Origin of the sequence: Bacillus sp. B2-WWTP-C-10-Post-4 (assembly GCF_009183805.1) — a bacterium.
Lineage (GTDB): Bacteria > Bacillota > Bacilli > Bacillales > Bacillaceae_G > Bacillus_A > Bacillus_A cereus.
Map to the genome: position 1 here is coordinate 115,344 of NZ_WEII01000003.1, position 57,671 is coordinate 173,014.

Sequence of the window (57,671 nt, forward strand, 5' to 3'; positions counted from 1 at the left end):
TTCATTAGCACTTACTGTTAATACGTCATTAACTAATTCATACAATCTAACATCGCTGTCTATCTTCTTCCACTTTTTCACTTTAAGAAACTTCCAAATGTCATCATCTGTCACTCTGTCGTAGCCGAACATTTGAAACTCTTCTACTTTACTTTCTAAAACGACTTGTAACTGTCCGCGGTATGATTCTACCAAAGCCTCTCTATCTAACATCTATAACATCTCCTTCTTATTTCGCACGAAAAGTCGCTTTTATTCCCGCTCTAATGGACAGCAATAACTACTTTCAAGAGCACTATCATATTTCACTCTCTTAAATGCTTGTCATTCTTGTCTCGTACGTGCATATAAATTATTGTAAATCATTCCATTGATTTTGAGAAGGTAGGAGAAGAACATGACGAGACAAAGCTTTTTAAAAGGCGCATTTATTTTAATGATAGCCGGCTTTATTACAAAAATACTCGGCTTTATCAACCGCATAGTAATGGCACGTATTTTGGGAGAAGAAGGCGTTGGTCTTTATATGATGGCCGTTCCTACATTCATTTTAGCAATTACATTGACACAAATTGGTCTTCCTGTCGCAATCGCAAAATTTGTAGCAGAAGCGGAAGCTATGAACGATAAACAAAGAGTTAAAAAAATATTAACCGTATCACTAGCTGTTACATCCGTTATTAGTATCATTTTAACAATCGGAATTATGTTCCTCACACCTATTTTAGCAAAAACATTATTAACCGACGAAAGAACGTACTATCCATTAATGGCCATTTTGCCCGTTGTTCCTGTTATTGCTGTTTCTTCTGTTTTGCGTGGTTATTTTCAAGGGAAACAAAACATGAAACCTAGCGCTTATGCGCAAGTTCTAGAACAAGTCGTCCGCATTACCATTATCGCTATATGCATTCAATTATTTTTACCTTACGGCATAGAATACGCTGCAGCCGGCGCTATGTTATCAGCTGTTCTCGGTGAAGTTGCATCGTTATTATTTTTACTCACGTTATTTCAGCGAGAAAAACATTTATCAATACGCTCTGGATTTTTCACTACTGTAAAGGAAAGCAAAGGGACATTTTATTCTCTGATGGATATTGCCCTTCCAACTACAGGAAGTCGTTTAATCGGCTCCGTTTCATATTTTTTTGAACCTATTGTCGTTATGCAAAGCTTAGCAATCGCTGGTGTCGCTGCTTCTGTTGCAACCCAGCAATACGGTATATTAAACGGTTATGCATTCCCGCTTCTATCACTACCCGCCTTTATTACATACGCTCTCTCTACAGCGCTCGTCCCTTCTATTAGTGAAGCAATGGCAAAAAGACAACATAAATTAGTGGAGCACCGTTTACAACAAGCACTTCGAATTTCATTAATTACCGGCGGATGGTCTGTCGTTATATTATACGTATTCGCTTCTCCTGTTTTAACTCTTATGTATGGATCAGACAGCGCAACAGCATTCATTCAACTTCTTGCGCCTTGCTTTTTATTTCATTATTTCCAAAGTCCACTTACCTCTGTTTTGCAAGCTTTAAACTTAGCAAGAGCTGCAATGATGAATACATTTATTGGTGCCATCGTGAAATTAATCGTTATTTTTGTACTAGCATCAAGGCCAGAATTTCAAATGATGGGGGTTGCTCTCGCTATTGCTGCAAATATTGTAACAGTAACATTTCTTCACTACGCTACTGTTTTAAAAAAGATTACATTTACCATTTACGCAAAAGACTATATTTTCGGCGGACTTGCCATCGGTATCGCAGGCGCCTTCGGTTTTTATCTTCATAAATATATTATTTTCTCTCATGCCCTTGGCATACAAACATTATGGGAAATCACTTTAACAACAATTGTTTATATCGTACTTCTCTTCACTTTCAAACTCATTCGAAAAGAAGAGTTAAGTCGTCTCCCTATCATTCGTAAACTTTCATTTTTGAAATAAGGTTAAACTTTAATCAGTGGGGTAATCTCCACTGATTATTAGTTACACTAATCATTCTTACTCTTTCAAAGAATAAGTCTCTAATTTTCTTTTAAATCAACAAAAAATTTTCCGTTTTGAAAACTACAATATAAAATTTGTGTTACATCGTTATAACCTAAGTTTTTTAATTTCTCAATAAGCCATGCATCTGTATGTTCAATCATTTGTAAATGACTAGATTGAATTTCTCCATCAATAATAAGAGGAAGCGTAAACTGCAATGTATCTTGTTTATTTTTTTGTTTTTGAAAGACAGATAACTTCCCAGACGGTTCCAAAATAGCATATTCTACATCCCGAATATCTCCAACTCCTTGTTCCCTTAATTGCATCATTAAATCATCTATATTATAACGTTGCTTTCTCATCTTCTTTTCATCAATCTTTCCCGCGTTTACAAGAATAGCCGGCTCACCTTCTATTAAATGCCGAAAGCGTTGATACTTTAGGGAAATGACTGACAAAATAATTTGGATGCACATAAGAAAAGTCATCGGAACTAATTGATGCCAAAGTGATTTATCGGTATTTTCAATTGCCACTACAGCCATTTCTCCAAGCATAATAAATACGACTAAATCTAATACACTTAGCTCTCCTATCTCACGTTTACCCATAAGACGAAAAATAATTAAGATGATGATATACAAAAGCATTGTCCGTCCAATTATTGATATCCATTCCATTTCTACATCTCCTTTTTTACGTATAGACTCCCCTATAAAAAAGAAACTAGTCTAACTTAGACAAAAGGAAAATATGCTTGTATTAAAAAGGGGGAATGCATAAATGGATGGAACGAAAAAATTATCAACTGCAATTGGCTTCGGTATTATTACACTACTAATTCTCGCATCTATTACTAGCATGATTATGGCTCTTTTATTAAAGTTTACGAATATAAACGAAGGGACATTAACCGTTACTATTTTTATACTCGCTCTTTTATCTATGCTTATGTCTGGATTTACTGCCGGCAAAAAGGCTCAAGGAAAAGGTTGGCTAGTAGGTCTCACAACAGGTCTCACGTTCACTATACTCGTTTTTCTAGTTAACTATTTAGGCTTTTCTCAAACTTTATCGAACTCACAATTACTTTATCAATTAGCATTAATGGGGGCGAGTACACTCGGTGGTATTTTCGGTGTAAATATGTCAAAGCAAAGTAACTAAAAAAGGCCCTGCATATTTCATGCAGGGCCTTCCAAATTAGTTTTTCACAACTTCACGAATCGCATTGCGATCGAACGTTAAGTGTGAACCACCAGATTTAATAACAATTTTCGTCTCATCTACTGATTCGATTGTACCGTGTAAACCACCGATTGTTACGATAGCATCACCTTTTGCTAACTCACTTTGCATTTGAGCAACTGCTTTTTGACGTTTTTGTTGCGGGCGAATTAATAAGAAATAGAAAATCGCAAACATCGCAACGATCATAACGATATTCATCATACCTGCATTCATCTTTTGTTCCTCCTTTTAAATTATGTATTAGAAGTTTTTAGCATTCGGTTTATTAAAGCCATACTGTTCAAAGAACTCTTCGCGGAAATCGCCAAGACGGTCTTCACGAATAGCTTGTCTCACCTGCTCCATTAAGTTTAACAGAAAATGAAGGTTGTGATAAGACGTTAAACGAATTCCGAACGTTTCATCACATTTCATTAAGTGACGAATGTACGCACGAGAGTAGTTTTTACATGTGTAGCAATCACAGTTTGGATCAAGCGGACCGAAGTCTCTTGCGAATTTCGCATTTTTTACAACGAGGCGACCTTCACTTGTCATACATGTACCATTTCGAGCGATACGAGTTGGAAGTACGCAGTCAAACATATCAATACCACGAATTGCGCCATCGATTAACGAGTCAGGAGAACCTACACCCATTAAGTAACGAGGCTTATTATCTGGAAGAAGTGGTGTTGTAAACTCAAGTACACGGTTCATAATATCTTTCGGTTCACCTACAGATAAACCACCTACAGCGTAACCAGGGAAGTCCATTGAAACAAGATCTTTCGCACTTTGACGACGAAGCTCTTCGTACTCTCCCCCCTGTACAATACCGAATAAACCTTGATCTTGCGGACGTTCATGCGCTCTTAAGCAACGTTCTGCCCAGCGGCTCGTACGCTCTACAGATTTCTTCATATATTCAAAAGTAGCTGGGAATGGTGGACACTCATCAAATGCCATCATAATATCTGAACCTAATGCATTTTGGATTTCCATCGCTTTTTCTGGTGATAAGAATAATTTATCTCCATTTAAGTGATTGCGGAAGTGAACGCCTTCCTCTTCAATACGACGGAAGTCACTTAAACTGAATACTTGGAAACCACCAGAGTCTGTTAAGATTGCACGATCCCAGTTCATAAATTTATGCAAACCGCCTGCTTCACGAATAATTTCATGACCTGGACGTAGCCATAAATGATACGTATTACTTAAAATAATGCCAGAATCCATTGCTTTTAATTCTTCTGGTGACATTGTCTTAACTGTTGCAAGTGTACCAACTGGCATAAATGTTGGTGTATCAAATGAACCGTGCGGCGTATGCACACGACCTAAACGGGCACCCGTTTGTTTACATGTCTTAATAAATTCATAACGAATTGCTGTCATAACTTACTCCTTTTATTTGTTTCTCATTTTAGCGTGAGATGCAACGAACATTGCATCACCGAAGCTAAAGAAACGATATTTTTCTTTTACTGCTTCATTATAAGCATGAAGTACATTATCTCTATTTGCAAATGCACTTACAAGCATAATTAATGTTGATTTCGGTAAATGGAAGTTTGTAATTAAACCATCAATTGCTTTAAATTCATATCCCGGATACATGAAAATATCTGTCCATCCAGAAGCGGCGCAAAGCTTACCTTCATGATCTGTTGCAATTGTTTCTAACGTACGAGTTGATGTCGTACCTACAGTAATAATACGTCCACCATTCTCTTTCACACGATTTAATAATGCCGCTGTCTCTTCAGACATATGATAATATTCTGCGTGCATATGGTGTTCTTCAATCGTGTCTGCAGAAACTGGTCTAAATGTTCCAAGTCCTACGTGAAGTGTAATGAATGCTAACTGAACGCCTTTTTGCTTTAACTTCTCAAGTAACTCTTCTGTAAAGTGAAGTCCCGCAGTCGGCGCTGCTGCTGAACCGATTTCTTTCGCATATACTGTTTGATAGCGATCGCGATCTTCTAGCGTCTCTTTAATATATGGAGGAAGTGGCATTTCCCCAAGTTCATCTAAAATTTCATAGAAGATGCCGTCATATGAAAATTCAAGCTGACGTCCACCTTGATCTGCAGTTCCTGTGCAAGTTGCTTTTAATTTCCCTTCGCCAAAAGAGATAACAGTTCCTTCTTTTACACGTTTCGCTGGCTTTACAAGCGTTTCCCACTTATCACCTTCTTCTTGTTTTAAAAGAAGTACTTCAATGTGCGCGCCTGTATCTTCTTTCACACCGTGCAAACGAGCAGGCATAACTTTCGTTTCATTTAAAACTAAGCAATCCCCCTCATGTAAGTAAGAAAGAATATCCGTAAAATGTTTATGCTCAATATCACCTGTTTCACGGTCTAACACCATTAATCTTGATGTTTCACGCTCTTCTAACGGGACTTGTGCAATAAGTTCTTCTGGTAAATGAAAATCAAACAGATTTATATCCATAGCTATATCCACCTATTTCTTATTTAAATCGATTTATTATATACATAATAAAAGATAATACAATACTTAACACAATACATGTAATGATAGGAAAATAAAAGGTAACGTTTCCTTTTTTCACAAAAATATCGCCTGGAAGCCTTCCAATGAACTTCCAAGCTAATCCAACAACGATGAGTAAGATCCCGGCTGTAATAAGCAGCTTTGGCATCTCCGTCATACTTTTGGTATCTCCATTCCGAAATGTTCATACGCAAGCGGCGTTACAATTCGGCCCCTCGGCGTTCGTTGTAAAAAGCCAATTTGTAATAAATACGGCTCATACACATCTTCAATCGTATGAGATTCTTCTCCAATTGTTGCTGAAACCGTTTCTAATCCAACTGGACCGCCACGGAATTTCTCAATAATACCAAGCAGTAATTTATGATCAATATGATCTAGACCTAATTTATCTACTTGCAGTAGCTCTAATGCCATTTGTGTAATTTCCATCGTAACCGTTCCATTACCACGAACTTGTGCAAAATCACGTACACGTCTTAAAAGACGATTCGCAATACGAGGTGTACCACGAGCACGTCTTGCAATTTCTAATGCAGCTAACGAATCGATTTCAACTTCAAATACTTCTGCTGTACGTTCAACAATCGCAGAAAGCTGATCTACTGTGTAGTACTCTAACCTTGAAAGTACACCGAAGCGGTCACGAAGCGGTGCCGATAATGCTCCAGCACGTGTTGTTGCTCCAACTAATGTAAATGGCGGTAAATCTAGGCGTACAGAACGTGCTGAAGGCCCTTTTCCAATTACAATATCAAGGCAAAAGTCTTCCATCGCAGGATACAATACTTCTTCAATTGATCTATGCAAACGATGAATTTCATCAATAAATAATACATCACCTGGCTGAAGCGCTGTTAATACAGCAGCTAAATCTCCTGGTCTTTCAATTGCGGGACCTGAAGTTGTTCTAACATTAACGCCCATCTCATTGGCAATAATATTCGCAAGCGTCGTTTTACCAAGACCTGGTGGTCCATATAAAAGCACGTGATCTAACGTTTCTTCACGCATTTTCGCCGCTTCAATAAATACTTCTAAATTATGTTTCGCTTTATCTTGGCCAATATACTGACGGAGCGTCTGTGGCCGTAATGAATATTCTAAATCCGCATCTTCATATGCAGATTCCCCTGAAAGGAGACGTTCGTCCATTATACTCACCTCTTACCATTTAGTAAAAGACTAAGTGCCTTTTTAATATACTGATCCGTCGTTAATGCTTCTTTTAATAACTCTGGTACAACACGAGAAACTTCGCGTTCTGCGTATCCAAGTGCGCGCAGAGCTTCCAGTGCCTCATCAAGCTCAGCTGATGAACCTTTATTCTCATCAAAACGTTCTGTGTCTGAGAATAAATCAACAAATGCATCTGGTACGACATCTGCTAGTTTTCCTTTTAAATCTAAAATCATTTGGCGTGCTGTTTTCTTTCCGACGCCTGGGAATTTCACTAAAAACTTCTCATCTTCATGCTCAATCGCTTGAACGACCTGTCCTGTTTGACCAGAAGCTAAAATTGCAAGAGCGCCTTTTGGCCCAATGCCAGACACGCCTAACAACTTTGTAAATAATAAACGCTCTTCACGTGTTTTAAAACCGTAAAGTGCCATAATATCTTCTCTCACATAATGATATGTATAGACACGGATTTCTTGCTTACTTCTTTGAAATACATACGGATTTGGTGTGAAAATTTGATAACCAATTCCATTATGATCAATTACGACATATTCCGGCCCTACATACTCCACGTAACCTGTAACATATTCAAACAAAATACGATCTCTCCCTCTTAAATCATGTATTCCATTTTAACATATTTAATGATAGAAAAGCGAGACTGCCCCAACAAATGTTCTCCACTTGAAACTTCTGTTATTTTCCATTGACAGAAAGGTTAAAGCACCTTAATATACAGAAGTCGATAATGATTATCAATACTAATTAAAGGGGTTACATCAGGATGAAACGTAAGCTATTTATTTTATTTACTATTATGCTTGTTGTTCTTTCTATCGTTGGCTGTTCTTCTCAAAAAGAAGAATCGAAAGCAAAAGAACAACCGAAAACAAAAGTTGTAAAACATGCTAAAGGTGAAGCTACAATTCCAGTAAATCCAAAGAGAATTGTTGACTTATCTGGATCAACAGAAGAACTATTACTTCTTGGACATAAACCTGTTGGTACAGCAAATACATATAAAGATAAAATCCAAAATCACTTAACAGACAAGTTAGATGGAGTAAAAGCAGTAGGTTGGTACTGGGCACCTAAAGTTGATTTAGAAGCTGTTACTGCTTTAAAACCAGACTTAATTATTTTAAACAACCGTCAATTAAAAATTTATGATCAACTAGAAAAGGTTGCACCTACAGTTGTTCTAGAAACAAACTTAGAAGACTGGCGCGGTAAGTTTAAAGAAGTAGGTAAACTATTTGACGAAGAAAAGAAAGCAGACAAATGGATTGCAGACTACGATAAAAAAGCAGACTCTTTATCTAAAAAAATTAAAGAGAAAACAAAAGATGAGAACTTTATGTTCGTCGCAGTTACACCACAAAACTTCCGCGTATACGGTAGCTTCGGATACGGTGACATCATCTTTAACGACTTAAAACTTCCAGCAACAAAAGGCACAGATTTAAAACAAACGATGGCGCAAGTATCGCTAGAAGGTCTTGTTGCATTCCAGCCTGATCAAATGTTTATTGTAAACTTCGGCGGCGAAGCTGATAAAGTTTACGAAGACTACAAAAACAGTGCTGTTTGGAAAGACAATAAAGCAGTTAAGAACAATCACGTATATGAAGTATCAAATGAAGTCTTCAATACGAAAGCATTCAATCCAATCGGAAAAGATATGCTAATTGATGAAATCGCAAAAGAAATTTTAGCTAAAAATAAATAAGAAAAAAAGCAGCTCACCATGAGCTGCTTTTTTTCTTACTTTGAACTGCGTATTGCTTCATTTTTTCAATCGTCTTCACAAAACCTTCTTTTGATTTAATACGAATGCCACGTTTCAATTTCGCACGTTCATAGCTCTCAAGCTTTTTCATATCAATTTGAAAGAAAGAATGGATCGCATTATCATTTTTTGGAACACCTTTGAAAATTTGTAATATCCCTTCCTCTGAAACACCAAAATACCCGCTCGTTTTCAATAACGGAGAAATATCATCAACTTTCTTTTGCAATACAATTTGTACATCATCACGATCAACGAGCTGCCATTCTTTATACTGCTGTAAAAACTTTTCTAAATCCGTCACTTTTTCTGTAAGTATTTCTTCGCTTACTTCGCCATCAACATACATACGCTCTAATAAAATTGTAACCTCAGGTTCTTTTTTCGTTACTTCTGGTACTGGCCCTTCCGCCTTCACATTCGTTTCATAAACGAAACAAAACATCATAACGAAAGCTTGCATCGCAATCAGTATCCATTTCATTTCCGTTCACCTCTTTTAGGCAAGATCATACTTTCATTAGTAGTTTTTCCGGAAATGGGGGTTTTATCCATATTACATTTCTTTCGAAAATATAAAAAATGCAGATAAGGATTCACCTCATCTGCATGTATTATTTACTTTTATATAAAATGAAAGACGCCTGCAAAGCAGGCGTCTTGATGCGTTTACGGCGAGAGACCAGGCGACCACATTCGCGTGTTTAGCACTTAAGCATATCTCTCGTCTTACGTAAATTAGCTCATCGCTTTGCTAATATAACATTAATAAAGTATAAGTGCAACATGTTTATAAAAATATTTTATTTCCTCTTTCATCTAAACAAATTATATGTAAATTATAAATTGATAAATGTAATATATATGTTACAATTAATGTAACAGCGAAATTATAATAAACAGGAGATGGGTAGTGTGAAAAAAATAAAGGATGAACGTCTCATTCTGCAAACGTTAAAAAACGTACGTATTGCTTTTCTTTTTCAATCACTTGGTATAATCGGTATTTTAGGCTATATCGGATTCACTGAAGGAATAGATTAAATTACGAAATCTCCATTATGGCTAGTATTTATTCTTACGAGTATGATCCTTAGTTATTTACAGTTAAGTGTTTCAATTGATGTAGAAGAAAGTGAAAAGGAGATAAAATTAACTCCTTATTACAAAATTGTTTTACGCTCTCTTATTGTAGGAATCGTTATGGCTATTATTTATATCATTTTCAGTCCAGAAAACCCCCTATTTGAAGCTATTTTAACAGGTGGTATTCTCTTCATATGCTTTTTAGGTTCTTATTCCGTTAGTTATTTCATTAAAAAACGTCGTTTACAAGACGAAGATGAATAAAGAGGAAGGGCTCCCCCTTCCTCTTTTGTTTTGCTATCGCACTGTACCAGTTAAACCGTAACGAATGTCTCTGAACATATTTCCTATATCACGATTAAAATCGTTTGTAACTGTACCGTTACGTAGACGCGTACTCATTGCATCGACACGATTAAACATATCATTTCTTACAGAAACATATACGTTTCTGTTTCCAACTTCATTTGCAACAGCTTGACGAATTTCGTTCGCCATCGCCGTTTCATTTGTCACTGTGTTACGTGGTTTTACCGCAATCGCTACATCGTTTCCATATACAACTGTAGACACACGGTCTACGTTATTCATACGTTTCACACGATTTGTTATTCTTTCAGCTGTTTTACCATCATTGTTAATGTATGAATTGTTCATTGTAATATTACGAGTTGGATGCGGATTAGCAATTTGTCCATTGTAATTTACATCACGGTAATAATTGTATCCTGTATCGTTACGACCATTTCTATATGTTACATAATCTGTATAACGATCATTACGCGTCACATTATCACGATACTGGTGTGTATCATTATAAGATGTACGCTCGTAATTGTAGTTACGTCCATCCATTGCATTGTTTTTTGGTGTACCACATGCAGCTAATGCACTAGTAACTAACAAAGAAGCAGCAATCACTTTTACTTTCGTATTCAATACAAAAACCCCCTCTGTTAGAATGAGCTTCTCTACTGAAAAGCTCCCTCTTATGATGAGTAACAGAGAAGGTTTTTACACTGTTAATATTTCACTGGGAATTTTCTAGCACTTCATAAAAAAACTGCCTTTTCTTAATTAACAGGAATGCAAAAAAGGCGGGAATACTCCCGCCTTTTTAAACTTCTTCTTCGTCCTCTTCTTCTGAAACGGGCTCTCCAAATACATTTGGTGGATCTGGTTGATAATACATCGTTCCTGGCTGTGGTGCATATGCAGACTGAGTTGGTTGATAATATAAAGGATTCGCATATTGCGGGCCGCCTGGTTGTGGACTATATAGTCTACTTTCTCCTCCGCATCCACAATCTTCCTCACCCTGCACAAGCGGCGGCATGTTATTATCCATTGGCATCATATTCGGGTTTGGCATAGACGTATGTTGCGGTCCAAACGGCGCTCCTTGCTGATATGGCATTTGATATGGATTTGGTTGTTGATAATACGGATTCGGCGGCATCATGGGCATTTGATAGGGCATCATATTTGGTGGTTGATTGTTATCCATAATCGGCATCATATTCGGCATTTGATTGTTATCCATAATTGGCATCATATTCGGCATTTGATTGTTATCCATGATTGGCATCATATTCGGCATTTGGTTATTATCCATAATTGGCATTATATTCGGCATTTGATTGTTATCCATAATTGGCATCATATTCGGCATTTGATTGTTATCCATGATTGGCATCATATTCGGTGGTTGATTGTTATCCATAATTGGCATCATATTCGGCATTTGATTGTTATCCATGATTGGCATCATATTCGGCATTTGGTTATTATCCATAATTGGCATCATATTCGGCATTTGATTGTTATCCATGATTGGCATCATATTCGGTGGTTGATTGTTATCCATAATTGGCATCATATTCGGCATTTGATTGTTATCCATAATTGGCATTATATTCGGTGGTTGGTTGTTATCCATGATCGGCATTATATTTGGCATTTGAATATTTGGCGGTATGACTTGTGGAATAACTACATTTTCTTTCGATACATTTGGCGATACTATATTTCCTACATTCTCTTTCTTCACTTGTGGTGACACTATATTTCCTACATTCTCTTTCTTCACTTGTGGTGACACTATATTCCCTACATTTTCTTTTTTCACTTGCGGCGACACTATATTTCCTACATTTTCTTTTTTCACTTGCGGCGACACTATATTTCCTACATTTTCTTTTTTCACTTGTGGTGACACTATATTCCCTACATTCTCTTTCTTCACTTGCGGCGACACTATATTTCCTACATTTTCTTTTTTCACTTGCGGCGACACTATATTCCCTACATTTTCTTTTTTCACTTGCGGCGATATTATATTATTTTTTTTCGTTTGCGAAGAAATGATATTGTTAGGTTTCATTTTACTAATTTGAGGAGCAATTAACTCGCTTCCTTTTTTTATTACATCTGAAATTTTATATTCTTTTTTCGGTTTTATTGGTGGTTGTGGCGGCTGCGGTAATACATTTACCGAAAACTTCGTGTTTTCTTTTTCCGCCGGTTTTTGTTTTTCTATCACAGGTGGTTTTTGAATAACAGACGGTTTTTCTTTTTGAATTGGCTGTTCTTTTTGCACCTCTTTTTGCGGTTTCACCTGTACTTCTTTTTGCGGCTTTACCTGCATCTCCTTCTGTGGTTTCACCTGTACTTCTTTTTGTGGCTTTACTTGCATCTCTTTCTGCGGTTTTACTTGCACTTCTTTTTGTGTTTGTTGCATAGCTGGCTGCTGTGTAATTGGTGCTGATTGATACGTAACTTCTTCCTCATCTTCTATTCCAAGCGGAGTTGGTGTTGCTGCAAATTCTTTTTGCTGCACTTCTTTTACGTATTGCTTTGGAGGCGCTGAACCTGCTCCAGCCTGTTGTTTCATGTGAACACTCTTTGATGGCACTTTAATTTTCATACCTGGCATGATTAAATCTGGATTACTAAGTTGTGTATTTGTTTTTTTCAACGTGTCAAAATCCACTCCGTACTTTTTCGCAATTTTCCAAAGGGTATCCCCTTTTTGCACGATATGAATTTTCAAATTTTCCCCCTCCTGTATAACTTATCTATAAGTAACAAATCTCTTGAAGTAACTCTTTCTAAATAACATTAACTTCTTTTCACTTTTATCACTTCTTCGATTTTCAATATCATTCGAAGTGGAATAAGCATAAAGAACCACAATGATTTCTTCAAAACAATGTATGCCCATTTCGTTCTCGTTATGATTATATGTATGAAAAAAAGCAACGGGAATACCGTTGCTTTACACACGCTCTAACATACGATTTAATGCAAGAACTGCTTCTGCCGTTACTTGTTTGTCTACGCTAATAACGTTAATTTCTTCTCCTCTTTCTATCGTTTCAAGTGTCCATAATAAGTGAGGCAGATCAATTCGATTCATCGTTAAGCACGGACACATAAATGGATTAAGCGAAACAATTTCTTTATCTGGATGTTGCTTAATAATTCGATTTACTAAATTCATTTCTGTACCAATCGCCCATTTGCTACCAGATGGCGCTGATTCAATCATATCAATAATATATTTCGTTGAGCCTGCATAATCTGAAGCAGCTACAACTTCATAGCAACATTCTGGATGTACAATAATATTCATATCCGGATGATTTTTTCGTACACTCTCAATATTCTTCATTGTAAAATTTTGATGAACAGAACAATGTCCTTTCCATAAAATCACTTGAATTTCTTCTATATCCCCATCGTACTCTAATGAATCTGTGTGTGGGTCCCATACTGCCATTTTATCTAACGGGATACCTAAATCGTGCGCTGTATTTCTCCCTAAATGTTGGTCTGGTAAAAAGACGAGACGTTCTTTTTGAGTAAACGCCCAAGATACCATTTGCTTTGCATTAGAAGAAGTTACTGTTGCTCCTCCGTTACGACCACAAAACGCTTTAATTGCAGCTGTAGAGTTCACATATGTTAACGGAATCATCGTATCTCCAAATAATTTCGTGAGCTCTTTCCATGCTCTTTCTGTTTGTTCAATATCTGCCATATCCGCCATCGAACAACCTGCACGCATATCTGGTAAGATGACAACTTGATCATCTGTAGTTAACATATCTGCTGTTTCCGCCATAAAGTGCACCCCGCAAAACACAATATATTTTGCGTCTTTATTGCTCGCTGCAACTTGCGCAAGTTGAAGTGAATCCCCTGCTGCATCTGAAAATTGTACCACTTCATCTTTTTGATAATGATGCCCTGGAATGAATAACATTTTCCCCATTTTCTCTTTAATTTCACGAACACGCTTTTCCATATCTTCCGTTGACATTGTGTAATAACGCTCTGGTAACATCGTTTCAATCGGCTGTACTTTTTCTAAAATACTCATATACGTTTCTCCCCCTCTAAGCCACTTTCCTTACTCTTCAATATTGAAACTAATATCAAGTGCTTTCACTGAATGTGTTAACGCTCCAAGTGAAATATAATCTACCCCTGTTTTTCCGTATTTCGATAAATCTTCAATTGTGATGCCCCCTGAAGCTTCCGTAACGATAGCACTTGGTACAATCTTTGAAAACTCCCGGATTTCATCTGGCGTACGATTATCGAACATAATAATATCCGCACCAGCAGCGACAGCCTCTCTCACCTGTTCCTCAGTTTCTGTTTCCACTTCTACCTTCACCATATGTCCTAACTTTTCTTTTACTGATGTAACAGCTTTTGTAATAGAACCAGCAAAAGCAATATGATTGTCTTTAATCATGACACCATCATATAAACCGAAGCGATGATTAAATCCACCGCCGCACACGACTGCATACTTATCAAACATACGTAGTCCTGGCATCGTTTTTCGCGTATCACAAATGCGAGTATGACTACTATCTAAAGCAAGAACCGCTTTACGCGTCATCGTCGCTATTCCACTCATACGCTGAATAACGTTTAATATAACGCGCTCTGCTGTTAATAACGATGCGATTGGACCTTGCACTGTTGCAATAATTTCTCCTTTTTCTACAAGATCCCCATCTTTTTTATGAAGCTCTATTTCAATTCTCTCATCAATTAATTTAAATCCTGATTCAATTACTAAACATCCTGCAAAGACCCCTGTATCCTTCGCAAGAAACGTTCCTTTCGAAAGCAAGTTATCTGGAAAAATAAGCTGAGATGTTACATCTCTTTCTCCTATATCTTCTAAAAAAAATCGGTTTAATGCTTCTTTAACTTTTATCGTGTTCATAAAGCCCCTCTTCCCCTCATCACACAAGTTGTAGTTTTCTCTTTACTCGAACAATCTCTTTCTTTCCTATATTTCTATCTGGATAATCACTCCGGTAATGCCCGCCAATACTTTCTTCTCTTTGCAAGGCTGACACAACTATAAGCTCACAAACCGTTAACATATTAATAAGCGTTATCTCTTCATTCGTAAGAACATCATGTTGTAATATCATATTTCGAACACCATACTTACTAAACCATCTCTTCGCATAAGATAAACTTTGCTCTGTTCGCACAATCCCAACATATTTCATCATGCATTTTTGTATTTCTTCTTTCGTCGGTAAATGATTCAGAACGATAAACTTTTCTTCCTTTTCAGCTAGCATGTTCACCTTTTCTTTTGTCTCTCTAGATAAAATGTGTCGTCCGATTCTTTTTCCAAACACAAGACCTTCTAATAATGAATTACTCGCTAATCTATTTGCACCATGAACTCCGTTACAAGCTACTTCACCGACTGCGTATAAGTTCGGAATAGACGTCTCTCCATCACAGTTCGTTTTCACGCCGCCCATGTGAAAATGAGTACCAGGCACGACTGGAATAAGTTTTTTATTTATATCGACTCCATTTGTTTTACATATCGATGACACGGTCGGAAAGCGTTGTTCAAAGTTTTGAATCATTTCGATGTTTAAGTACACTTTTTCACCCGCAAGTAGCTGTTCATGAATAGCCCGTGCGACTACATCACGAGGTGCTAGATCCTGTTCGGAATGTATATCCATCATAAAACGCTGCCCTTTTCCATTTATAAGGACAGCTCCTTCTCCGCGAACAGCTTCGGACACGAGGCCGGAACAACGCCCACCCGCGTATAACATCGTCGGATGAAATTGTATAAACTCTAAATCTACAAGCTCTCCGCCTGCACGGTACACCATTGCAAGTCCATCGCCTGTAATCGTCTCATCATTAGAAGTAAAGGCGTATAAACCGCCAATACCGCCTGAAGCTAACACCGTACAATCTGCATTGTAACGTTTCAATTCTCCTTTATTGTTGCGAGTTAAAGCCCCAACACATTTATCTTTTTCTATAATAAAATCGAGCACCATTTCCTGTTCCACTACCGTAACGTATGGAGCTACTTCTTGAATAAGATGCTCTAATAAATTCTTTCCTGTTGCATCGCCACCTGCATGTAAAATACGACGTTTTCGATGCGCTCCTTCTTTTCCAAGATGAGGACCTGTTTCATCTCCATCAAATTTCATTCCTCTTTCAATAAGGTTATTAATTTCTTTCGGTCCCTCCTCGACTAAATAACGGACCACTTCTTCATTGTTATAATGACACCCTGCTACTAATGTATCTTCAAAATGATCATTAGGATTGTCATATGTAGCTACCGCTGCGGCAATTCCACCTTGAGCTAAATGTGTATTATTATTACGTTTCGTCTCCTTTGTGATAATAATCACATTCTTTTCGTGACAAATCTCTTTTGCAACACGAAGTGCCGCAACACCACTTCCAATAATTAAGACATCTGCACTTGGCATAATTGTTGCCTCCTACTTTACACTTTTCAACTGTCTTGACACCTATATTTACATAGTTTTAAAATAATGACAAGAGTTTTTTTATAATTCTTATTTTCACTACCATTTAAAAAGTAAAAGAACTGTAACTCTTACTAGAGAGAGGAACTTACATGATGATATATCTTGACTATGCAGCTACTACACCTATGAGCGAGGAAGCGTTACAAACATATATGAAAGCAGCGTCGCAATACTTCGGAAATGAACAAAGTTTACATGATATTGGAGGAACAGCTGCTTCTTTATTACAAGTTTGCCGAAAAACATTTGCGGAAATGATTGGAGGAAAAGAACAAGGAGTATTTTTCACAAGTGGCGGATCGGAATCAAACTATCTTGCGATTCAATCACTTCTAAATGCCCGAACTAAGAAGCATATTATTACGACACCTATGGAACATGCATCCATTCGAAGTTATTTTCAATCTCTAAAATCAAAAGGCTATACGATCACTGAAATTCCTGTTGATAAAAGCGGACTCCTTTGTTTAGTAGATTTAGAGGCAGCTATTACAGAAGATACTGTGCTAGCAAGTATACAGCATGGAAACTCTGAAATCGGAACCGTTCAAAACATTACAGAAATCGGGGCACTTTTAAAAAAATATAATGTTTTATTTCATACAGATTGTGTGCAAACGTTTGGTAAACTGCCTATCCATGTTTTTGAGATGGGCATTGATAGTCTTTCTGTTTCAGCACATAAAATATACGGACCAAAAGGTGTCGGCGCTTGCTACATAAATCCGCAATCTCGCTGGGAGCAAGTATTTCCGGGAACTTCTCACGAAAAAGGATTTCGCCCAGGTACAGTGAACGTTCCCGGCATCGCATCTTTTTTAACAGCTGCTGAAAATATATTAAAAACTCAATGGGAAGAAAGTTTACGTTTTAAAGAGTTACGCTCCTACTTTTTAGGGCAAATACAAACACTTCCGCTAGAAATTGAAGTAGAAGGTCATTCTACTTCTTGTTTACCACATATTGTTGGGGTTACAATAAAAGGAATAGAAGGTCAATATACTATGCTAGAATGTAATCGCCATGGTATCGCTATTTCCACCGGAAGTGCTTGCCAAGTCGGTAAACAAGAACCTTCGAAAACTATGCTTGCAATTGGAAAAACGTATGAAGAGGCCAAACAATATGTCCGCTTCTCTTTCGGACAACAAACAACGAAAGATCAAATTGATACTACTATTCATGCACTACACACAATTGGAAATCAATTTTATAGAGGTGTTAAATCATAATGAAACAAAATGACCAAAAAAAGATTTTAGGCGAAGAAAGACGACAGCTTATCCTTCAGTGGCTTCTCGCTGCAAATGAGCCGTTATCTGGGAATGAACTATCGAAGAAGACAAACGTAAGTAGACAAGTTATCGTGCAAGATATTTCCTTGCTTAAAGCACGAAACGAACCAATTATTGCGACTGCCCAAGGCTATTTATATTTAAAACCACAAGAGAAACAACAAGCTTTTGAACGCGTAATCGTATGCCAGCACAAACCAGCAGAAGTACGTCAAGAACTTACAATGCTTGTTGACCATGGCGTTACGATTAAAGATGTAAAAGTTGAGCATCCTGTATACGGTGACTTAACAGCATCCATCATGGTAAGCAATCGCTTTGATGTAGAGCAATATTTACAAAAAATCGAAAACACAAATGCTTCCTATCTTTCACAACTAACAGATGGTATTCACTTACATACAATTGAGGCAGATTCTAAAGAAAAGTTAGATGCTGCTTGTGAGGCGTTAGATAAAGCAGGATTTCTCGTTTATTAATGTAAGGCACAGAGTTTTTATCATTCTCTGTGCTTTTTTAATGCTATAATATTGTAATCAATCGTAAAGGAGATCAAATATGGGAATTGAACTCGTTCACTTTAGCATTGGCAAACCGAAACAAATGAAATATGGCGAAGATAAAGAAATGATAACAGGTATATGTAAAGACCCTACAGAAGAGGCCTTTCTCTCAAAAGACGGATTTCGTGGTGATGACGTAGCGGATTTAAAACATCACGGCGGTCCTGATCGTGCTGTTTGTGTGTACCCACACGAGCATTACGCACTATGGGAAGAGGAATTTCAAACTACGCTTCCAGCTTCCACATTTGGCGAAAACATTACCGTAACAAATATGTTAGAGCGTGATGTTTGCATCGGAGATACATATCAACTAGGTGAAACAATCATTCAAGTGACACAAGCAAGAGTACCTTGTAGCACAATTTCAAAACGTCTTGGCATCCCTGGCATACTGCCACGCATTGTAGCAACTGGATTTACAGGCTACCTATGCCGCGTTCTTCAAGAAGGTACTGTACGTAAAGATTCTAAAATTACATTACTAGAACGTCAACCGAGCAATGTTTCTGTCTTGTTCTCTAACGAAATTTATTTTCATAATAGAAAAGATAAAGATGGTATTGAAAAAATTCTTGCCGTTCCAGAACTAGCTGATATTTGGCGTGGTCAGTTAGAAGATCGTCTTGCGAAGTTAAAATAAAGAATCACACCAGGTAAAACAGTATTGAGTCCATCATACCAGATGGACTCTTTTTATTTTCTCTTCCTTCACGTCCAAACATATAAAAATATATTTCATATTATATATGGACAACCTTTAATTCTTATATGTGAAGGGAGTGATTAATTATGGCGGATTACTTCTTAAAAAATGGAAAAAAATATTATAAGAAAAATGATCGTCCATGTAATTCTTCAAATTCAGATTCTAATAACTGTTTTATACAGAACTATACTATTTTCGGTACGGGAAATACCCCTCAAGATCTTGATATAACAACTGGAATTCCTCGAACTGTATTTGAAAACTTCACTAAAAATCATAATAAAACACTTATTAAATTTAGTTTCAGTCCTGCATTTGCAACAACGATTAGATTAACAATCGCAAGATTAAACCATCGCTCTCCACTTACATTTACCTTAACACCAGGAGATATTAAAACATTTTTAGTAGAAGATGTTGAGAGTATTACTTTCTCAGATACTGTAGCTCCATCTACACTCAATCTATTAATACAACAAACGAATTGTATTTGCTGCAGTAATTCGAACAATGATGAATCCTATTATTATAATAGTTGTAATGATGCGTACTAAAAACCCGACAAAAGAGTTATCTATTCCTAACAGAAGCCGTCCTAAATATCTTTTAGGACGGCTTCTTTATTTTGCTAGCTTAATTAATCACTTACTTCAATAGAATCGATAGCTTACTCTACCTCAAACCGAGAAACAGCTTTTCATTTCAAACAACTTTAACAACAGCTCCCCTCTACAACCAATAAGAAGAATAACTCCCCAGCACAGTAACAGAAAAACCGAGTGCTTTAAGTTCCATCGTTACGCCTGGCAATAATACGTCATCGTATGCTTTATCAACATCGATTAAGAAAAAGTAATTTCCAAGACCTGTTTTCATCGGACGCGATTCGATTTTTGATAAGTTTAATTTTCTCCATGCGAAAGCTGATAACACTTGATATAGGGCACCTGCATAATCTGCAGGTAACGTTATCATAAGCGTCGTTTTCTCTCCGCGATTCTCTCCGTTATTCGGGAGTACTGCTTTCTTTTTCTTATGGAGTACCAAGAAACGCGTGTGATTATTTTTATGCGTATGAATACTACGTCTCACAATTGTTAATCCGTATTTTTCTGCAGCCGCTTCATTTGCAATAGCGGCAATTTTCTCTTCAGGATGTTCTTTCACATATTGCGCAGCAGCACTTGTAGATGTCATATCTCGAACAGTTACTCCTTTTAATTCTTCATTTAAAAATTTATGGCACTGTGCAATGGCATGCGGATGAGAATGCACTGCATATACTTCATCCCACACTTCTGCATACTCCGGATGTACAAGTAAATGCTGCTGAATTGGTACTGTAATTTCTCCTACAATGGAAAGCGGCTGCTCATGTACAAGGTAATCAACCGTTATATTCACTGAACCTTCTATTGCATTTTCTAACGGTACAACTGCGAAGTCTACATTTTCATTTGCAGCTGCATCTATACAATCTGGAATCGTTCGATATGGTACATGCTCTGCTTCCGGAAAAAAACGACTCACCGCCATATTTGTAAATGTTGCTTCTGGTCCTAAATATCCTACTCGAATCATCGTCTTTTCCCCTCTTTTTCATTTTCTTACTGTTATACCATACTTTTTTATATTCTTCTATGTAAATTTCGAATATTTAAAAAAGACTAGCATTCGCTAGTCTAAATGTTTCTTATATTCTCTTTGAGCGAAGAAGAAATAAATGATACATGCTGCGATATAAAACAGAATGAACAAACCTACTTTTCTTAATGATCCATCCATAAAAAGCGTATTATGAAACGTATATAACGCAACTGCACTATGCATACTCCCTACTATAATTGGCGCAAAAAATAGCATACATAATTGCCAACGAGAAATTTTCCATACTTCTTCCTTCGTCATTCCAAGTTTAGAGAGTGCACCATACTGCTTTCGGTCCGATGCAATATTATGGAACCATTTAAAATACACGATACTACATGAAGTAAGAAAGAATAATATACTAATAAATGAGCCTACAAATAGAGTAATATCACCGCCTTCTTTCATATTTACATACAACTCCATATTGCTTCGAAATGCATTATTATTATCTTGTTTCATATGTTTCCGTAAATCTTCATTTAATTTCTTCGTCTTTTCGATATTTGGTAATGTGTAACCTCTATATATCATTGTTTCAGAATCAGGAACCTGATTTGCTATACTATCAAAATCTTCATCATTCATAACAAAGAACAGACCATTAATGTACGAAGGGTGATGGTTAAATTGAACCCCTTCTTTCTGACCGTTAAATACGAATTGATATGGTTGATTCATTACTTGCAATTGAATCTCTTTTTGATTATATACATTCGAATTATTGTATTTATTATAATAAACGAGTGTCACTGTACCTTTTTTAGGACGATACGTTTTCTGTTTTTGTTTCCTTGCTTCTTGGTTATATTCACTTTCTTTTATAAGCGGTACTATTGTTGTTTCTCCTTTACTAGACTGAAAGGATGCATACACTCCAACAAAACTCATATATTGAAAATCGTCATACCCATATTGATGCAGTAATTTTTCAACCGCACCTTCCTCAAAGACTTCATGAGTAGAAATACCTTTTTCTATGTACGAAAACGAGTGTACCCCTCCAGTTCGCCACATATCTTGCATGCTAGAAAAATATAAGAACACCGTACCTGTTGCTGTAACTACAAACGTCGTTGCCATAGACATCAGAAAGAAAAAGCGACCATTTTCCTTCATTCGATGTGACAATTGATTCACTATAAATAAATACGGATATGTATACATAATCTTTTTATTTCGCTTTATTATTTCTAACATTTGGGTAGCTCCATGTGTAAAAGAAAAGTACGTTCCAAAAAAGACAAGTATAGACACAGGGAAAAAGTATATCGCTATCGTAGCCATCGTCACTTGTATCGCCAATGCATACCCGCCCACTAAACAAGCAAAACCGAATAAACAGAGCCACTTTGATGTTTTCTTCTCTTTTTTATCTGTTCGAAATTCTTTCAATAACCGAATGATTTTTATATTCCATATACGTAAAGCACTTATAAAAGATAACAAAATAAAAACGACCATATATGTAATAAATGTTACACCAATCGCCCTTACGTCAAATATGACAGGGAGTTCTTTCGGAAGCCCCAGTAACATACTAAATACCATAAAAAAGAGTTTTAAAAATATCATACCAAGCCCAATACCGAAAATATTCGCGAAGACCCCGATTAAAATTTGCTCGGTCATAATCACTCCTATTACGTTAGACTTCGTTGCTCCCATTAACATATATAACCCTAATTCTTTCTTACGTGCTTCTATGAAAATAGAAGTAGAGTACAAAATAAATATGACGAAAAAAGAAATGATTATAACATTACATATAATAAGTCCCCAGCGTACGTTTTGATACCACATCGTCTCTTGCATATATGGATGCACAATGACAGACATATATGCGTAAGAAGCAAATATTGCAAAACAACTACTTAAGAAAAACACTTTATAATTACGCCAATTTCCTTTTATATTTTGCAGCGCTAGTTGCCGAATGTTCATCTATCGTCCTCCTGTAACTTACTACATAGGCAAAAAGCTAGAGGTTCCCCTAGCTTTTTACGTGTTTTAAATATCCTCTTTGCGCGATCATAAAGTAAATGGCAGAAGCTAAAATGTATGCTCCAATTACAAGCGCACCTGATTTCCACAAATTAATATAAAGCATTTTTCCTAACGTATGAAGAGCAAATCCACTATGAATGGAACCGATTAAAATTGGGATAAAGAAGATAACTCCCATTTGTCGAATCGCAATTTTGCGAATTTCTTTATCTGTCATACCAATTCTCTTTAACGATTTAAATTGAATACGATCTTGTTCTTTATCGTTAAACCATTTAAAGTATGTCATACTACAAGCGAAGAAGAAGAACAGTACCGCTACGAAGAAACCGATGAACATTGTAATTGCTCCACCTTCTCTTATATCCTTATACGCAAACACTGAATTTCTCAATTCCCCTTGCTTTTCTGGTACAATTTCATTTTTCAAATCTAATACAAGGTTTTCTGTACTTTTCCAATCCTCAATATAATAACCGTAATATTTTGTCTTTTCTTCATCTGGTACGAGTGTTGCATATTTCTCAAAATCTTGATCATTTACAATGAGATATTCACTATCATTAAAAACAGAATACTGCGTTGGATTATTTAATTGAACAGACTGCTTTTGTCCATTAATTGTAAATTCATACGGTTTCGTACGATCTATCTTCATCAGTTCATTTGACATATCAACCATAACCATCGTTGCACTACCTGGTGCATTATGAACTTCTGTAGGTTGCTCTCTCTTTTGTTTGCGCACTTCTGCATTATATTCTTTTTCTGAAATAATCGTCATCGGTACTTCATGTTCACTATTAAACAACGTTATTTTCTGTGTTGCTGGTAGTTTAACGTATGTTACTTTTCGCGCATCTTCAAACCCGTGTCTCTTCACAAGCTCCTGTACCTTTTCTTCATTAATAAGGTTATGCGTATTTAACCCCTTTTCCTCATATGAAATAGCATGTGGTGTAAGTTCTACCGTTTTCGCACTCATATTTTCAAAATATACGTACAGTGTACCCACCGCTGAAGATACTACCGCCGTAATGATAGAAATTACAAATAGAAAACGAGCATTATCTTTCATTTTATAAATAAGGTTGCTAAGGACGAACATATTTGGGTACGTATAAAAAGATTGCTTTCTTTTTTGTAATGCTTTTAATACAACTGTACTACCTTGTGTAAATAGTAAATACGTTCCGCCAATTGTCAGTCCTACCACCGGTAAAAAGAGGAGGAGGAAATTCAGAAACGTTACTTGGAAGCTAAGTACATATGCAACAATAATACATCCTATACCAACTACACATAACCATGTAAATGCAAACGGCTCTACTTTTTGCTTTCTTGCCTCTCTTAATAAATCAATAATTTGCAAGCGTCCTACTGTCCAAACACTAAACAATGATAGGATTAAAAATAGAATAAAGTATACACCAGCTGTAATAAGAACTGCTTTACTATTCCAAACAAGTGGAAGCGTCTTATCTATTTTTAATAATACGCTTAACGCTTGAAAAAATAATTTTGAACAAAGCATTCCAACCCCAATGCCAACTACAATTGCAATACTACCTAACATCAGTTGCTCTAATATAATCATTCGGCCGAGCTGCGATTTCGTTCCGCCTATTAATGTTAGTAGACCAAACTCTTTTTTTCTTGCTCGTAAAAACGTTGAATTTGCATATAAAATAAAGAGTGCCGAGAAGATGACCACAATATAATTCATCGATTCTAATCCTTTTGTGATCATCTTTCTCATACTAATATTACCGCTTACGACATCTGGATGATAAATAAAAGAAGCATACATGAAAAATACGACAATCGATAAACAACTACTTATAAGAAACGCTTTATAGTTACGCCAATTTCCTTTTACGTTATTAAGCGCGAGCTGGCGAAAGTTCATGATATTCTCCTCCTAGCATCGCAAGTACGTCCAGAATTTCTTGGAAAAAGGCTTGTTTCGTTCTTCCTTTATGTATTTCCGAGAAAATTTCTCCATCACGTATGAAAAGGATACGTTCACAATAACTAGCCGCTACTGGATCGTGCGTAACCATTGCAATCGTTACTTTCTTTTGCTCGTGTAAATCTTGCAGAGCGCCCATTAGCGATTTCGCTGACTTTGAGTCTAAGTTTCCAGTTGGTTCATCTGCTAAAATTAACGTCGGTTCATGAATGATTGCTCTCGCTGCTGCTGCACGTTGTTGTTGTCCCCCAGATACTTCGTATACTTTTTTATTTAAAATTTCTTCGATGTTTAAAAACTTCGCAATTTCCAGTACTTTCGCATCAATTTCATTTACAGATTTCTTCGCCATTACAAGTGGTAAAATAATGTTTTCTTTAATGGATAACGTATCAAGTAAATTAAAATCTTGGAAGATGAACCCTAAATGTGTACGGCGAAACTCCGCTAATTTTGCAGCACGCATTTGATTAATTTCTTCACCATTTACAAGCACATGACCTGAAGTTTGCTTATCAATTGTTGCTAATAAATTTAAAAGCGTCGTTTTCCCACTTCCTGAAGGACCCATAATCCCTACAAATTCGCCTTCTTCTATTTTAAAATTTATATCGTTTAAAGCAGTCGTCGCTACTGAACCTTTTGATTGGTACACCTTCGTTAATCCTTTTACTTCAAGAACACTCATTTCTAATCCCCCTACGTGTTTTCTTCTTACATTTACTATAAGAAAAATAAGAAAAAGAAACGAGTGATTTCCCTTACAAAACGTTTTGTTATCTTACAGTTTTGTCATTTTTCTCATCAATGTATGATATTCTTCATCTTTTGCAAATTGGAACGTGAATGTTGTCCCTTCTCCTTCAGCCGATTGGACATACATTCCATGATGTAAATTATCGCAAATTTCCTTCGTAATATATAAGCCCATCCCAGTCGCTTCTCTCGTTTTACGTCCATTTATTCCCGTAAAAAATGGATCAAATATGCGCTTTACGTCTTGCTCTGGAATACCAATTCCATTGTCTTTAATATGTAATAACACCTTTTGATTTTTCTCTTCAATTTGAAATTGAATTTCTTTTTTCTCTGCCGCTGAAATTTTTGTATACTTGATTGCGTTTACAACAATTTGACCTATAGCAATACTCAGCCATTTTCTATCAGATGCAACCATACAAGTATCTTCTTCAAACATCACTTTCGGAAATACAGACGATTGAATAAAGGATTTCCGATTTTCATTAATAATCCCTCGCACGACATCTATAACATTTACTACTTCTACCTTATAATCTTTCGCAAACTGCTCTAGTCTTGCCATATGTAACGCTAAATCTAAACCATTTAGTATACGGTTATTTTCTTCACGAATACTTTCAACTGTTGCTCTTGCCTCACGATGCTCTTTGCCAAACTTTTGCAGCAATAATTCAATAACAGATACTGGTGTTTTCATTTGGTGAATCCATTGGTTCATAAATATCATTTGCTGTTGCTCTTTCGCATGCTGTTTATGAACTTCATTCATATATTGCTGTCTTAATAACGTAAAAGATTCAACGACCATTTCTTGCTCTGATGTATAAGATTCATCAATAAGTAAAGAGTCATGTAATGTATTTCCACCAGTAACATACTTTTCGATCCTCTTTAAAAACACACTCCGTTTTCGGTAATCGTAAATGAGGTATACAGTAAACACAACTGTTCCTAATAAAAGTCCATATAACCACGTACTCCAATCAATGGATTTCTTTTCTAAAAGACTTTGCAGCTGTAAAACGAGCCCAAATAAACAAAGGCTAACAATATAAGAAAGAATTAAAGAAAAGCGGTCCATAAGGTAATTTTTAACCTTCATGCCCTTCGCCCCACTCCGTAAAAAGCGCATAACCATATCCACGTTTCGTTACAATTGCATTTTTAATGCCTAACTCCTCTAGTTTCTTCCTTACACGCTTTACATTTACGGTTAATGTATTATCATCCACAAATGCTACTTCATCCCATAGAGCTTCTAACAGTTCTTCGCGCGTTACATATTGATTCACCTGTTTCATTAAACACTCTAATAAGTAAAACTCATTTTTTGTCAGTTCAGTTTGTTGTCCTTGCCACTCAACAATATGCTGAGACGGGAATAACAACAGTCCATTTACACCTAAACAATCACTCTCAGCGGCAGAAGCATACTCTCCGTAACCACGGCGAAGTGCACTCTTCACCTTTGCCATTACGATATCTAAATGGAATGGCTTCGTAATATAATCATCGCCGCCATTTTCAATCGCCATTACTTGATCCATTTCTCCTGTTCTTGCAGAAACAAAAATAATTGGTGCATTCGATACAGTACGAATTTGACGACACCAATAAAAACCGTCAAAGTACGGTAAATTAATATCAAGTAACACGAGATGAGGATTCACTTTTACAAACTCATCTTTTATTTGACGTAAATCACTTGCTCTAAATGATTGATAGCCATATCTTTCTAAATGCTCTTCTAATATTCCCGCGATTTTCTCATCATCTTCTACAATTAATATTTTATACATGTTCATTTTCTCCCCATAAAAAAATTCTTCTAAAACCACTCCCCTTTTTATTATAAATTGAAAATTTAATTAGTGGGGATTTTTTCCTATATAAATCCGATTTTTACGATATAAAAAAAGACTGCCGTATTTCGGCAGTCTTAATCGATAAATTCAAATTCATATTCAAGAATTTTTACAATATCTCCGTCTTTCGCACCACGTGCACGAAGCGCTTCATCAATACCCATTCCGCGCATTTGACGAGCGAAACGACGTACAGATTCATCACGTGAGAAGTCTGTCATTTTGAATGTCTTCTCGATATCGTAACCAGAGATAACAAACGTGCCATCACTTTCACGTGTAATTTCAAATTTAACACCTTCAGTATCAAATTTGTACATTACACTTGTATCAGACTCATCCGCAACTTCATGTATTGGGAATTCTGGTGTTGTTTCTATTAAGTTCGCTACTTCAAACAGTAAGTCACGAACCCCTTGTCTTGTTACAGCTGAGATTGGGAAGATTTTTACTTCGTCTCCCACTTTCTCTTTAAATGCTTGTAAGTTTTCTTCTGCATCTGGCATATCCATTTTGTTTGCAACAACAACTTGTGGACGCTCAGTTAAGCGAAGATTGTATTCTTTTAATTCATTATTAATCGTTACGTAATCTTCATATGGATCACGGCCTTCTAAACCAGACATATCAATAACATGCACGATTACACGTGTACGCTCAATATGACGTAAGAATTGGTGTCCAAGTCCGACGCCAGCATGTGCGCCTTCAATTAGTCCTGGAAGGTCAGCCATAACGAAGCTGCGGTTATCACCAGTTTCAACAACACCAAGATTTGGAACGATTGTTGTGAAGTGATACTCTGCAATTTTCGGACGCGCTGATGATACAACAGATAATAATGTAGATTTACCTACACTTGGGAATCCAACAAGTCCAACGTCTGCTAGTACTTTAAGTTCTAGAATAACATCACGCTCTTGACCTGGTTCCCCGTTCTCAGCGATTTCTGGCGCTGGGTTCGTAGCTGTTGCAAAACGTGAGTTACCACGGCCACCGCGGCCACCTTTTGCAATTACAGCAGTTTGTCCATGCGTTACTAAATCGGCAAGAATTTGACCAGTTTTTTCATCTTTTACTACTGTTCCTGGTGGAACCTTTACAAGTAAATCTTCAGATTTACGTCCGTGCTGACCTTTACTCATTCCGTGCTGACCGCGATCAGCTTTGAAATGACGTTGGTAGCGGAAGTCCATTAATGTACGTAAGCCTTCCTCAACTACGAAAACAACATCTGCACCTTTACCGCCGTCGCCACCTGCTGGGCCACCTTTTGGTACATACTTCTCACGACGATACGCAACCATACCGTTACCACCGTCGCCGCCTTTTACATATATCTTGACCTGATCTACAAACATTATTTCACCACACTTTTTTCAATTGGTTGTAATATAACTGAGACTTCTTCGTCTCGCACTGTATAAGAAATGGAATACCATTTATTGTTTTGGGTCGCAAGCCAATTCTGTAGTTCTTCTACACTCGTTAGCTTACCACGAAAATCAAAAAAGAAACGAGCATTATCCGCGTCACATTCAATTGTGATACAAACATAATTTTCAACATATACGTCTAAACTATGCTGAAGCATCGAGAAAAATTGATTCGTCCATGTACATACAGTCTCATCTAAGTGAGATAAGTTATGTAATTTCCCTAATACTTCGTACTCCAATAAGCACGGCTGCTGTTTCCAATTATATGTTAAAATCCACTCTGAAAATAAAGGCATTGATAGCCCCATCAGATTGGATTCTTGTCTCGCTTCTTGGACAAAACGATCGATGAGACTATGAATTTCTTCCACTTTTCCAAGGGAAAGGTTTCCTTTCACCATCTGCATACGATTGAGCCAATCATGTCTTGAATGGCGCAATGCATCTATAATTGTCCATTTTTCATTCATTTAGATACCCCTTAATATAGAAAAACTCTAACCTGCACTCAGGTTAGAGTTTTCCGTGAGTTCTTATGCTTCTTGAGCAACAGGATATACGCTCACTTGTTTGCGGTCACGACCAAGACGCTCAAAGCGTACTACGCCGTCAACTTTCGCGTATAAAGTGTCATCGCCACCACGACCAACGTTAACACCTGGATAAATTTTTGTACCGCGTTGACGGTAAAGAATTGAACCACCTGTAACCGTTTGACCATCTGCGCGTTTAGCACCAAGACGTTTTGACTGAGAGTCACGACCGTTCTTTGTACTACCTACACCTTTCTTAGATGCGAAAAACTGAAGATCTAATCTTAACATACGTTACACCTCCTGCACTTTTTCTATTAAACGGATATACTTTCCGTAATCAAGTTCGATCGTCTTAAGCGAAACAACTAATCCTTCTAAAAGCGTTTGTGCTTTTTCTGCTGTATGAACGTCTAAATCATTAGGCAATTCATACGTTAAGAATCCGCCATCACTTCCGAGTTCAATAGTTGCTTGCACATTACAAAGTTCTTCCACTGCATTTATAGAACCAAACACAACCGCTGTAGTTCCAGCACAGACAAGGTCTTGTCCATGTGGCGCATAATCGGCATGTCCAGTCATTTTAAATGATTGGATACTTCCTAATTTCGTGCGACTTATCGTAATTTTAATCATGTTAACCAGAATTAAGCGTTGATAGCTTCAACAACTAGCTTAGTGTAAGGTTGACGATGACCTTGTTTCTTACGATTGTTCTTTTTCGCTTTGTATTTGAAAACGATAATTTTCTTAGCGCGACCTTGTTTTTCAACTTTCGCAGTAACTGTTGCACCTTCTACAACTGGGCTACCAACTTTAACGTTTTCGCCACCAACGAAAAGAACTTTGTCAAAAGTAACAGTTTCACCAGCTTCAACATCTAATTTTTCAATGTAGATTGCTTGACCAGCTTCAACTTTAATTTGTTTTCCACCTGTTTCGATAATTGCGTACATACTTGCACCTCCTCTTAATTACTAAGACTCGCCAAAAACGAGGTAGACATAAATGCCTTTAGGGAACCTGTCTTGTGCGGTTGTAGCATATAGCCGTTTAGGTGCTATAAACTATAACATAAAGATGTTATCATGAATCATAGACGGTTGTCAATAAATGTTCTGCTAACTATTTTTTCCGCTCTACAATTTCTTTTTTACTTCCAAAACGAACGATAGCATACTTTTCGATATTATCATCTTTGAAATAAATTTCAAATGGAATATTTTTTTGTAATTCTTTTTGCAAAAACTGTTTTTGCAGTTCTTTAGGCGCAGCGATTAATACCGCTTCATCTTCTATATTGCCATATGTGATTAGTTCTCTCTCTAACTCATACGCAATTGTTTCATGCGACATCACATAACCCGTCGCTTTGCAAGGTACACACTCTTTTAATAATACGTCCCGTAAAGAATGCTTTTTACGTTTACGTGTCATTTCCAAAATCCCTAGCTCCGTAAAGCCGAGCACCCTTGTATATGTGCGGTCATCTTGCATAGCAGCTATAAGACATTCTCTTACCTTTTCTTTATCTTCTCTTTTTTTCATATTAATAAAATCAATTAATATCATACCACCAATATCACGAAGTCTTAATTGGCGTGCAATTTCTTCAGCTGCCATCTCATTTGTACGAAGTACTGTATCTTGTAAATTTTGTTTTCCCGTAAACTTGCCCGTATTCACATCAATTACAGTCATCGTCTCCATTTGTTCTACAATTAAATAAGCACCATTTGGAAGCCACACAATTTTTTGGAGTGCTTTCTCAATTTCACGCTCTATTCCAAAATGGTTAAACATCGAAGACTTTTCATTATAAAAAGATACTTTTTCTTTTCCAACTTTGTCTTCTAATTCTTTTACTATACTTCTTGTATCTACAACTACTTTTTCAATGGTTTCAATTGGATTCTCTTGAAATACACGATCTAAAAAGGTCGCCGGTCGATGAAGTAATAACGGCGCCTTTCCTTGGCCCTCTTTTCTTTTTAACTCTTCATACAACTGTTGTAACCCTTGCATTTCAGCTTGTATTTCTTCAATTGCTCCTTTTTCAGAAGCAGAGCGGAAAATGTATCCCCCCGTTCCCTCTATTTCAATTTGGAGTAACTGTTGTCTTCTTTTATTATTTTTTATTTTTCGAGAAACAGCGCGCATCTCATCAAACGGCATATAAACGACATATTTCCCGGTAAATTCTATATTCGCTGTCAATTTAGGCCCTTTCGTATCAATTGCCTCTTTTACAACTTGTACGAGTATCGCTTGCCCTTCATGTATACGATAAGAAGATGGTACATCATCGTATGAAAGGTAAGCATGTTTTTCTAAACCGATGTTTACAAAAGCTGCATTCATTCCAGCAATTGTTCTTACGACACGTCCAACATAAATATGCCCAACAATCTCTTGCTCTTCATTACGTTTCCATAAAAACTCAACAATTTTTTTCTTCTCTTCAATTGCAACCCGCTTTTCCGAACCAGCGTAATTCACATATAACGTTTTCAAAATTATTTCCTCACTTTATAATCTTCTTTGCTTTTACAATAATAAAAGGTTAGTGCTATCGTCAACACTAACCGATTAATTCTTCAACTGATGAAGTTGTTCGTTTTTCAGTAAAATATGCATAGAGCAATTCATTTTCATCCAATGTGTAATGCTCTTTATATTTTCCACGGACGATAATAGAATGCTTATATCCTCTACGAAATTTTGTGAAGATCGTATATAAACGATCTTCCGTTTGCACTTCAATAGGTGCAATCTTTTCGATTCCTCTTTTGTTTCCATAATAACGTTCTAATAAAAAACGCATAAATGCATACCGTCTTTGTTTCCACTCTTGATATAATGACACTGCTAAAAATATGAGTAGTACCCACATCATAATATTGTTACTATTCCAGAGTAACTGCCATCCTAATATTACACCAAAAAAAACACATGACAATTGCATCATCTTTTCATGTGCTTGTAAATAAGGGAAACGATATGATAATACATTAAACAATACTTTCCCGCCATCTAACGGCCAAATAGGGAGTAAATTAAATGCTAAAATAATTATATTATTCCACATAAAGAAATAATATAAATCTGTATTCAGCCAACCGGCTTCGAACAACATGTAACCTACCAGCATCATCCAAACATGTTGAATCGGTCCTGCAATTACGACAACAAGTTCCTCTTTCAATGACTTATTACCATGTTCCTCAAGCTCGGCCACGCCACCAAACGGCAAAAGCTGAATTCTTTTTATACGCCAATTATAGTGTGCTGCTGCAAAAGCATGCCCAAGTTCATGAATAAGAACAATACAAAATAACAGTAGTAACTCTTTAAAACGCGCAGTAAAAATACCAATGACAATAATAACCCAAAATAATGGATGCACGGAAATTTTCGTTAAAACGTCCCTATATTTAATCAAATGATATCACCTGGATCGGATCAATAAATTTTTCATTCTTTTTTATCGCGAAATAAAACTTTCCATTTTTATCATTTGTATCATTACTTACCGTTCCAATTTTTTGTTTCTTTGAAACGTAATCATATAATTTCACTGACATATCGTTTAAGTTTGCATACCATGACTCCGTACCATCTGCATGTTGAATTTGAACTGTATTTCCAAGTTCCTCTTTCTTGCCTGCAAAAACAACTAACCCTTCATTTACTGACTCCACTTTTGCATTTGTAGCTGTTTGGACAAATACACCTTGGCCATTTTTTTGAAACCCTTGCATTACCTTTCCAGAAGCAGGAATTGCATAATCTTTTTGCTGAATACTTCCTTCTTTTTTCTCGTTCGGCGAATAGAATACGAGCGGTTTTCCAAATTGCTTTTCGTACCATTTCGCTACAGTAGCAAACTGAAATTCCTCTTTCATCACTTTTTCTGTAACAGCTTTAGCTCCATTGAATGAAGAAGGAGCATTCTTATATAAAATAGCAACCGAAAGAACTAATATTGCTGATAATAAAACTTTGAAGAAAAAGACTTCCTTTCGAAATAAAGGATGCATTTCCTTTTCTCCATCTTCAATAAATACCGCTTCACTATCAAAATTCCCTCCGTTAAAATACTGCTCTTCCTCCATCCTTTCTTGCTCGGCCTTCCTTTTTGCAATCCGCTTTTTAATTTCTTCTACGCGTCTATTCTTCATACTGTCTCCTTTCTTTCGTTAAGCTAATTTCATTAGAAACAGTTGTATACAGTTTGTACATATGTATGAGCTAAGAAAGAAAGATATTCGTGTGAAGAAAAAAGAAAGCACCTCGCATATGTGCGAAGTGCTCTTAACGGATTCCAAAGAAGTTTTTCACCTTTGCAAATACCGATACCTTTTCTTGTTCAAATGCTTGTAATGGTACATTCTCACCTAACAAGCGTCTTGCAATATTACGATAAGCCAACGCTGCTTTTCCGCTTGGTTGCAACGCCACAGGTTCACCTGTATTTGTAGCTCGAATAACTTCATCGTCATCTTCGACAACACCAAGAAGCTCGATTGACAATGTACGTACAATTTCATCAACATCTAACATATCCTGTTCATGAAGCATATGACTACGTACACGGTTAATAACAAGTTTCGGTGGTTCAATATCCTCTTTTTCTAAAAGCCCAATAATACGATCCGCATCGCGCATTGAGGATACTTCTGGAGTCGTAACAACGATTGCTTTATCCGCACCAGCTACCGCATTTTTAAATCCCTGCTCAATCCCCGCAGGACAATCGATTAATATGTAATCATAATCTTGACGTAATACTTGTATTAATTCATCCATTTGTTCAGGTGTTACCGCTGATTTATCACTCGTTTGTGCTGCAGGTAATAAATAAAGATCATCAAAACGTTTGTCTTTAATAAGAGCCTGAGGTAAACGGCAACGCCCTTCAACGACATCAACAAGATCAAATACAATACGATTTTCCAGCCCCATTACTACGTCTAAATTTCGAAGACCGATATCTGTGTCAATTAAGCACACTTTCTTTCCAGATAACGCTAGGGCCGTACCAATGTTCGCAGATGTAGTAGTTTTACCTACTCCGCCTTTTCCAGATGTAATTACTATTGCCTCTCCCACAGCTATACAATTCCCCTTTCTAACTTTGTTAAATTAGGTCTAAGATGAGTGAGAAGTTGCAGGCGATCGACAACAATGTGATTGTTCTCATTAATATACGCACATTCTGCCGCCTCCGCTCCGTCTTCTTTCTCTTCCGGAGCCCGCATTGCCACATCACTAATTCGAAGTTGCATCGGGTTCATAACAGATGCAGCGATTACAGCATCCGAATCCCCATAATACCCAGCATGTGCAATTCCTCTTAATGATCCTACGACAAAAATATTCCCCCCAGCGATAACCGTTCCGCCTGGATTAACATCTCCAATTAACAACAAATTTCCTTTTACATGTAAAACTTGTCCAGAGCGAACAATTTTGGAAATAGGGACAATTTCTGTTTCTTCTTTCCAAGCTATTGCTTCTGCTTTAGTGATAACATCACTTTCAATTGAATCCACAACAAGATTCTTTTTATTACGAATTAACGTACGAATCTCTTCTTGTTGGACTTCTGTTAAATAACGATTTCCTACTTTCACATGCACTTCAATTAGAGAGCGTCCATCACCGTCGTAGTAATGTGTAGAAAGTTTTTCGTCTAATTCCACCAATAATCCTGAGAATGAACAACAATCATCTAAATGAAGCGTTATCCCATCTTTTGTCCCTTTTATCGTTACATTTTGTTGCTTTTTTTCTTCCACTAAAGTTCACCCCACCGATTCAATTCGACATAAAATTAGAAAATCCTTTTTTCTTTTTCTTCCATCGCTTTTGAAAGACGCACTATATATCGTCTCAGTGGGAAACAAACTATCAATAAGAAAATAGCATTTAACAATAAAGTAGAAAGGAGACGATCTGTGAAAAAGACATACGCTGGCATATGAGTACGTCCTAATAAAGTTAAGAATCCATACACATAATACTCTAGTGCTACAACACTAGCTAATATGATAGAAACAACAATAAATAAATTCAATTGTAGTACTTTCATCACACTATATACTAAATAAGCTAAAATCGGATAAGCAAAAATATATATCCCGACAAGTTCTGTGTATACGGTATCAAATAAGAAGCCAAATAATAGTCCGTAATAAATCCCTTGGACCGGACTATAATACACTGTAATAAAACATAATACGATTATAAAGAAATGCGGTGCTGCTATGCTGTCTTTCCAAAACACATCCGTTGGAACAACAGTAGCAAACATATTTTCAAATAGAAACACAAAAAGGAGCAAAAGAGGAAGAGCTGCTCTTTTTAATATCTTCATCATCTCTTCTTCTCCTCCTATTCTAATGGCGCTGAAGGTGTTGCACGTTTAGCAACCGTAATATGCTCTACGTCATTTAAATCAGCGGCAGGTTTTACATAAGCTGTTTTTGTTAAGCCATATGCATCCGGCTGAACTTCAACGATTTTTCCAATTACAAGACCTTTCGGGAAAATATCACCCAGTCCAGATGTTACAACTAGTTGATCTTTCTCTACCGGTGCATCAGAGCCAATCTTTGTGAAAAGAAGTAATTGCTTTTCTTTGTCATAACCTTCAATCAATCCAAAGATTTTCTCTTGCCCTTGTACAATAGCAGAAACGCGATTTGTTCGGCTCATAGAACTTAGTAATTCTACTGATGATGTAAACTGAGATACACTTTTCACTCTTCCAACTAACCCTTGTGAAGTTACTACAGCCATATCTTTTTTAATTCCTTGCTGTGCCCCTTTATCAATTCCAATTAAATCGTACCATTTATCTGGATTACGAGAAACAACAGTAGCTGGAATTTCAGTATACCCGCTATTTAACTCTTTTTTACCAGTTAGCTCTTGTAGCTTCTTGTTATCATCTTCTAATTGTTTTACTTTCCCTGATAGACCTGCATAATTATCTAATTTTGCTTTTAATTCTTTATTCTCTTCATACGTGCGCTTTACATCCTCTACATTTTCGAAGAATCCAGCTACGTATTTCGCTGGCTTTTGGAATACACGTTCTACAACACCGACAGTATCTTTAACAAACTGCTCTGGCCATGTTAAACTGTTCCGTTCTTTCAATGAGATTCCAATCAATGCCACGAGAAGAATAATACTAACCAACAAAACAATTAATCTTTTGTTTAAGAAAAACTGTGGCACGTTCACACCCTCTTAATTTCACTGATTTTTATTTTGCAATATTATCGAGCAGCAGTTTTGAAAAGATCGATATTGTCTAATGCTTTACCTGTTCCAATTGCTACGCAATCTAATGGATCTTCTGCAACAAGAACTGGCATTTTCGTTTCTTCACTAATTACTTTATCTAAATTACGTAGTAATGCCCCGCCACCTGTTAATACGATACCGCGGTCCATAATATCAGCCGCTAATTCAGGTGGAGTTTTTTCTAACGTATTTTTAACTGATTCTACAATCGCATCTACTGTATCTTTTAATGCATCTGCAATTTCTTCTGGCTGAATTAGTACTGTTTTTGGTAAACCACTTACTAAATCACGACCGCGAATTTCCATAGGCTCGATACCTTCGGGCTCGCCTGCAGAACCAATTTCTAATTTTAATGCTTCAGCTGTTCTTTCACCGATCATTAAGTTATAGCTTTTCTTAATGTACTGAATGATTGAATCGTCCATATCATCACCAGCAACACGGACTGACTGGCTTGTTACAATACCACCTAGAGAAATAATTGCAACTTCTGTTGTACCACCACCGATATCAACAACCATACTACCAGTTGGTTCCCAAACAGGTAAGTTTGCACCAATTGCTGCTGCAAATGGCTCTTCGATAGGATAAGCATCACGAGCACCCGCTTGACGAGTCGCATCGATTACTGCACGTCTTTCTACAGCTGTAATACCAGATGGTACACATACCATTACATACGGCTTACGTGAGAAGAAACCGTTTGATTTTTGAGCTTGTTGAATGTAATATTTCATCATTGTTGCAGTTGTTTCGTAATCAGCAATTACACCGTCTTTCATCGGGCGAAGTGCCACAACGTTCCCTGGTGTACGACCAATCATTTGTTTTGCGTCGCTACCTACAGCAACGATTTGTTTCGTATCAGTTTGTAACGCCACTACTGAAGGTTCACGTAAAACTACACCTTTTCCTTTTACATATACAAGCGTGTTCGCAGTTCCTAAGTCTATTCCAAGATCGCGAGTAAATCCACCAAATCCAAACATATTATTTATCTTCCTTTCTTGTTTTCACGGACTCATTTTTTCTTAATTTATATTATAAAAACAGTACGTTTTTTATATCTTTATCCTTTTTGTAGATAAATTTCTACAAAAAACTCATAAATCACATTATAAAACAAAATAAGTAAAAAGCATAGTCTTAAATATGACCTTTTTCCTTTAAACTCACGAATTTATGGTCACCTATTATAATATGATCAAGCACTTCAATTCCGATAATCTGGCCGCATTCTACTAAGCGTTTGGTTACTTCAATATCTTCACGGCTCGGCGTGGGATCTCCTGAGGGATGGTTATGAAGACATATGATAGAGGCTGCTGCACGACGGAAGGCTTCTTTAAAAACTTCCCTCGGGTGTACAATTGACGTGTTTAAGCTTCCAATAAAGATCGTTTGCCTATGTATAACTTGATTTTTTGTATTTAAATATAAACAAACAAAATGCTCTTGTTGTAAAAAACGCATTTCTTCCATCATGTATTTCGCACAATCTTCTGGACTTCGAATACTATATCTATTTTGATATTCTAAACGTACCATTCTTCTGCCTAGTTCAAAGGCTGCCATAAGTTGCGATGCCTTTGAAATCCCAATACCATGTATACTAATTAGCTCTTCTAATGTTGCATCTTTCAACATACGTAAGCCATCAAATTGGTGTAAAATTTTATCTGACAACTTTAAAACTGTTTCTTCTTTAGAACCTGTTCTGAGTAACACTGCGAGAAGCTCTCGATTTGATAAACTTCCAGCACCTTCTAACAATAAACGCTCCCGTGGCTGTTCTTCTCTTACAACATCACGAATACCGTTCATCTCTCCACCCCTTTATTTGTTCTCTCAAAGAAAACCCCATGCAATTTTACGCATGGGTTACATCAATATCAAATTGTTTTAATTCCCGAACGAGACGTGCAATTGGTAAGCCAACTACACTATAGTAGTCCCCTTGAATATTTTGAACGAAAATAGATCCTTTACCTTGAATCCCATAACTACCGGCTTTATCAAGAGGTTCTTTCGACGCGACGTATGTATCAATTTCCTCTTCTGTTAACTCCCAAAATGTAACTTCTGTACGCTCATAAAAAGTAACCGTTTTTTCTTTTGCTATAATCGCAACACCTGTATACACTTCATGTGTTTTCCCTGATAGTAATTGTAACATCTCTTTCGCCTCATCCTCATTAGAAGGCTTACCAAGAATACGCGACTCATATGTAACAATTGTATCCGCACCTAACACAATGTGATCACTATTATTTTCTGCCACCGCTGATGCTTTTTGCAAGGCAAGTGACATTACAATATCAGAAGGCGATGAATATGCACCAATTGTTTCCTCTACTTCACTTACAACGATTTCAAATGGCACACTAGCTAACTCAAGTAATTCCTTCCTCCGAGGTGATCCTGAAGCTAAAATTATTTTTCTCATATTTTCTCCTTCCTTTCTCACATGAAGCAGAACAATTTATATTAATCGTATCAAAGGAATAGTTTGCCCACAAATGAAAGAAATATTAATTTCTCTAACTAAAATAAAACTTCTTTATTGCATACGATTATATTCCCGTCATAGAGAAAGCACTTTGCTCTAAATTCAAAAGAAAAGAAAGAAGTACATGTACTTCTTTCTTACTCATTTTATTATCCTATCATTTCACTTTCTACGAAACAATTTTTTCATACGAGAGTAAACCATCAATAATAACTTGATTTAATTTCGCCAAAGATTCCTTATCCACCTTTCCATCTTTTACTGTTTGTACAGCTACCGACGTATACATATACAGTTTCTTTGCTTCTTCTCGTTTCATACTTTCCCCTTCTTTTTCAACCTTTTTCCATTCTTTTTCAATTGCTTCTATATCTTTTGGGCTGCTTTTTCCACCAACTTGTACGCTAGAAGCATATTTTGCTAAATGAGTGTATAATGGCTGCACTTTTGTTAAAAATGTCCCTACTTCTTTATCATCTTTCAGCAATGCTTTATCTGTTATATCCCAGCTCTTTTTTAAAACGGAGACACCATCATTTTTATACTTAGTCATTAATTGATTTATAGACTGTTCATCGCTAGCAATACCAACAACTATTGCATACTTATCACCGCTCGGTCTCAAAGCACCAATGCCCCCATTGCCTTTCCATTCTTCAAGAGCTGCCTGTCCCTTTTCTTCAGAAGAATAAAGCCCCCCTTGAACAAAAAATAATTTCATCGGATCCAATGACGTTCCTGTCTGTGCTTTTTGTTTTTCTTCTTTCGGTGCTGGTGTTTGTTCTGCCGTTCCACCCACCTTTGATTCTCCATTTCCAGTCGGCCTTGAAGCTGTCACTTCACTTCCTCCTGTCGTTCCTTGTCCAGTAAGTAAATGAAGCATCCCCATTCCAAACGCCGTACCGATAATGATTGCAGTTGCAACGATTAGAATTAATGTATTACTCCACTTCTTTCGGTATTTTTCCACAGACATTGATTTCGCTTTTTGAAACGGAACAACATTTTTCGGTCGTTCACTTTCTACTACCATCCATTCAAATTCATCTTTCTTTTTTTCCTCATACTTCGCTTCTGTTCCATTCACTTTCACTGAGATCGTTCGTGATTGCTTGTCCATACACTCACACCTCACCTCTTATCGTTGTCCGCATCATATCATATTCATTTCATAAAAAAACGAGATATTTGTCAGAGGAATTCGCCAAATAACCCTATATATTTATCTTATATGTATGCATTTGACTTCATTTGTAGAACAAAAAAACTAGATAGCAAAGACTATCTAGTTTTTCTCGCGAATATATTTTAGTACTTCAGAAATGAAATAAAGAGAACCCGTTATGATAAAAACATCATTTTCTGCTATCATTTCAACTTTTGTATCAATTGCCTCTTTCCAATTTTCAAAAACTAATTTTGATTCTTTCTGTGAATATGATGCAAGCTTATCAGCAGAAATAGCACGATCAAAGGCGAATGTTGTAAAAATAATTTCATCTGCAATGGTTTCTAATTGGCCTACCATGTTATGTAATTGTTTATCACCAAGGGCAGTAAATAACACTATTACATTTTTATCTTTGTAATGCGCTTCTACTGTTTTCACAAGGCTTTCGATACCTTCTGGATTATGAGCACCATCTATAATAATATCCGGGTTACTTTGCAACTTTTCAAAGCGCCCAATCCAATATGCTTCCAGTAATCCCGTTCTTATTTCCTCTTCTTCAATTAAAAATGATAAATATGTTTTTACATACATTACTGCCATAAGTGCTAACGCTGCATTTCCTACTTGATGAATGCCTTTCATTGAGATTTGCAAATCTTCAAATGCGGAAAAAGGACAAGTAAAATCAAACTGTTCCCCATCTTCATTAGACTGTTTATGTAACGCTGTAAAATGCTTGCTAAGTTCGTATAAGTTTGCATGGTTTTCCTTTGCAACATTTTGAATGACTTGCAAAGCTTCTTCATCTTGTACACCAGTAATTACCGGCACGCCAGACTTAATAATCCCCGCCTTTTCATATGCAATTTCCCCTAGTGTATTTCCTAAAATATGCATATGATCGTGACCGATATTCGTAATAATCGTGAGGACAGGGTGTATAACATTGGTAGAGTCAAAACGTCCACCAAGCCCTGTTTCAAATAAAACAACATCACAGAAATTGACTTTACCGAAATAGCAAATCGCCATAACAGTAATAATTTCAAACTCTGTCGCTTCCCCTAAATCCGTTTCATCTAGTTTTTCAACGACTGGTTTTACCATCTTTACAAGTTCAGTAATCTCTTCGTCTGCAATTGGTGTTCCATTCACACTAATGCGTTCATTAAATGATTCGATGTAAGGAGAGGTAAACGTTCCTACCTTATATTTCGCGCCTTCTAACATGTAACGCATATATGTTAACGTTGAACCTTTTCCATTTGTACCAGCAAGATGAACACATTTTATATGACGCTCTGGATTTCCAAGTTCTTCTAACATCCATCTCATTCTTTCTAATCCTGGCTTAATTCCAAATTTCAATCGGCTATGGATCCACCCTATCGCTTCTTCGTATGTATGTATCACGTATATTTTTCCCCTTTCAAAAGACAACTTTCATAGTTCTATTATACGCAAAGAAAAGAGACTCACCAATATAGTGAGTCTCTAAAAACATTTTTACTTTTCAAGATCTGCTAGACGTTGACGAACTGCTTCGCGTTTTTCTAGGTAATCTTGCTCTTTCGCACGCTCTCCTTCAATAACCGCTGCAGGAGCTTTCGCTACGAAACCTTGGTTAGAAAGTTTCTTCTGTACACGTTCTACTTCTTTATCGAACTTCTCAAGTTCTTTCTCAAGACGAGCTCTCTCTTCATCAAGATTGATAAGATCAGCTAACGGTAAGAATAACTCTGCACCTGATACGATTGCAGTCATTGCTTTTTCTGGCGCTTGTAAGTCCGTTTGAATTGTTAATTCGCTTGGGTTACAGAAACGCTCAATGTAAGAGCTGTTTTTCGTAAGTTGAGCAAGTACAGCCTCATCTTTTGCTTTAATTTGCATTTGAACTTTTTTGCTCATTGGCGTATTTACTTCTGCACGGATGTTACGAACAGAGCGAATGATATCAACTAGAAGGTGCATTTCTGCCGCAGCTTCCGTATCTTGTAAATCTTCGCGAACTGTTGGCCACGCAGCTACTGTAATAGACTCGCCTTCATGCGGTAAATGTTGCCAAATTTTCTCTGTTACGAATGGCATGAATGGGTGTAATAGACGCATTGTTCGATCTAATACGTAAGCTAAAATAGAACGAGTTGTTTTCTTAGCTGCTTCATCTTCACCGTATAGTGGAAGTTTCGCCATTTCAATATACCAATCACAGAAATCGTCCCAAATGAAGTTGTATAATGAACGACCAGCTTCACCGAACTCATATTTATCCATGTTACGTGTTACGCTTTCGATTGTTTCGTTTAAGCGAGTTAAGATCCACTTATCTGCTACTGATTTTTCACCAGTTAAATCGATTTCTTCATACTTCATATCATCCATGTTCATTAATACGAAACGTGATGCGTTCCAAATTTTATTAATGAAGTTCCAAGTAGATTCTACTTTTTCCATGCTGAAACGTAAATCTTGACCTGGTGCACTTCCTGTTGATAAGAAGAAACGCATTGCATCTGCACCGTACTTCTCGATAACATCCATTGGATCAATACCGTTACCAAGAGATTTACTCATTTTACGACCTTGCTCATCACGAACTAAACCGTGAATTAATACATCTTTAAATGGACGCTCTCCTGTAAACTCTAAACCTTGGAAAATCATACGAGATACCCAGAAGAAGATGATATCATAACCCGTTACTAGTGCATCTGTTGAATAGTAACGTTTGAAGTCTGCTGAATCTTCATTTGGCCAACCAAGTGTTGAAAATGGCCATAACGCTGAACTGAACCATGTATCAAGTACGTCATTATCTTGATTCCAGTTTTCAATATCTGCTGGTGCTTCTGTACCTACGTATACTTCACCAGTTTCTTTATGGTACCAAGCTGGAATACGGTGTCCCCACCATAATTGACGAGAAATACACCAGTCATGAATATTTTCCATCCAGCGTAAATATGTGTTTTCAAAACGCTCTGGTACGAACGTTACTTTTTCTTCTTCTTTTTGTTGAAGCGCTACTGCTTTTTCAGCAAGTGGAGCCATTTTTACGAACCATTGTGTTGATAAATAAGGCTCAACAACTGCACCGCTACGCTCACTATGACCTACTGAATGCATATGTGGCTCGATTTCTACTAATACGCCAGCTTCTTGTAAGTCTTTCACTAATTCTTTACGGCATTCGAAACGATCCATACCGTTATACTTACCAGCTTTTTCGTTCATTGTTCCATCTTCGTTCATTACTAAAATGCGTGGTAAGTCATGACGGTTACCTACTTCAAAGTCATTCGGGTCATGAGCTGGTGTAATTTTTACAACGCCCGTTCCGAAATCTTTTTCTACGTACTCATCAGCAATAATCGGAATCTCACGGCCTACGATTGGAAGTGTAACTGTTTTTCCGATTAAATGTTTGTAACGATCGTCTTCGGGATGAACTGCTACTGCTGTATCACCAAGCATCGTTTCTGGACGAGTTGTCGCAAGACGAATGTGACCAGAACCATCTGTTAACGGATAGTTCATATGGTAGAATGCACCTTGAACTTCTTTATGAATTACTTCAATATCAGAAAGAGCTGTGCGTGTTGCTGGATCCCAGTTGATGATATATTCACCACGGTAAATTAAGCCTTTTTCGTATAATTGAACGAATACTTTATTAACCGCATCTGATAAACCTTTGTCTAATGTGAAGCGTTCACGAGAATAGTCTAGTCCTAAACCAACTTTTCCCCATTGTTGACGAATGTGAGAAGCGTATTCTTCTTTCCACTCCCAAGCTTTTTCAAGGAATTTTTCACGGCCAAGATCGTAACGTGAAATACCTTCTTCACGAAGTTTTCCTTCTACTTTCGCTTGTGTTGCGATACCAGCATGGTCCATTCCTGGAAGCCATAGCACATCGTATCCTTGCATACGCTTCGTACGAGTTAAAATATCTTGAAGAGTTGTATCCCAAGCATGACCTAAGTGTAACTTACCAGTTACGTTCGGAGGTGGAATTACAATTGTATATGGCTGTTTCTTCTCGTCTCCTGTTGCTTCAAAATATTTGCCTTCAAGCCACCATTGATAAAGGCCTTCTTCAACGGACATATGATCATATTTAGTTGGTAAATTCTTTTCCGTGTTTGACATTATTTTCCCTCCTTAAAATAAAAAATGTCCCTCATCCAAAAAGGACGAGGGACATCGCGGTACCACCTTTATTTACAAACAAATTCATAATTTGCTTATACTCTTAATTTGATAACGGACAAATCCGTCTTTTCCTAATAAGAACTATTCCGTTCAGAAAAGATGCTCCAGGGCTACCTTCTAACATAACTATCTAGAGAATCTCCCAGCTAATGATTCTCCTCTCTGAAGACGTTTCATGTTATACTCTTCCCCTTCAAGGCATTTATATGATTGTTAATTATTATATACAATAGTGTAAAAAACGAAACCTTATTCGTCAAGATAAATTTAAAACTACAGCTTTTCGTGCAAAAAAAAGAAGATAAGTAGAATCCTCTACTTATCTTCTTTCCCCCGCTATTTGCGGGCAGTAAGACCTCCACCTCAAAACTCAACTGAAGCAAAGAAGTTAGATGGGAGCCCTGGTGCCCGTAAACGCCCAATTGGTGAAGGCTAATCATCAGCGGGGAATGCCTTTACTTTATCCGTTCCCTTGCTGGGCAGCTTGTAATTGTGACAGGAAATATTCTATATTGCTAACGAGCCAATGCGATTGTTGCAAACTCTTTACTCCGCGCAGTTCATTTTCCTCGTTGCGATTATCTCTTCTTTTCTTATAGGACTGGATTTGCCGAATAAATTGCGATGGATACGTCATATACGCAAACATAAGTAGTTGCTCTTCTTTCGTAAAAGGGAAATTTTTTTGATACATTTGAAACCATTCAAACCGATCACTTCTTGCGATTGGATATGTGTTTAAAGACCGTGAATAAAAACCTACTATATCTTGCACAGGCGTTGCAAACTTCGATTTTTCTAAACTAATAAAATAGCCATTCCGCTCATAGTCAAATAAAAAATGATTAAGTGACACATTACCATGCACAAAAGTAATACGCGTTTTCTCTTTTTCTTTCATCGCATCGTTCCACTCATTTAATTGCTTCGTTGCAAATTCACGCGCTCTCATTACATGATGATAGTACGTACAATATTGCAATTCAAACGGGGACATATACCATTTTGATTCAGATTCTACGAGAAACTCTTCTAACATCTCACCATCATTTTCCCAACGATCGGATATACTTGTATAATGTTTTTCTAAATCTTCTTCCGTATACGTTTCTTCCTTCACAGTTTTTTGATGCAACGTTCCAAGTGTCTGAAACATTTTATGGTATTGATCATTGTCCTCACCGTTTCCTTCTGCACGTTCTAACCAAGGCATTAAATAATAATTATACGTCCCGTCACTTAAAATATAACTTCCATCCGTCGCATGATATATAGGTACATAATTTGAAAAACCTTTCTCCTTCAAATATTGAATATGATGCAGAAAGTTATTCCGCTCTAACTTTCTGCCTTCTATTTTCTTGAGTGCATATGGACCTTGATTCGTATAAATTTTCATTACATTTCCGTGCTCTTCCATATGCTGCGTATCCAATCTATATTGCCTCACAATAGGTTCATAGTGATTTCGCAACTCAATATCCATACGAATAACCCTTTCTATTCAAAACATAGCCTCTAAGAAAGGAAGTGAGTGAAAACACTCACTTCCTTATTTCGTCTTTACCCTTGAAACGGGAATATAAATAATTTGCCCCGTATTTAAAAATATATCTTCTGTTTGATTGACACGGTATAAATTTTGTACAGACGTTTCATAACGGTCTGCAATAGATTCAATTGTATCCCCTTCTTGCACGAAATACATTCTTAACTTTGTAAATTCTTCTTCCGGTTCTTTCGTAAATAGTTTTGTTAAATAAAGCGCATTTTCATCTCGCTGTGAGTACTCTTCTTCTTGTTCTTCCTGCTTTTTCGCTTTTTCTTTCTTGAAATCTTTTCGTCCGAACAGTTCAAATTGCGGCGTTGTTTCTTGCTCCTCTTCACGTTCCACAAATTCATGTTCTTCTATTTTCTCTTCTTCTAATTCCTGCTCTTTTCTTTCCTCTAATTGGAACGGTTCAAATGCGTAATCTTCCCACTCATCTGATTCCTTATATGCTGGTTCTTCTACATGCGGCGCCGGTCTATTTTCATCCTCTTGCGCTGAATCTTCTTCTAACTCAGCATACACCGTTTCTTCCTCTTCAACTTCATCCTCGCCTCTCTCTTCATCACACAAACCGGTAATAGATATATCCGCTAATAATTGTAAGCAACCATTTTCCTTTAATTCATAATCAAATTCCTCGATTGATACATATAGCTCTTCAATTACTTTCACTCGATTTCTCGGAATTGATATTTCAAGTGGAAAGGAATGAACAAGTTCATTAACCCCATCTTCTCTTGTTTCTACATAATCAATTGACTTTGCTGGCGATAGTTCTCTTAATGAATACGCCGAATCATCTTTTCGTGCAACATACTCTCCGGTTAAATCTAATTGTCCTCTCACGATTACTTCATGATCAAGCTCTTCTATCTCAACGTCTGGATCTAACGAAATTGACAAAAGTTCTTCGACTTCCTGTCCTTTTTGGAACCACACAGATTCTTTTAATGAAAATCGTAATGAATGATCTGCAGCCACTTCTTTTCCCCCTCCCAAACTATATGTCATTACAGATTTATGTGCAGAAAGCTTACTTTATGAATAAAAAAAATCGCTCCCCTTATGGAGAGCGATTTTCTCTAATACATTACGCTTTTAATTTTGACATTGCAATTTCAGCTGCTGCAATCGTCGCTTCAATATCTGCATCACTATGTGCTGTCGATAAGAATAAACCTTCGAATTGAGATGGCGGTAAGAATACACCTTGTTCTACCATTTCACGATAGTAAGCCGCAAAGAATTCTAAGTTTGAAGATTTTGCTGCATCGTAATTAATAACGGGTTCATCTGTAAAGAAAATACCAATCATAGAGCCTGCACGGTTAATATGGTGCGGAATGCCATGTTTTTCAGCTGCTTTACGTAATCCAGCTTCTAACATTTCAGCTTTACACTCAAATTCTACATATGATTCTGGCGTTAACTGTACTAACGTTTCATAACCTGCCGCCATTGCAAGTGGGTTACCTGATAAAGTACCAGCTTGGTAAATCGGTCCGCTTGGCGCAACTTGGCGCATAATTTCCGCTTTACCACCGTATGCTCCTACCGGTAAACCACCACCGATTACTTTACCTAAGCATGTTAAATCAGGCGTTACGCCATAATAACCTTGGCCACAATTATAAGCTACTCGGAACCCTGTCATTACTTCATCAAAAATAAGCAATGCACCGTTTTGTTCTGTTACTTCACGAAGACCTTCTAAAAATCCAGGCTGCGGAGGAACAACCCCCATATTTCCTGCTACTGGTTCTACAATTACACAAGCAATATCATCACTGAATTGTTCAAACGCGTATTTTACGCTTTCTAAATCGTTATAAGCTACTGTAATCGTATTTTTCGCTACACCTTCTGGTACACCAGGACTATCTGGTAAACCTAAAGTCGCCACACCAGAACCAGCTTTAATTAATAACGAATCACCATGACCGTGGTAACAACCGATAAATTTCAAGATTTTATTACGACCTGTATAACCACGAGCTAAACGTAGTGCACTCATTGTCGCTTCCGTTCCAGAGTTAACCATACGCACAATCTCAATTGATGGCACGCGCTCAATAACAAGTTTTGCTAATTTATTTTCAATTTCTGTTGGTGCACCGAAGCTTGTACCTCTTTCAGCAACAGATTTTAACGCTTCTACAACACGATCATTTGCATGACCATGAATTAAAGGACCCCATGATAATACGTAGTCGATGTATTCATTCCCATCGATATCATATACTTTAGAGCCTTTTCCACGCTCCATAAACAACGGATTCATCCCAACAGACTTAAAGGCACGAACCGGGCTATTTACGCCACCAGGCATTAAGTCTTGCGCCTCTTCAAACGCTGCAATTGACTTATCAAACTTTTTCATTATTTAGCGCCTCCTTCTTGTAACCATCTTGCTGCATCTTTTGCATGATACGTAATAATTAAATCTGCTCCTGCACGTTTCATACTAATTAATTTTTCAAGAACAACTTCTTTTTCATTAATCCAACCATTTTGCGCTGCCGCTTTAATCATCGAATATTCACCACTTACATTATAAGCGACAACTGGTAAATTAAAGTTATTTTTCACATCACGAACGATATCTAAGTAAGAAAGAGCTGGTTTTACGATTAAGAAATCTGCACCTTCCATTACATCTGATTCTGCTTCACGGAATGCTTCCATACGGTTTGCCGGATCCATTTGATATGTTTTACGGTCACCAAATTGCGGTGCACCGTGCGCAGCATCACGGAATGGTCCATAAAATGCTGATGAATATTTCACAGCGTACGACATAACTGGCACGTGTCCAAAACCATTTTCGTCTAATGCATGGCGAATTGCTGTTACAAAGCCGTCCATCATGTTTGATGGCGCAATAATGTCCGCTCCTGCTTTCGCTTGACTTACAGCTGTTTTCGCAAGAACTTCAAGAGACTCGTCATTTAAAATAATACCATCTTCAATTACACCGCAATGACCATGGCTTGTAAATTGACATAAACATGTGTCTGCAACTACTACTAGCTCAGGGAAATCACCTTTAATTTGCTGAATAGCACGTTGTACAATTCCATGATCACAATATGCTGATGATCCAACTTCATCCTTTTCAGCAGGTAAACCAAATACAATAACAGAACGAATACCTAAATCAACAACTTCTTGCATTTCAGCTTGCAATAAATCTAAAGACATTTGATATACGCCTGGCATAGAAGGAACTTCATTACGAACATTTTCACCTTCTAATACAAAAATAGGGTAAATAAAATCTTCCGTATGTAAAAACGTTTCACGCACAAGCGCACGCATGCCCCCGCTTTGTCTTAAACGACGATGACGATTAAATTGTAAAGAGTTCATAGATTTCTATCCCCATTCTTTCATTTTATAGATTCACAAACACATTGTAGTAATGCTTCTACAGTGTACTCTTTCGGCACAATAACAGACGGAAAATAAAGACTTGCCTCTTTTTCCGTAATAGGTCCTATACAAGCAATTGTACATTTTTTTGTCCATTCTCTCCAGTTTGTACCCTCAAGTAAACGAACAAAACTAGTAACAGTTGAAGGGCTCGTAAATGTAATAATGTCTACTTTCCCTAACTTCAATGCCGCTATAAGCTCTTGCTTTTTTTCTATATTCACTTTCGTACCGTATACGGTTAGCTCATCTAGAGAAACACCAATTTCCCGAAGTGCAACCGGAATTACCTCTCTTGCTAAATTCCCTTTCGGAAATAAAATACGTTCATTTCCACTTAATTCTTTTAGAAACTCTTCTGCAAATGCTTCTGCAACAAATGAAGTCGGAACAAAATGAACTTGATAGCCCCTTTTTTCTAACTCTAATTTTGTTTTCACACCTACCGCAGCGATTTTAATGGTTAGTGGTAGTTTCTTTTTTAAACTATCTAGAAAAAAAGCTACACCATTTCTGCTCGTAAAAATAACCCAGTCGTATGAATGTAGCTGCTCTTCAATATGTTGAATTTGCCTATGAGACATACCTTCCATACGCAAAAGCGGAATTTCCAATGGAATTCCGCTCTTTTCTTTCACTGCTACACTCATTTGTTTCGCTTGATGCTGGGCACGTGTAATCAATACCGTTTTTCCAGCGAGAGCGTTCATATTTATTGTTGCTCCTTATTTGCAGCAAGAATGAGTTCTTGGGCGCCTTGCTTAATTAAACGGTCCGCGGCCTCTAATCCTACTTCCTCAGGATTAGTACCCACTACTGTCTCTTTTAATAAAACAGAGCCATCCATAGAGCCGACAAGAGCTGTTAATTCGATTGCATCGTTCTCTGTAAGAGTTGCATATCCAGCAATTGGAACTTGGCATCCACCTTCAAGTTTATGAAGAAATACTCGCTCCGCTGCCACTGTTCTTTCTGTTATCGTATCATTAATATGCGCTAACAATTGCAATAAATCCTTATCATCCTCACGACACTCAATCGCTAATGCACCTTGTCCTACAGCAGGTACACATAACGTTTCATCTAAATGTTCTGTAATAACTTCATCATCCCAGCCCATTCTTTGTAATCCAGCTGTCGCTAAAATAATCGCATCGTAATCTTCTTCTTTTAATTTACGTAAACGTGTATCGATATTCCCGCGAATCCACTTAACTTGTAAATCTGGTCTCGCAGCGAGTAGCTGTGCACTACGTCTTAAACTACTCGTACCTAAAATAGCACCTTCCGCTAACTCTTTAAACGATGCTCCATTTTTTGAGATAAAAGCATCACGAGGGTCAACACGCTTTGGTGTACAACCAATCATTAAACCTTCTGGAAGTACGGCTGGCATATCTTTCATACTATGTACAGCCATATCGATTTCTTTCGTAAGTAGCGCGTGTTCAATCTCTTTTACAAACAAGCCTTTGCCGCCTACTTTTGAAAGAGTAACATCTAAAATAACATCACCTTTTGTGACAATTTCTTTCACTTCAAATTCATATGGTAGACCTAGGGCTTTTAACTGATCAATAAACCAGTTTGTTTGCGTTAATGCTAGTTTACTCTTTCGTGATCCTACAATAATTTTGCGCATAATTCTCTCTCCTCATTATAAATACCAAAAGTGGAAATTGGATAAACTGCTTAATAGAAAAATGTTTACTAGCATTACGAGAAACGATCCGATATTCCACTGTACAATTTTCTTACCTTGCAACACATCTGCCGCTCGTAAATATAAACCTGTGCAATACACAAATAGAACAACAAAAGATCCGATTACTTTCGTATCATACCAATGGAAATTATCCAATTTTGTATATCCCCATATACATCCTAATAAAATTGCTAGTAAGAAAAATGGAACAGAAAATAAATTTAATCCGTAAGACATAGATTCTAGCTTCGGTAAATTCCCTAACCTTCTTAATCTCGCATTCCATTTTTTCTTTTTTAATAGGCGATATTGTAATAAGTACATAATAGAAAAAATAAACGATACAGTAAACGTTGCGTAAGAAATAATTGCCATACCGACATGCACGTATACAAGTTCTGAAACTAATTGTTCCGCAAGTACTGGCGACATCTTTCCGAGCGGTGTAAAAATAGAAAAAGCGCTTACGCCAAATGCAACAACATTTGTAAAAAAGACTAAAAAGTCGATTCTCATAAATCGATTAATGACTAACGACATCGTAATCAATAACCAAACATAAAAATAAATCCCTGATAATAAAGTTAAAATTGGATTCGTTTCTGAATCTGTAGCCCTAAGCAACATAAAAATAGACTGCAGGACCCATACAATCGCAAGTAACCAAAAAGCAAATCGGTTCGCCTTTCGGTTACTTTGGAAATAATCTATAAAATATAAACTAATGCTACAAGCATATAAAATAATTGCAATATGATAAATAATACTGTTATTTAAAAAACTCATCCGATCATCCTTCCAAATTATAAAGATGGAACGGATGGTGTCCACACTTTTTTATGTTCTACTTCTTCCGCACAACTCTCTACGTCTTCCGTTTCTAAATCGAAAATCTTCGCAAATAACGCTAATTTTTCGCTCGCTCCCTCTTCAGCAGCTATTTCTTTCGCTACTAAAATTGGGTCTTTTAATAATTGATTAATAATACTTTTCGTATGCTTACTAATGACTTTTTTCTCACGATCACTAAGGTTTGGTATTTTTCGCTCTAGGCTTACCATCGTTTCACTTTGAATTGCAAGTGCCTTATCACGAAGAGCTGATATTAATGGAACAACACCAAGTGTACTTAACCACGTTTTAAATAGAACAATTTCCTCTTCAATCATAAATTGAATTTTCTCTGCTTCTTTCAAACGCTCAGCACGGTTTGCCTCCACTACTCCTTGTAAATCATCAATATCATACAAGAAAGAACCTTCTAGCTCATCAATCGCTGGATCAATATCACGTGGCACTGCAATGTCAACCATAAACAAAGGGCGACCAGAGCGCATTTTCTCTACCTTTGTCATCATCTCTTTCGTAATGACATACTCCGATGCACCAGTTGAACTAATTAAAATATCTGCTTCTAATAATGCACATTGTAATTCGCTTAATGATTTTGCATGTCCCATATATTTCTCAGCCATTACTTCTGCTTTCGAAAGCGTCCTATTCATAACTGTTACTTTACGAGCACCACTTCCATATAAGTTTTGCAGTGCAAGTTCGCCCATTTTACCAGCACCAAGAATAAGCACATGACAATCTGTTAACTCGCCAAATATTTTCTTTCCAAGCTCAACAGCAGCATAACTAACAGACATCGCACTTTCCCCGATTGTTGTTTCTGAGTGGGCACGTTTTGCTAATGTAATGACTTGCTTAAACAATTCATTAAAAATTGTGCCTGTTGCTTTAACTTGTTGCGCTTCTAAAAAGCTATCTTTTATTTGACCTAAAATCTGCGTTTCTCCGACTACCATAGAATCTAAACCGCACGTTACGCGGAATAAATGATCTATTGCACCATCTTGTTCAAAAATAGTTAAATATGGCGCGACTTCTTCTATTTCAAGCTGAAACCAATCAGCTAAAAACTTCTTAATATAATACCGTCCCGTGTGTAATTGATCGACAACAGCATAAATCTCAGTGCGATTACAAGTTGATACAATGACATTCTCTAACACGCTCTTTTGATTTTGTAATGTAGTCATCGCTCGCTCTAGTTCTGCTGCCTGAAATGTGAGTTTCTCACGAAATTCTACAGGGGCTGTTCGATAATTTACACTAACAACAAGAATATGCACGCAGCATGTCCCCCTTCACCCGTTTTATCACTTTATCTACTATCATAATACAACTTTCCTCTTATGAATCTGACAATCGTGTGAACAACCGATTATTTTTTAATTATTCTCCGTATGTAATAAAGGAGATTCAGTAACACTAATAAAAAAACTTCTACTTTATAATGATTATAAATTAATAACTCTATTTGTACGTTACCAAAAAAAGCCCTCATAATCAAGTGATGGAAACTATTCCATATAAATTATAACATCATCTTCCCTATCTTCTTTCATCATGAAGGAAAATATGTATGATTGTTCCAAAATGCAACAAAGACTTTCTCAATACAATGTATTTGACATTGTATTTCTTTTTCGTTATATTGGTTTTACAAAATTAAATTGTGCACAACTTAATTAGAAGGGAGTTATTTATGACAGAGGACTCTTTGCATCTAGATAACCAACTTTGTTTTTCTATTTACGCCTGCTCTAGAGAGGTTACTCGTTTTTATCGACCTTATTTAGAAGAAATGGGTATTACGTATCCCCAGTACATTACTTTACTCGTACTATGGGAGCAAGATGGACTAACAGTAAAAGAAATTGGAGAACGTCTATTTTTAGATTCTGGTACGTTAACACCTATGTTAAAACGCATGGAATCATTAAAACTTGTAAAACGTGTTCGTTCCAAAGAAGACGAGCGAAAAGTTTGTATTGAATTAACAGAACAAGGCAAAGATTTAAAGGAAAAGGCTTGTTCATTACCGACAACGATGGCTACAAACTTAGGAATTACAGAGCAAGAATATCGCTCTTTATTAATTCAACTAAATAAACTAATTGACACAATGAAAACAATTAATGATGGAAAAGGGGAATAAATATGGATAAATTATATACTGCTTCAGTAACAGCAACAGGTGGAAGAAATGGGAAAGTAGTTTCAGATGATGGCATATTAAATCTTGATGTAAAAATGCCGAAAGCACTAGGTGGTGCAGGCGGAGAAGCAACAAATCCAGAACAACTATTTGCAGCTGGTTATGCAGCTTGTTTCGATAGTGCATTACAACTTGTCATTCGTACAAAACGTGCGAAAGTAGAAAGTACAGAAGTAACTGCTCACGTTTCTATCGGAAAAGATACAGATGGTGGTTTCGGTCTATCTGCTGTACTTGATGTACATGTGGCTGGCGTTTCACATAGCGAAGCACAAGAACTTGTAGAAGCGGCTCACGGTGTATGTCCTTATTCGAAAGCAACACGAGGAAATATTGAAGTTACATTAAACGTACGCTAAAAAATTTAGCAAAACAAAAACGCGCGACATTCGTCACGCGTTTTTTGTTTTTGTAAATTTATGAATTGCTTTCCACGCTTCTTCTTTTCCAAGTCCTGTTTCAGAAGAGAATAGAACAATTTCATCGCCAATTTCAACAGCAAGCGTTTCTTTTACAACTTTTAAATGCTTTTGCCATTTCCCTTTCGGAATTTTATCGGCTTTCGTCGCAATAATAATTGTTGGGATTTCATAATGCTTTAAGAAATCATACATCATCACGTCATCACTTGTTGGTTGGTGACGTAAATCAACTACTAATACAGCTGCGTCTAATTGCTCACGAGTTGTAAAGTACGTTTCAATCATTTTCCCCCATGCAGCGCGCTCCGATTTAGATACTTTTGCATATCCATAACCTGGAACGTCAACAAAGTGCATCATCTCATTGATTAAGAAAAAGTTCAGCGTTTGCGTTTTTCCTGGTTTAGAAGAAATACGCACTAACTTTTTACGATTTAAAATTTTATTAATAAAGGAAGACTTCCCCACATTTGAACGACCTGCTAATGCAATTTCTGGTAAATCACTGTCTGGATATTGTTCTGGTTTAACAGCACTAATTACAATATCTGCTTTTGTTACTTTCATTGTTTCACTCCTACTAATGCGTGCTCCAATACTTCATCTAAATGAGATGCAAGCACAAACGTAAGGTTTTCTTTTACGCTCTCTGGAATATCATCTAAATCTTTCTCGTTTTCTGCTGGCAAAATAATTTTTGTTAAGCCTGCGCGGTGAGCACTTAATGTTTTTTCTTTTAAACCACCAATTGGTAATACACGACCACGAAGTGTAATTTCACCTGTCATACCCACTTCTTTACTTACAGGAATACCTGTTAGCGCAGAAATAAGTGCCGTTGCCATCGTAATACCTGCTGACGGTCCGTCTTTTGGAACTGCTCCTTCTGGAACGTGAATATGAATATCATTTTTCTCATGGAAATTCGGATCGATCTGAAGCTCTTCTGCACGAGAACGTATATAACTAAACGCAGCTTGTGCTGATTCTTTCATAACATCCCCAAGTTTCCCTGTTAAAATTAGTTTCCCTTTTCCTGGCGCTACAGAAACTTCAATGGCAAGTGTATCGCCGCCTGCTGCTGTGTAAGCTAGACCTGTTGCCATACCAACTTGGTCTGTTTTTTCAGCTTGCCCATAACGGAATATGTGTTTACCAAGTAAATCAACAATCTTTTTCTCTGTCACAACGATACGTTTACGTTCTGCTGTAACGATAATCTTCGCTACTTTACGGCAAACTTTTGCAATTTGGCGCTCTAGCGTACGAACACCAGCCTCACGTGTATAATAACGAATAATCTCAAGAAGCGCTTCATCACGCACTTGTAAATTACCTTTTCGTAAGCCATGTTCTTTTAATTGTTTCGGCAACAAATGCTCACGAGCAATGTGTACTTTTTCAAGTTCTGTATAGCCAGCAATCGAAATGATTTCCATACGGTCAAGTAATGGACCCGGAATACTTGAAAGTGTATTAGCAGTTGCTACAAACATAACTTTTGATAGATCATATGGTTCTTCAATGTAATGATCACTGAAGTTATGGTTTTGTTCCGGATCTAATACTTCAAGTAATGCCGCTGATGGATCTCCACGGAAATCGTTAGACATTTTATCAATCTCATCTAATAAGAAGACTGGATTAACTGTTTTCGCCTTTTTCATACCTTGAACAATGCGTCCTGGCATTGCTCCAACATATGTACGACGGTGACCACGAATTTCAGATTCATCACGCACACCACCAAGAGATACACGGACGAAGTTACGATTTAATGATGTTGCAATTGAACGCGCTAACGAAGTTTTGCCGACCCCAGGAGGGCCTACTAAACAAAGGATAGGTCCTTTTAATGAATTCGTTAACTTCTGTACAGCTAAATATTCAAGTACACGCTCTTTCACTTTTTCAAGACCGTAATGATCGTTATTTAAAATCTCTTCCGAATGAGCAAGGTCAATTATATCTTCTGTTGCCTCTGTCCACGGAAGCGCTAATAACCAATCAATATAATTGCGAATAACACCACTCTCCGCAGAACTTGCTGGTAACTTTTCATAACGATCTAATTCTTTCAGGGCAGCCTTCATTGTTTCTTCCGGCATTCCTGACTGTTCAATTTTCTCACGAAGTTCTTCTACTTCTCCGCCCTTGCCTTCTTTGTCGCCAAGTTCAGTTTGAATCGCCTTCATTTGCTCACGTAAGAAATATTCTTTTTGCGTGCGCTCCATGGAACGTTTCACTTTTTGCCCAATTTTCTTTTCTAGGCTAAGTAACTCTTGTTCATCTTGAATAATTGAAATAAGTGTTTGTAATCGTTCTTTTACAGATACAATCTCTAAAATCTCTTGTTTCTGCTTCGTTTTAATCGGCAAGTGAGAAGCAATTAAATCAGCTAATCTCCCTGGTTCTTCCACATCAGCTACCGTTGCAAAAGTTTCATTTGAAACTTTTTTCGAAACTTTAATATATTGTTCGAAATGCTCCAGTAACGTACGCATAAAAGCTTTCTCTTCTAAATCATCTTCTACTTCTTCAGTTACCGTTTTAATAGAAACTTGTACTACATTTTCTTCTTCGATAAACTCTATTACTTCTGCTCTATGTAAACCTTCCACAAGGACACGAAGCGTACCGTTCGGCAATTTTAACATTTGCTTCACTTTCGCCACTGTACCTACACTATATATGTCATCTTCTTTCGGATCATCAATATTCATTTCTTTTTGCATTGCTAAAAAGATGATATTTTCATCCATTGCCGCCTGCTCTAGTGCTTGTATCGATTTATCACGT

At 37.0% G+C, this 57,671-nt stretch carries 56 protein-coding genes, 2 pseudogenes and 2 other annotated features (2 of these 60 cut by a window edge); of the genes and pseudogenes, 10 read left to right on the forward strand and 48 right to left on the reverse strand.

The window, feature by feature from the left end:
• Positions 1–213 carry the 5' portion of a post-transcriptional regulator gene (locus GBN78_RS03275; protein ID WP_000886978.1) on the reverse strand. Its footprint begins 72 nt before the window's first position, so only the first 213 of its 285 coding nucleotides appear in the window; it begins with the start codon at positions 211–213; its stop codon lies off the left edge, out of view.
• A gap of 184 nt (positions 214–397) precedes the next feature.
• On the opposite strand from GBN78_RS03275, the gene spoVB reads away from it, so the two are divergent.
• Positions 398–1,957, forward strand: coding sequence for a stage V sporulation protein B (gene spoVB, locus GBN78_RS03280; protein WP_128267117.1), 1,560 nt, complete (start codon positions 398–400; stop codon positions 1,955–1,957).
• An 80-nt stretch (positions 1,958–2,037) separates the two neighbouring features.
• Here spoVB and GBN78_RS03285 read toward each other — a convergent pair whose 3' ends face one another.
• Positions 2,038–2,685, reverse strand: coding sequence for a DUF421 domain-containing protein (locus GBN78_RS03285; protein WP_000454816.1), 648 nt, complete (start codon positions 2,683–2,685; stop codon positions 2,038–2,040).
• A 103-nt stretch (positions 2,686–2,788) separates the two neighbouring features.
• Between GBN78_RS03285 and GBN78_RS03290 the strand changes: the two genes are divergently transcribed.
• Positions 2,789–3,172 (forward strand): TIGR04086 family membrane protein, encoded by a 384-nt coding sequence (locus GBN78_RS03290; protein ID WP_000349131.1) that lies wholly within the window; start codon positions 2,789–2,791, stop codon positions 3,170–3,172.
• 36 nt (positions 3,173–3,208) lie between these two features.
• Here the strand turns inward: GBN78_RS03290 and yajC are convergent, their stop codons facing one another.
• The 6 genes from yajC to ruvA are packed head-to-tail and all read right to left on the reverse strand — an operon-like array spanning position 3,209 to position 7,542.
• Complete coding sequence (gene yajC / locus GBN78_RS03295; protein WP_000991115.1) at positions 3,209–3,469, reverse strand: preprotein translocase subunit YajC; 261 nt, start codon at positions 3,467–3,469, stop codon at positions 3,209–3,211.
• 27 nt (positions 3,470–3,496) lie between these two features.
• A complete protein-coding gene (tgt, locus tag GBN78_RS03300) occupies positions 3,497–4,636 on the reverse strand; it encodes a tRNA guanosine(34) transglycosylase Tgt (RefSeq protein ID WP_152126939.1) in 1,140 nt (379 codons plus the stop codon).
• 12 nt (positions 4,637–4,648) lie between these two features.
• Positions 4,649–5,701 carry a tRNA preQ1(34) S-adenosylmethionine ribosyltransferase-isomerase QueA gene (gene queA / locus GBN78_RS03305; protein WP_000354034.1) on the reverse strand — a complete coding sequence of 351 codons (1,053 nt, stop codon included), beginning with the start codon at positions 5,699–5,701 and terminating at the stop codon, positions 4,649–4,651.
• A 19-nt stretch (positions 5,702–5,720) separates the two neighbouring features.
• Positions 5,721–5,921: a DUF2905 domain-containing protein gene (locus GBN78_RS03310; RefSeq protein WP_000138162.1), complete on the reverse strand. Its 201-nt coding sequence runs from the start codon at positions 5,919–5,921 to the stop codon at positions 5,721–5,723.
• Positions 5,918–6,919 (reverse strand): Holliday junction branch migration DNA helicase RuvB, encoded by a 1,002-nt coding sequence (gene ruvB, locus GBN78_RS03315; protein ID WP_000344449.1) that lies wholly within the window; start codon positions 6,917–6,919, stop codon positions 5,918–5,920. The genes GBN78_RS03310 and ruvB overlap by 4 nt, the downstream gene beginning before the upstream one ends.
• A 5-nt stretch (positions 6,920–6,924) precedes the next feature.
• Positions 6,925–7,542: a Holliday junction DNA helicase RuvA gene (gene ruvA, locus GBN78_RS03320; protein WP_000464513.1), complete on the reverse strand. Its 618-nt coding sequence runs from the start codon at positions 7,540–7,542 to the stop codon at positions 6,925–6,927.
• A 188-nt stretch (positions 7,543–7,730) separates the two neighbouring features.
• On the opposite strand from ruvA, the gene GBN78_RS03325 reads away from it, so the two are divergent.
• Positions 7,731–8,675, forward strand: coding sequence for an iron-hydroxamate ABC transporter substrate-binding protein (locus tag GBN78_RS03325; protein ID WP_000823606.1), 945 nt, complete (start codon positions 7,731–7,733; stop codon positions 8,673–8,675).
• Positions 8,676–8,688: 13 nt separating this feature from the next.
• On the opposite strand, the gene GBN78_RS03330 is transcribed toward GBN78_RS03325, so the two are convergent.
• Positions 8,689–9,219: a BofC C-terminal domain-containing protein gene (locus tag GBN78_RS03330; RefSeq protein ID WP_000871174.1), complete on the reverse strand. Its 531-nt coding sequence runs from the start codon at positions 9,217–9,219 to the stop codon at positions 8,689–8,691.
• Positions 9,220–9,650: 431 nt separating this feature from the next.
• Here GBN78_RS03330 and GBN78_RS03335 point away from each other — a divergent pair.
• A pseudogene (locus GBN78_RS03335) lies at positions 9,651–10,085 on the forward strand (branched-chain amino acid ABC transporter substrate-binding protein).
• Positions 10,086–10,118: 33 nt separating this feature from the next.
• On the opposite strand, the gene GBN78_RS03340 reads toward GBN78_RS03335, so the two are convergent.
• The 5 genes and pseudogenes from GBN78_RS03340 to nadB form a co-directional block, all read right to left on the reverse strand.
• Positions 10,119–10,760, reverse strand: a complete 642-nt coding sequence (locus tag GBN78_RS03340; RefSeq protein WP_152126941.1) for a YhcN/YlaJ family sporulation lipoprotein — start codon at positions 10,758–10,760, stop codon at positions 10,119–10,121.
• Between the two features lie 1,956 nt (positions 10,761–12,716).
• A pseudogene (safA, locus tag GBN78_RS31090) lies at positions 12,717–12,873 on the reverse strand (SafA/ExsA family spore coat assembly protein); the annotation flags it as partial.
• A gap of 225 nt (positions 12,874–13,098) precedes the next feature.
• Positions 13,099–14,205, reverse strand: coding sequence for a quinolinate synthase NadA (gene nadA, locus GBN78_RS03350; protein ID WP_098203144.1), 1,107 nt, complete (start codon positions 14,203–14,205; stop codon positions 13,099–13,101).
• A 30-nt stretch (positions 14,206–14,235) separates the two neighbouring features.
• A complete protein-coding gene (gene nadC / locus GBN78_RS03355; RefSeq protein ID WP_001092207.1) occupies positions 14,236–15,069 on the reverse strand; it encodes a carboxylating nicotinate-nucleotide diphosphorylase in 834 nt (277 codons plus the stop codon).
• Positions 15,070–15,088: 19 nt separating this feature from the next.
• Entirely contained in the window at positions 15,089–16,618 is a 1,530-nt protein-coding gene (gene nadB, locus GBN78_RS03360) for an L-aspartate oxidase (protein WP_001138536.1), read from the reverse strand.
• Between the two features lie 152 nt (positions 16,619–16,770).
• On the opposite strand from nadB, the gene GBN78_RS03365 reads away from it, so the two are divergent.
• The 4 genes from GBN78_RS03365 to GBN78_RS03380 all read left to right on the forward strand — a co-directional run bounded on the left by GBN78_RS03365 (position 16,771) and on the right by GBN78_RS03380 (position 19,802).
• Positions 16,771–17,913, forward strand: coding sequence for an IscS subfamily cysteine desulfurase (locus GBN78_RS03365; RefSeq protein WP_000973759.1), 1,143 nt, complete (start codon positions 16,771–16,773; stop codon positions 17,911–17,913).
• Positions 17,913–18,455, forward strand: coding sequence for a transcription repressor NadR (locus GBN78_RS03370; RefSeq protein WP_000812240.1), 543 nt, complete (start codon positions 17,913–17,915; stop codon positions 18,453–18,455). Before GBN78_RS03365 ends, GBN78_RS03370 begins: the two co-directional genes overlap by 1 nt.
• Positions 18,456–18,534: 79 nt before the next feature.
• Positions 18,535–19,182: an MOSC domain-containing protein gene (locus GBN78_RS03375; protein WP_000510668.1), complete on the forward strand. Its 648-nt coding sequence runs from the start codon at positions 18,535–18,537 to the stop codon at positions 19,180–19,182.
• Positions 19,183–19,331: 149 nt separating this feature from the next.
• The gene (locus GBN78_RS03380) at positions 19,332–19,802 is read left to right on the forward strand and encodes a hypothetical protein (protein ID WP_000796370.1); all 471 of its coding nucleotides are present in this window, start codon (positions 19,332–19,334) and stop codon (positions 19,800–19,802) included.
• Positions 19,803–19,977: 175 nt separating this feature from the next.
• On the opposite strand, the gene pheA is transcribed toward GBN78_RS03380, so the two are convergent.
• The 32 genes from pheA to hemA form a co-directional block, all read right to left on the reverse strand.
• Positions 19,978–20,829 carry a prephenate dehydratase gene (pheA, locus tag GBN78_RS03385; RefSeq protein WP_152126942.1) on the reverse strand — a complete coding sequence of 284 codons (852 nt, stop codon included), beginning with the start codon at positions 20,827–20,829 and terminating at the stop codon, positions 19,978–19,980.
• Between the two features lie 96 nt (positions 20,830–20,925).
• Positions 20,926–22,839, reverse strand: a complete 1,914-nt coding sequence (locus GBN78_RS03390; protein WP_128267118.1) for an ABC transporter permease — start codon at positions 22,837–22,839, stop codon at positions 20,926–20,928.
• A gap of 49 nt (positions 22,840–22,888) precedes the next feature.
• Positions 22,889–24,811: an ABC transporter permease gene (locus tag GBN78_RS03395; protein WP_030028252.1), complete on the reverse strand. Its 1,923-nt coding sequence runs from the start codon at positions 24,809–24,811 to the stop codon at positions 22,889–22,891.
• Positions 24,786–25,562, reverse strand: a complete 777-nt coding sequence (locus GBN78_RS03400; RefSeq protein ID WP_000114529.1) for an ABC transporter ATP-binding protein — start codon at positions 25,560–25,562, stop codon at positions 24,786–24,788. The genes GBN78_RS03395 and GBN78_RS03400 overlap by 26 nt, the downstream gene beginning before the upstream one ends.
• A gap of 93 nt (positions 25,563–25,655) precedes the next feature.
• Positions 25,656–26,738 (reverse strand): HAMP domain-containing histidine kinase, encoded by a 1,083-nt coding sequence (locus GBN78_RS03405; protein WP_000865401.1) that lies wholly within the window; start codon positions 26,736–26,738, stop codon positions 25,656–25,658.
• Positions 26,728–27,435: a response regulator transcription factor gene (locus tag GBN78_RS03410; protein WP_001986640.1), complete on the reverse strand. Its 708-nt coding sequence runs from the start codon at positions 27,433–27,435 to the stop codon at positions 26,728–26,730. Before GBN78_RS03410 ends, GBN78_RS03405 begins: the two co-directional genes overlap by 11 nt.
• A 140-nt stretch (positions 27,436–27,575) precedes the next feature.
• A complete protein-coding gene (obgE, locus tag GBN78_RS03415; RefSeq protein ID WP_000497128.1) occupies positions 27,576–28,862 on the reverse strand; it encodes a GTPase ObgE in 1,287 nt (428 codons plus the stop codon).
• On the reverse strand, positions 28,862–29,410 hold the full coding sequence (locus GBN78_RS03420; RefSeq protein WP_001003584.1) for a sporulation initiation phosphotransferase B: 549 nt from the start codon (positions 29,408–29,410) through the stop codon (positions 28,862–28,864). Before GBN78_RS03420 ends, obgE begins: the two co-directional genes overlap by 1 nt.
• 63 nt (positions 29,411–29,473) lie before the next feature.
• Positions 29,474–29,764, reverse strand: a complete 291-nt coding sequence (rpmA, locus tag GBN78_RS30070; protein WP_000944958.1) for a 50S ribosomal protein L27 — start codon at positions 29,762–29,764, stop codon at positions 29,474–29,476.
• 3 nt (positions 29,765–29,767) lie between these two features.
• Positions 29,768–30,112 carry a ribosomal-processing cysteine protease Prp gene (locus GBN78_RS30075; RefSeq protein ID WP_002001054.1) on the reverse strand — a complete coding sequence of 115 codons (345 nt, stop codon included), beginning with the start codon at positions 30,110–30,112 and terminating at the stop codon, positions 29,768–29,770.
• Between the two features lie 11 nt (positions 30,113–30,123).
• Positions 30,124–30,432, reverse strand: a complete 309-nt coding sequence (gene rplU / locus GBN78_RS03430; protein ID WP_000270907.1) for a 50S ribosomal protein L21 — start codon at positions 30,430–30,432, stop codon at positions 30,124–30,126.
• A 14-nt stretch (positions 30,433–30,446) separates the two neighbouring features.
• Positions 30,447–30,524, reverse strand: a sequence feature (ribosomal protein L21 leader region).
• Between the two features lie 77 nt (positions 30,525–30,601).
• Positions 30,602–31,990, reverse strand: a complete 1,389-nt coding sequence (locus tag GBN78_RS03435) for an Rne/Rng family ribonuclease (protein ID WP_000855488.1) — start codon at positions 31,988–31,990, stop codon at positions 30,602–30,604.
• 67 nt (positions 31,991–32,057) lie between these two features.
• A complete protein-coding gene (gene spoIVFB, locus GBN78_RS03440; protein ID WP_000599054.1) occupies positions 32,058–32,918 on the reverse strand; it encodes a stage IV sporulation intramembrane metalloprotease SpoIVFB in 861 nt (286 codons plus the stop codon).
• Positions 32,911–33,657: a stage IV sporulation protein SpoIVFA gene (gene spoIVFA, locus GBN78_RS03445; RefSeq protein ID WP_000797471.1), complete on the reverse strand. Its 747-nt coding sequence runs from the start codon at positions 33,655–33,657 to the stop codon at positions 32,911–32,913. The genes spoIVFB and spoIVFA overlap by 8 nt, the downstream gene beginning before the upstream one ends.
• Positions 33,658–33,790: 133 nt before the next feature.
• Positions 33,791–34,588, reverse strand: coding sequence for a septum site-determining protein MinD (gene minD / locus GBN78_RS03450; RefSeq protein WP_000503309.1), 798 nt, complete (start codon positions 34,586–34,588; stop codon positions 33,791–33,793).
• A 2-nt stretch (positions 34,589–34,590) separates the two neighbouring features.
• The gene (minC, locus tag GBN78_RS03455; RefSeq protein ID WP_128267119.1) at positions 34,591–35,277 is read right to left on the reverse strand and encodes a septum site-determining protein MinC; all 687 of its coding nucleotides are present in this window, start codon (positions 35,275–35,277) and stop codon (positions 34,591–34,593) included.
• 35 nt (positions 35,278–35,312) lie between these two features.
• A complete protein-coding gene (gene mreD, locus GBN78_RS03460; protein ID WP_000975766.1) occupies positions 35,313–35,858 on the reverse strand; it encodes a rod shape-determining protein MreD in 546 nt (181 codons plus the stop codon).
• A 14-nt stretch (positions 35,859–35,872) separates the two neighbouring features.
• Positions 35,873–36,724, reverse strand: coding sequence for a rod shape-determining protein MreC (gene mreC, locus GBN78_RS03465; RefSeq protein ID WP_001135488.1), 852 nt, complete (start codon positions 36,722–36,724; stop codon positions 35,873–35,875).
• Between the two features lie 41 nt (positions 36,725–36,765).
• Entirely contained in the window at positions 36,766–37,785 is a 1,020-nt protein-coding gene (gene mreB / locus GBN78_RS03470; RefSeq protein ID WP_000466736.1) for a cell shape-determining protein MreB, read from the reverse strand.
• A 157-nt stretch (positions 37,786–37,942) separates the two neighbouring features.
• Positions 37,943–38,620, reverse strand: coding sequence for a DNA repair protein RadC (radC, locus tag GBN78_RS03475; RefSeq protein ID WP_001013391.1), 678 nt, complete (start codon positions 38,618–38,620; stop codon positions 37,943–37,945).
• Positions 38,621–38,666: 46 nt separating this feature from the next.
• Complete coding sequence (locus tag GBN78_RS03480) at positions 38,667–39,242, reverse strand: Maf family protein (RefSeq protein ID WP_001226291.1); 576 nt, start codon at positions 39,240–39,242, stop codon at positions 38,667–38,669.
• Between the two features lie 232 nt (positions 39,243–39,474).
• The gene (locus GBN78_RS03485; RefSeq protein WP_152126944.1) at positions 39,475–40,425 is read right to left on the reverse strand and encodes a stage II sporulation protein B; all 951 of its coding nucleotides are present in this window, start codon (positions 40,423–40,425) and stop codon (positions 39,475–39,477) included.
• 165 nt (positions 40,426–40,590) lie between these two features.
• The gene (locus GBN78_RS03490; RefSeq protein ID WP_128267122.1) at positions 40,591–41,892 is read right to left on the reverse strand and encodes a bifunctional folylpolyglutamate synthase/dihydrofolate synthase; all 1,302 of its coding nucleotides are present in this window, start codon (positions 41,890–41,892) and stop codon (positions 40,591–40,593) included.
• Between the two features lie 93 nt (positions 41,893–41,985).
• Positions 41,986–44,631, reverse strand: coding sequence for a valine--tRNA ligase (locus GBN78_RS03495; RefSeq protein WP_152126946.1), 2,646 nt, complete (start codon positions 44,629–44,631; stop codon positions 41,986–41,988).
• A gap of 37 nt (positions 44,632–44,668) precedes the next feature.
• Positions 44,669–44,900: a binding site (T-box leader), on the reverse strand.
• 254 nt (positions 44,901–45,154) lie between these two features.
• Entirely contained in the window at positions 45,155–46,180 is a 1,026-nt protein-coding gene (ysxE, locus tag GBN78_RS03500; RefSeq protein WP_000350658.1) for a spore coat protein YsxE, read from the reverse strand.
• A 66-nt stretch (positions 46,181–46,246) separates the two neighbouring features.
• A complete protein-coding gene (gene spoVID, locus GBN78_RS03505) occupies positions 46,247–47,257 on the reverse strand; it encodes a stage VI sporulation protein D (RefSeq protein ID WP_128267123.1) in 1,011 nt (336 codons plus the stop codon).
• Positions 47,258–47,336: 79 nt separating this feature from the next.
• A complete protein-coding gene (gene hemL, locus GBN78_RS03510; protein ID WP_128267124.1) occupies positions 47,337–48,626 on the reverse strand; it encodes a glutamate-1-semialdehyde 2,1-aminomutase in 1,290 nt (429 codons plus the stop codon).
• The gene (gene hemB, locus GBN78_RS03515) at positions 48,626–49,615 is read right to left on the reverse strand and encodes a porphobilinogen synthase (RefSeq protein WP_152126949.1); all 990 of its coding nucleotides are present in this window, start codon (positions 49,613–49,615) and stop codon (positions 48,626–48,628) included. Before hemB ends, hemL begins: the two co-directional genes overlap by 1 nt.
• Positions 49,616–49,635: 20 nt before the next feature.
• A complete protein-coding gene (gene hemD, locus GBN78_RS03520) occupies positions 49,636–50,388 on the reverse strand; it encodes a uroporphyrinogen-III synthase (RefSeq protein WP_000992348.1) in 753 nt (250 codons plus the stop codon).
• 2 nt (positions 50,389–50,390) lie between these two features.
• Complete coding sequence (gene hemC / locus GBN78_RS03525; protein WP_001226402.1) at positions 50,391–51,320, reverse strand: hydroxymethylbilane synthase; 930 nt, start codon at positions 51,318–51,320, stop codon at positions 50,391–50,393.
• Between the two features lie 15 nt (positions 51,321–51,335).
• The gene (locus GBN78_RS03530) at positions 51,336–52,169 is read right to left on the reverse strand and encodes a cytochrome c biogenesis protein (protein WP_000008991.1); all 834 of its coding nucleotides are present in this window, start codon (positions 52,167–52,169) and stop codon (positions 51,336–51,338) included.
• A gap of 17 nt (positions 52,170–52,186) precedes the next feature.
• Positions 52,187–53,521: a glutamyl-tRNA reductase gene (hemA, locus tag GBN78_RS03535; RefSeq protein WP_000547867.1), complete on the reverse strand. Its 1,335-nt coding sequence runs from the start codon at positions 53,519–53,521 to the stop codon at positions 52,187–52,189.
• Between the two features lie 416 nt (positions 53,522–53,937).
• On the opposite strand from hemA, the gene GBN78_RS03540 reads away from it, so the two are divergent.
• Positions 53,938–54,390, forward strand: a complete 453-nt coding sequence (locus GBN78_RS03540) for a MarR family winged helix-turn-helix transcriptional regulator (RefSeq protein WP_000133916.1) — start codon at positions 53,938–53,940, stop codon at positions 54,388–54,390.
• A gap of 2 nt (positions 54,391–54,392) precedes the next feature.
• Positions 54,393–54,809 (forward strand): organic hydroperoxide resistance protein, encoded by a 417-nt coding sequence (locus tag GBN78_RS03545; RefSeq protein WP_152126951.1) that lies wholly within the window; start codon positions 54,393–54,395, stop codon positions 54,807–54,809.
• 33 nt (positions 54,810–54,842) lie between these two features.
• Here GBN78_RS03545 and ysxC read toward each other — a convergent pair whose 3' ends face one another.
• Both ysxC and lon read right to left on the reverse strand, forming a co-directional pair.
• The gene (gene ysxC, locus GBN78_RS03550) at positions 54,843–55,439 is read right to left on the reverse strand and encodes a ribosome biogenesis GTP-binding protein YsxC (protein WP_000869116.1); all 597 of its coding nucleotides are present in this window, start codon (positions 55,437–55,439) and stop codon (positions 54,843–54,845) included.
• Positions 55,436–57,671, reverse strand: partial view of an endopeptidase La gene (lon, locus tag GBN78_RS03555; protein WP_000097286.1) — the 3' portion only. Its footprint extends 95 nt past the window's final position; 2,236 of the gene's 2,331 nt are visible here — the last part of the coding sequence; its start codon lies beyond the right edge, outside the window — the gene reads right to left on this strand; it ends in the stop codon at positions 55,436–55,438. The genes ysxC and lon overlap by 4 nt, the downstream gene beginning before the upstream one ends.

Bases quoted from the DNA above. Each gene is read 5' to 3' on its own strand.
- spoVB (WP_128267117.1), top strand. From the start codon at position 398: ATGACGAGACAAAGCTTTTTAAAAGGCGCATTTATTTTAATGATAGCC.
- GBN78_RS03285 (WP_000454816.1), bottom strand. From the start codon at position 2,685: ATGGAATGGATATCAATAATTGGACGGACAATGCTTTTGTATATCATC.
- GBN78_RS03290 (WP_000349131.1), top strand. From the start codon at position 2,789: ATGGATGGAACGAAAAAATTATCAACTGCAATTGGCTTCGGTATTATT.
- yajC (WP_000991115.1), bottom strand. From the start codon at position 3,469: ATGAATGCAGGTATGATGAATATCGTTATGATCGTTGCGATGTTTGCG.
- tgt (WP_152126939.1), bottom strand. From the start codon at position 4,636: ATGACAGCAATTCGTTATGAATTTATTAAGACATGTAAACAAACGGGT.
- queA (WP_000354034.1), bottom strand. From the start codon at position 5,701: ATGGATATAAATCTGTTTGATTTTCATTTACCAGAAGAACTTATTGCA.
- GBN78_RS03310 (WP_000138162.1), bottom strand. From the start codon at position 5,921: ATGACGGAGATGCCAAAGCTGCTTATTACAGCCGGGATCTTACTCATC.
- ruvB (WP_000344449.1), bottom strand. From the start codon at position 6,919: ATGGACGAACGTCTCCTTTCAGGGGAATCTGCATATGAAGATGCGGAT.
- GBN78_RS03325 (WP_000823606.1), top strand. From the start codon at position 7,731: ATGAAACGTAAGCTATTTATTTTATTTACTATTATGCTTGTTGTTCTT.
- GBN78_RS03330 (WP_000871174.1), bottom strand. From the start codon at position 9,219: ATGAAATGGATACTGATTGCGATGCAAGCTTTCGTTATGATGTTTTGT.
- nadA (WP_098203144.1), bottom strand. From the start codon at position 14,205: ATGAGTATTTTAGAAAAAGTACAGCCGATTGAAACGATGTTACCAGAG.
- nadC (WP_001092207.1), bottom strand. From the start codon at position 15,069: ATGAACACGATAAAAGTTAAAGAAGCATTAAACCGATTTTTTTTAGAA.
- nadB (WP_001138536.1), bottom strand. From the start codon at position 16,618: ATGCCAAGTGCAGATGTCTTAATTATTGGAAGTGGTGTTGCGGCACTT.
- GBN78_RS03365 (WP_000973759.1), top strand. From the start codon at position 16,771: ATGATGATATATCTTGACTATGCAGCTACTACACCTATGAGCGAGGAA.
- GBN78_RS03370 (WP_000812240.1), top strand. From the start codon at position 17,913: ATGAAACAAAATGACCAAAAAAAGATTTTAGGCGAAGAAAGACGACAG.
- GBN78_RS03375 (WP_000510668.1), top strand. From the start codon at position 18,535: ATGGGAATTGAACTCGTTCACTTTAGCATTGGCAAACCGAAACAAATG.
- GBN78_RS03380 (WP_000796370.1), top strand. From the start codon at position 19,332: ATGGCGGATTACTTCTTAAAAAATGGAAAAAAATATTATAAGAAAAAT.
- pheA (WP_152126942.1), bottom strand. From the start codon at position 20,829: ATGATTCGAGTAGGATATTTAGGACCAGAAGCAACATTTACAAATATG.
- GBN78_RS03390 (WP_128267118.1), bottom strand. From the start codon at position 22,839: ATGAACATTCGGCAACTAGCGCTGCAAAATATAAAAGGAAATTGGCGT.
- GBN78_RS03395 (WP_030028252.1), bottom strand. From the start codon at position 24,811: ATGAACTTTCGCCAGCTCGCGCTTAATAACGTAAAAGGAAATTGGCGT.
- GBN78_RS03400 (WP_000114529.1), bottom strand. From the start codon at position 25,562: ATGAGTGTTCTTGAAGTAAAAGGATTAACGAAGGTGTACCAATCAAAA.
- GBN78_RS03405 (WP_000865401.1), bottom strand. From the start codon at position 26,738: ATGAAGGTTAAAAATTACCTTATGGACCGCTTTTCTTTAATTCTTTCT.
- GBN78_RS03410 (WP_001986640.1), bottom strand. From the start codon at position 27,435: ATGTATAAAATATTAATTGTAGAAGATGATGAGAAAATCGCGGGAATA.
- obgE (WP_000497128.1), bottom strand. From the start codon at position 28,862: ATGTTTGTAGATCAGGTCAAGATATATGTAAAAGGCGGCGACGGTGGT.
- GBN78_RS03420 (WP_001003584.1), bottom strand. From the start codon at position 29,410: ATGAATGAAAAATGGACAATTATAGATGCATTGCGCCATTCAAGACAT.
- rpmA (WP_000944958.1), bottom strand. From the start codon at position 29,764: ATGTTAAGATTAGATCTTCAGTTTTTCGCATCTAAGAAAGGTGTAGGT.
- GBN78_RS30075 (WP_002001054.1), bottom strand. From the start codon at position 30,112: ATGATTAAAATTACGATAAGTCGCACGAAATTAGGAAGTATCCAATCA.
- rplU (WP_000270907.1), bottom strand. From the start codon at position 30,432: ATGTACGCAATTATCGAAACAGGTGGAAAACAAATTAAAGTTGAAGCT.
- spoIVFA (WP_000797471.1), bottom strand. From the start codon at position 33,657: ATGAAGAATAGACGCGTAGAAGAAATTAAAAAGCGGATTGCAAAAAGG.
- mreD (WP_000975766.1), bottom strand. From the start codon at position 35,858: ATGATGAAGATATTAAAAAGAGCAGCTCTTCCTCTTTTGCTCCTTTTT.
- mreB (WP_000466736.1), bottom strand. From the start codon at position 37,785: ATGTTTGGATTTGGTGGATTTACTCGCGATCTTGGAATAGACTTAGGA.
- radC (WP_001013391.1), bottom strand. From the start codon at position 38,620: ATGAACGGTATTCGTGATGTTGTAAGAGAAGAACAGCCACGGGAGCGT.
- GBN78_RS03480 (WP_001226291.1), bottom strand. From the start codon at position 39,242: ATGAGAAAAATAATTTTAGCTTCAGGATCACCTCGGAGGAAGGAATTA.
- GBN78_RS03485 (WP_152126944.1), bottom strand. From the start codon at position 40,425: ATGGACAAGCAATCACGAACGATCTCAGTGAAAGTGAATGGAACAGAA.
- GBN78_RS03495 (WP_152126946.1), bottom strand. From the start codon at position 44,631: ATGTCAAACACGGAAAAGAATTTACCAACTAAATATGATCATATGTCC.
- ysxE (WP_000350658.1), bottom strand. From the start codon at position 46,180: ATGGATATTGAGTTGCGAAATCACTATGAACCTATTGTGAGGCAATAT.
- spoVID (WP_128267123.1), bottom strand. From the start codon at position 47,257: ATGACATATAGTTTGGGAGGGGGAAAAGAAGTGGCTGCAGATCATTCA.
- hemL (WP_128267124.1), bottom strand. From the start codon at position 48,626: ATGAAAAAGTTTGATAAGTCAATTGCAGCGTTTGAAGAGGCGCAAGAC.
- hemB (WP_152126949.1), bottom strand. From the start codon at position 49,615: ATGAACTCTTTACAATTTAATCGTCATCGTCGTTTAAGACAAAGCGGG.
- hemD (WP_000992348.1), bottom strand. From the start codon at position 50,388: ATGAACGCTCTCGCTGGAAAAACGGTATTGATTACACGTGCCCAGCAT.
- hemC (WP_001226402.1), bottom strand. From the start codon at position 51,320: ATGCGCAAAATTATTGTAGGATCACGAAAGAGTAAACTAGCATTAACG.
- GBN78_RS03530 (WP_000008991.1), bottom strand. From the start codon at position 52,169: ATGAGTTTTTTAAATAACAGTATTATTTATCATATTGCAATTATTTTA.
- GBN78_RS03540 (WP_000133916.1), top strand. From the start codon at position 53,938: ATGACAGAGGACTCTTTGCATCTAGATAACCAACTTTGTTTTTCTATT.
- GBN78_RS03545 (WP_152126951.1), top strand. From the start codon at position 54,393: ATGGATAAATTATATACTGCTTCAGTAACAGCAACAGGTGGAAGAAAT.
- ysxC (WP_000869116.1), bottom strand. From the start codon at position 55,439: ATGAAAGTAACAAAAGCAGATATTGTAATTAGTGCTGTTAAACCAGAA.